We start from the raw sequence: 56,263 nt of genomic DNA, 5'->3' as shown, positions 1-56,263 counted from the left end.
CAAAATAGCTCTGAGTGCTAAAGTTTTTGCCATTGGCTTTTAGCGCTTTTGTAAGTGGATAGGCGTTAATTTGATGCTGCTTTAACAGGTTTAAAAATAGTTTAATCCGGGTGTTGTCTTTAGCGCCCTCAACCACATAGCCTTCAAAACTTTCATCATGTGCTAAATCAACTGCTTGGTTATAAAATTTAGCCTGATAGGTTAATAGCGCCTCGCGGTTATCTACCGCTGCTTTAAAGGTTGATAGGCTTGTTAGTAACTGATTTTTAATAGTAAAAGGAAACGTAAGCGTACCATTTATGGTTTCTTGTACATGCCCACGTGAGCTGGCTTGCTCAAATAAAATACCTATACCGCCGTTTACATCGGGGTAGGTTGAACCCTTGCCGTAATAAAAGTCGTCAAAGCTTTCTTCGGTAAAATAAAGGGTATTATTTTTATCTAAAGTTTTAGCATGGTAATTGGCTATGGCTTTAGTAAGCGTTACGTTTTCATCTGGGGTAATTGGGTGCTTGCGACTGGCAATGCCAGGTTGAAAAAAGTAGCTGCTGTTTGGCCCCATTTCATGAAAGTCGGTAAGAATATTTGGCTTCCATTGATGAAACTTAGCAATGCGTGCACGCGACTCTGGGTGTTGTAGTAATAACCAATCGCGATTTAAATCAAACCAATAGTGATTTGTACGGCTACTTGGCCAGCTTTCTACGTGTTCACGCGTTTTAGGGTCGCTTGATAAGTTCATCCCCCGATTACTATTAGCCCAATTAGCAAAGCGAGCCAAGCCATCGGGGTTAAGTGAAGGGTCGAGCAAAATAACGGTATTATTTAATAGTTTTTCTATTTCTGGGCCTTGCGCTGCAGCAAGGTAATACGCAACCAATAAAGCGGCATTGCTGCCTGATGACTCATTGCCATGCACACTGTATCCCATCCAAACTACAGCAGGCTCATTTTGTGTGTTTTTAGCTTGCTCACTGTTTGTTAAACGGGCTAAGTGCGCTTGGCGAATTTGCTCTAAGTTAGCTAGTTTTTCAGCGCTGCTAATACTTAGCATCACAAGCGGACGTTGCTCGTGTGTGCGCCCTATTACTTCAAAATTTATACGATTACTTTTTTGCGCTAGAATTTCCATGTAACGCACCAGTTGGTCGTGCCTTACATGCCACTCACCTACTTCGTAACCAAGTACGTCTTGTGGGGTGGGTATTGTTTTATCAAACTCTACATCTTGTTCAAAATAATACGAAAGTGGTTTTGCCATACTTGAAAAGCTAAGCATTGCCACCATTATAGTTACTATCCAGCGCATATAAATCACTCTAAAAATGTTTGTTATTTGCACGCTAGCATTGCTTAAAATAGATGCCAACTTTTTACGCTCAACACTAGCCGCAACACGATGAGCGGAGTATGATATGCAGTATCCGAGTAATTTAGTCAAGTATAGACGGTTTTATGATTTCTATTTCCGAAACAGCACAAGCGCATTTTGCTAAACTTTTAGCAGATCAAGCACAACAAACTAATATTCGTGTGTTTGTTGTAAACCCTGGTACATCACAAGCGGAATGTGGTGTTTCTTATTGCCCAGAAGACGCCGTAGAAGACAGCGATATTCGTCTTAACTTTAATGGTTTTGATGCCGTAGTAGATACAGAAAGCGCTCCTTTTTTAGAAGAAGCTGAAATTGATTTTGTTACCGACAAAATGGGCACTCAGTTAACTTTAAAAGCGCCTAATGCAAAGGCACGTAAACTAGGCGATAACGCATCGCTAAATGAGCGTGTTCAACACATGCTAGAAACCGAAGTAAACCCACAGCTAGCTAACCACGGTGGCCAAGTAAGCCTAGTTGAAGTAACCGCTGAAGGTATTGCAGTACTTCAATTTGGTGGTGGTTGTAATGGCTGTTCTATGATCGATGTAACGCTTAAAGAAGGCATCGAGAAAGAAATGATTGCAAAGTTTGATGAAATCACCGGTGTTGCCGACATTACCGAGCACCAAGCGGGCGATCACTCTTATTACTAAGCAATAATGTTAAAGCCGCTTATTTATCGCTTAGGGAGTAACCCTAAGTTGAGTTTAACGCGCTTTTTTCGCGGCTTAGCACTGTTTGTGCTAGCCGTGATATTTATTGCCCTTGGCTACTACATCCACTTTAGTTTACAAATTATAGGTGTGGTTATTTTAATCCCGGCATTATTTTTTGCTGCATGGGGTTATAGCGGTATTTTTGCCAATCGTTTCTCGCAAGTTTTAAAAGATATGGGGCCAAAAGATCACGACCCCGACCTATGGAAATGACACGTTCGCTTAATCTAGCAGCTGATTAGTTGCTTTTAACTGCAAATACTTAATAATTAACGTAACGCCGCGCATAAGCATAAAGCAACTCATAGCCAGCCATAACGCATTATTTTGCCACTCTATAAACACCCAAAACACCCCAAAAAAGCCAACAGCAGCAGAAAGAATCATACTGTTACGCATATTTTTTGCCCGTGTAAGCCCTACAAATACGCCATCAAACAAAAAGCAGCTCATTGCTAACATAGGCAATACTATTACCCACGGTAAGTAATTTGTCGCAGCTTCTATTACCTCGGGTACATTGGTTAAAAGCTTAATAATAGCGCTGCCAAATACAGCAAAAAATACGCTGTATAACACGCCAAAAAGCATCCCCCAAAACACACTTATTTTTACCCATAGTCTAATGTTATTAACGCTTCGCTGACCTTTAGCTTGACCAACTTTGGCTTCGCTTGCATAGGCTATTCCATCAAGTGCAAAGCTTACTAACATTAAAAAGTTAAGTAACACGGCATTCGCTGCAAGCGTTATTTCACCGATGCGGGCGCCATAAAAGGTCATAAAGCTAAAGCATAATTGCAAAATTAAAGAGCGAATAAATATATCTCTATTTAAACTAAGTAGCTCTGCCACTTTGCTAACACTGAGCCAGTTGGGCACGCTTAGCTCCACGCCTTGCTTTTTAGCGAGCTTAATCACTAGTAGCAACGCAAAAGCCAACGCGCTGTAATCTGCAATTAACGACGCCCACGCTGCTCCCGCTACTGCCCAGTCTAAATACACCACAAAATATATATCGAGCACTATGTTGGTAATATTGGTCACTAGCAGCAAGTAAAATGGCCCACGCCCATAATGTACGCCAAGCATCCAGCCGAGCAGCACTAAATTACAAAGTGCGGCAGGGGCACTAAATATACGAATACTAAAATACTGATATGCTTGAGCAAGAACCTCACTATTTGCGCCTGATAAAAATGCAATAGCTTGTTTTATCAAAGGCGATAAAGCTATAAGCGCTAACGCCACACACACGGCAAGTAATAAGCTGCGTTTTAAAAGCGCTGCCAACTGTGTTAAGTTATTTTGCCCGTATGCTTGGGCCACTAACCCTGTGGTGCTCATACGTAAAAAACCGGCGAGCCAAAATAAAATAGAAATAACAGCTGAGCCAAGTGCGATGCCCGCTAAGTAATGTGCGCTACCTAAGTGGCCAATAACAGCGGTATCAACAATTCCTAACAGTGGGACAGTAATATTTGATAATATCATTGGACCCGCTAGCAACAGCAAGCTTTTATGGTGTGCCTTATTATGTTTAAGAAATTGTTTCATTTAGTTTTAATTACTCTCATTTGTTTATCAGTACGTGCTCATGCGGCGGTTATTTTACAGTATCACCATGTAAGCGAAACCCTTCCCGCTGTGACCAGTGTAAGCGCAAATACGTTTACCAAGCATTTGGGCTACTTAAAAGAGCATAATTTTAATGTTATTGCACTAAATGAGCTAATAAGCGCTATACAACAAGGCAAAACCTTACCTAAGAAAACAGTCGCTATCACCTTTGACGATGGTTACAACAATAACTACGAACAAGCAGCGCCTATTTTAGAAAAATTTGGTTACCCCTATACTATTTTTGTAAACCCTACCCTTATTGATGAAGGCAAAGGCTACGTAATGGGGTGGGATAAATTAAAAGAGCTCGCAGGCAAAGGGGCGTTAATTGCCAATCACACTGCCCAGCATGACTACCTGCATATTAAGCTAAAAGATGAGAGCGATGCACAGTGGCAAGCACGTATAAAACAAGATATTTTGCATTCTCAACAGCGTATTAAAGAAGAAATAGGCCACGACTATAAATACCTAGCGTACCCGTATGGTGAGTTTAATAACAAACTACAAGCGCTTGTAGAAGAGCTTGGCTTTATTGGCATTGGTCAGCACTCAGGCGCTGTAAATAAAAACGCTAACTTTACCCGCTTACCGCGTTTTCCAGCCTCTGGCTTTTACAGTAAATTAGATACGTTAATTACAAAATTAAACTCTCGGGCGTTTAGTATTAAAAACCTAGATTACCTAGACAGTGTAACCTCACAAAACCCACCAACGCTCAGCATTGAGTTTGAAATGGGTGATTTTCATAAAAGTCAGTTTGCGTGTTATGTCTCAAGTGTGGGGCAGGCTAAGTTAACTTGGATAAACGACACAACTGTAAAAATTGACTCACCAAAGGCGCTAAATAAAGGTCGTTCACGCTTTAATTGTACCGCCCCTTCTATTGAGCACCCTGGTAGCTACTATTGGTTTTCGCAGCCGTGGGTTATTCAGTAGCAATTACACCTTTATAGCCTGATGCAATAAGCGCTGGGTTACTTTATCAAGTGCAACAATTTCGTGGGCGGCACCTAAATCAACCGCCGCTTTGGGCATTCCCCACACCACAGAAGAGAACTCATCCTGTGCAATGGTGTAACCACCCGCTTGTTTAATACTAAGCAAGCCCTTTGCTCCATCGCTCCCCATACCGGTTAGTAGCGCTGCCACAATGTTTTTTGCACCGCACTCAAGTAACGAGTTAAATAATACATCTACCGCCGGTTTATGGCGGTTAACAGGCTCAGAATCATCAAGCTCGCAATATAAACTTGCCCCTCTTTTTTTTATATTTAAGTGCAAACCACCTGGGGCTATATAAGCCCATCCCGCAGTGAGCTTGTCGCCGTGCTGCGCTTCTTTTACGTTAATTGCACAGGTGCGGTCCATACGCTGGGCAAACGAGGTACTAAATACCGGAGGAATATGCTGGGTAATCACAATCGCAGGGCAATTGGTCGGCATTTTTATAAGCACTTCTTTTATTGCTTCTGTGCCCCCTGTTGAAGCCCCTATCGCTATTACCTTGTTTAATAAAAATTGTGCATTGCTAGGTAAAGGCTCGCTCACTGTGCTTACCTTTTTAAAACTTCTTACCCTTGCACCTGCTGCCACGCGCACTTTTTGCTGCACAACATATGCATATTGACTCATTTGCTGCTTAACATTCACGGTCGGCTTGGCAATAAAATCCACGGCACCAAGCTCAAGCGCTTCTAAGGTGATAGGCGAGCCTTGCTGGGTTAGTGTAGAAATCATCACAACGGGCATAGGTCTTAAGCGCATTAGGTTTCTTAAAAAGCTAATACCGTCCATTTTTGGCATTTCTACATCGAGGGTAAGCACATCTGGATTGAGCAATTTAATCATTTCTCGTGCTTGATAAGGGTCTTCAGCACAGCCAACAACCTCGATATCGCTAGCCTGAGATAATATTTCGCTCAGCAAACGCCTTATCAGTGGTGAATCATCTATTATCAGAACTTTAACCATTACGGCTCCTAAAACAGCTCTATGTTAGTCTCGGTGGCTTTATCTTGTTGCTTAAGGTTTTGCAGGTAGCGCACTTCGCGTTTTTCAATTGTATTGTTGTGCAAATTCTTCAGCTTTTTTACGTGGACTTTGCCCGTATGCGGATGAAAAAAAATTTTTCGAGGCCACGGCCCCCCCATATCTTGTGCAACAAGATTGAGCGACTCTTCCTGAATATACGCATTGGCAAAGCTAATATTACCTATCCCTATGTCGGTCATTGCGCTAATTATTTTGCCGCCACCAAAGAGTTTTATTTTTAAATTTTTTCGCGCAGCACCACCTTTGAGTACTTCGTTGATCAGGTATTCCATTGCCCAATTTCCGTAGCGGCAGCTCAAACTATGGGCACTGTTTAATTCTAGGCCTTTTTTTACCGGCAACATAAAATGATTTACGCCACCTATACCGGCTTTTTCATCGTAAACACACGCGGCTATGCACGACCCAAGCACTGTAGAAATAAGCTCATCATTTTTTGAGACATAAAATTCGCCAGGTAATATTTTTGCCACCACGCTTGTGCGCCCTGCATCCCAGTAACGTTTTATATGTTCAAACCCTGGGAGCACCGGCCTAAACTGTGCGTGCATTGTGTTGCTTTTGATACATGGTTTTCCCTAAATTTTTAAACTCAGAATGCTCTTTTCCCATACTCTCTGAGTGCCCTAAAAACAAATAACCGTCACGATTAAGTGCATTTGCATAACGTTTAAATAAGGTGTCTTTTGTTTCTTTATCAAAATAAATAACCACGTTACGACATAAAATTAAGTCAAACTGCCCTTTCATGGGCCATTCTTGTAAAAGGTTAAGGCGTTTAAAAAAAATGTGTTTATTTAACTGTGGTTTTACTTTATATGTTTGCCCATCTTTGCTTTTTAAAAACCACTTTTTAAGTACATTGTTTTCTAAGCCATTTACATTAGCCGCGGTATAAATACCCGCTTGTGCTTTGGCTAATACATTAGAATCTAAATCGGTTGCTAAAATTTTTACATCCCAAGAACTTGGGAATAAATCGGCAAGGGTTATTGCTAAGCTGTAAGGCTCTTCGCCTGTAGAGCAACCCGCTGACCATACGCGTACTCTTTTTGTTACTTTGTTACTGCTAAGTAACTGCGGCACTATGGTGTTTTTTAAAAACTCAAAGTGGTGGGGCTCTCTAAAAAAGGAGGTTAAGTTAGTGGTAATAGCATTAATAAATGCGTCAAACTCAGCCTCTTTATTATTGTGTAAGTACTCTAAGTATTGAGAAAAGTTTTTAAGTTTATGCTCTCTTACTCTTCTTGCTAAGCGGGAATACACCATTTCGCGTTTATGATCGCCAAGCACAATTCCGCACGCGTTATAAACTAAAGTGGCAATGTCTTTAAAATCTTTATCGGTACATAAAAATTCTTTCATTGTCATACCATCCCTTGTAAAGCAGGCTTGCTAGGGTATTAACTAGCAAGCCAGTAATGACTAAAACTCTTCCCATTCATCTGCTGAGTCTATAAAGTTTTCGCCTTTGGGTTGGGTATTTTTTAAATAGCCACTAGGTTGGCGCGCAGGGGGCGCTGAGCGTTCAAAGTGCGTATTTGGCAATGTGTTCATGCCTTGCTGCCGGAGTGAAAAAAAGTGCAATAACTGACGCATCTCGTTTGCTTGCTCAGCCATTGACTCGCCCGCCGCAGACGCTTCTTCTACTAGTGCCGCATTTTGCTGGGTCATTTCATCCATTTGGGCAACCGCTTTATTAACTTGCTCAATGCCTGCGCTTTGCTCTTCAGAGGCCTCGGTTATATCCGAAATCATTTGCGTAACACGTTGTACGCTTGAAACAATTTCTCTGAGTGTTTCGCCCGACTCATTTACAAGCACAGAGCCATCGGTAACTTTTGCAACGCTGTCTCTAATAAGCTCTTTAATTTCTTTGGCTGCTCCAGCTGAGCGCTGCGCTAAATTACGCACCTCACCAGCAACAACGGCAAAGCCACGGCCTTGCTCACCCGCTCTGGCTGCTTCAACGGCGGCGTTAAGTGCCAGTAAATTAGTTTGAAAGGCAATTTCATCAATCACGCCAATAATGTCTGCAATTTTTTTACTCGACTCGTTAATGGCCGACATACTCGTTACAGCTCTATTAACTACTTCACCACCTTGAATTGCTTTCTCGCAGGTTTCTTCGGCTAAATCGTTAGCGACTTTTGCGTTATCTGCATTTTGCCTTACGGTACTGGTCATTTCTTCCATACTTGAGGCGGTTTCTTCAAGTGATGAAGCTTGTTCTTCGGTACGCTGGCTTAAATCGGCGTTGCCTTGCGAAATTTCCTCTGCGCCACTGGCTACTAACGTGGCCGATGAGTTAATTCGGTTAATCACATCAGTCAATTTATCTGCTGTGGTATTAGCATCTTGCTTGAGCTTATCGAACGAGCCTTGATACTCTTTTTCTATGCGTTTTGATAGGTCGCCATTGGCCATTGCATCAAGCATTTGCGCGGTATCACTAACGGCATCATCCACAATTTCAACTAAGCTGTTTAAGCCCTGCGCTAAGCGTAAGAAAAAGCCTTCTTTACCTTTTTCATCTACTCGGGTTTCTAAATCGCCATTACCTGCATCGCTGACTAATTGTGCAATTTCTTTTTCTATTGCAACTTCGCCCGTTCTATCTTCCCACTCAACTACGGTGCCTATGCGTTCTTGTTCTGGTGTAAAAATAGGGTTTGCAACTAAACCAAAGGTGCGCCCGCCTACTTTTATTTCGGCTCGGTAAGTTGTTGTAAGCTTAGCTAGTAGGTTTTGTTGATGAGCCGGATTTTTATGGAATATATCAATGTTTTGCTGCATTAAATTGGTGCTATCAAAGTTTGGCAGCTCCTTTTTCAAATCATCTTCAGCAATACTCATCATCGATTTAACCGCGTTGTTCATGTATACAATTACATTTGAAGCATCGGCTATCATGGTGTTTGTTGCTACGGTATCAAGCGCTTGTTTTACTCGTAAGTTTTCTTGTGCTTCAGCACGTTCTTGCTCTGCTTTTGCTACGCTATCGGTAATATCTTCCCACTCAACAATGGTGCCTAAATGCTTACCTTCATGGTTTATCCACGGTGTAGCAATTAAACTAAAAATAAGCCCCGCTAAACGTAACTCAGTTTTATAAGGTTGTTTTAAGTTTTTTAATAGTTCGCGTTGATGAGCTGGGTGCTTATGAAAATCATCAACACACGTGCCTATTAAATTATCAACAGAAAAACTAGGTAGCACACCTTGCAACTCAGTTTCTCGCGCTTTGAGCATTAACTTAACCTGATCGTTTACAAATACAATATTTAGGTCTTTATCGGCAATCATTACATTGGCTTGGCAAACAGTTAACGCACTTGCTAAATCGGCAGCCTTTTTAGACTCGCGCTCTAGCTGTTTTTGCGCGGTGATATCACTGGCGTATTTAATAACTTTATAAGGCTTGCCGTTTAAATCGAAAATAGGGTTATAAGAGGCTTGAATCCATATTTCTTGCCCTTGTTTGCCTATTCGCATGTACTCGCCCGAGTCGTACTCGCCTCGTCCTAACTTATCCCAAAATTGTTTATACTCGTTTGTTTTAGCGTATTCTGGGTCGACAAATACTTTATGATGCTGGCCTTTTATTTCGCTAAGTTGATAGCCTAAACCATTTAAAAAATTATCATTGGCAGTAATAATTGTGCCATCAAGATTAAACTCAATCACCGCCTGAGATTTACTAATTGCCTCAAGTTGGCCTTGCGCTTCAGCGGCCTGTTTCTTTTGTTCGGTAATGTCGGTAGCAAATTTAATTACTTTTAGCACTTGCCCTTGGCTATCAATAATTGGGTTATAGGTAGCTTGGATCCATACCTCTCGCCCTCCATTAGCAAGACGCTTAAATTCATTAGAAATAAACTCACCACCGCGCAAGCGTTGCCAAAAATTTTTATACTCGCTGCTTTGTGCTTCATCTGGTTCAACAAACATAGAGTGGTGCTTCCCTTGCACTTCCTCTAAACGGTATCCCATTGCATTTAAAAAGTTTGAATTAGCCGTAATTATTCTGCCGCTGGGTTCAAATTCAATAACCGCTAATGATTTATTTAATGCATTAACGATTAAGTCATTACTTGATTCTGACTGCTTCGGATTACTAAACCATCCCATGCCCATCACCACCTTTATGTTTGTTTTTGTTGCTACATAGCGCTGTGGCTATATATCCATTGTTCTTTGTAAATCAATTAACGAGACCATTTTTTCGCCCACGTTCACCAACCCTGCGACATATTCACAATTACTCGAATCAGACAGGCTAGGGACGGGCTTGGCGTCTTGCTCTGCAATGCTGTAAACATCTGACACCGCATCTACTGCGATGCCCATTATTTTTGAATCGTTTTCAAAAATAACTTTTACAACAATAACAACCGTTAATGGCCCATATTCAGTACTTGGCAGGCCAAAACGTAAGCGTAAATCTATTATTGGCACTATGGTGCCGCGAAGGTTTATCACTCCTTTAACAAAATCCGGCGCGTTGGGCAGTACGGTAATTTCTTCCCAACTTCTGATCTCTTGCACGGTTAATATATCTACGCCGTATTCTTCGCCAGCCATAATAAAGGTTAAAAACTGCCTAACGCCTTGCTGTTGCCCTAAATCAATTTTGTTGTTTAGCTCGCTTTGTTCACTAATCATGAAGCCTCCAGAGGTGTTTTAGATTCTATGATTAGCTCTTGGCTACCTGGTTTTTTAAGCCCTGATAATTTTATTAAGCCGCTAATATCAACAATTAACGATACACGCCCGTCGCCTAAAATAGTTGCTCCAGACACCCCATCTACTTTTTGGTAATTAGCCTCTAAACTTTTTATGACTACCTGCTGCTGTGAAAGTAAGTCATCAACCAGCAAACCCACTTTTTGGTTGTCGGTTTCAACAACCACCAGCAAGGTTTTGTCTAATGACTCTATGGCGTTTTGATGATTAAAAATTTGATATAAGCGTAAAATAGGAATGTATTCGTCACGCAGCCTTAGTACATCTAAGTCTTTACCCACTCGGCTTACTTTAGTGATATCAATCTGTAGTGATTCAACAATAGAAATAAGCGGAATAATATAAGTATGCTGGGCAACTTTAACTAATTGACCATCTAAAATGGCAAGTGTAAGGGGCAGCCTAATTGTAAAGGTAGAGCCAACGCCAGGCGCTGATGAAACCTCAACCGAGCCATTTAAAGATTGAATATTACGCTTAACAACATCCATTCCTACACCACGCCCAGATAAGTCGCTAACCGCATCGGCGGTAGAAAAGCCGGGCATAAAAATAAGCTCGTTAATTTCATCATCTGTTAAATTACAATCAGCGGTGATCAGCTCATTAGCAATGGCTTTTTCTTTAATTTTTTGCGTATTTAAGCCTTGCCCATCGTCCATTATTTCTATCACGATATTGCCGCCTTGATGAAAGGCATTTAAGGTCACGGTGCCCACTGGGTCTTTACCTGCGGCAACCCGCTGTTCAATTGTTTCAAGGCCATGGTCGAGCGAATTTCTGACAAGGTGCACCATAGGGTCAGATATTTTTTCCATTACCGTTTTATCTAGCTCGGTTTGCTCGCCTAATAATTTTAACTCCACCTGTTTATTTAGTTTTTGCGCTATATCGCGCACTAAACGCGGAAACCGGCTAAATACAAAGTTAATCGGTAACATACGAATACGCATAACATTTTCTTGCAGGTCTCGGGTATTGTGCGCCAGTTGTGCCAAACCTTCTTGTAATGACGTAATGGTTGATTCGCTAATTTCTTGCTCGCTCAACTGATTTAACATGGCTTGTGTTATTACCAGCTCACCAACCATATTTATTAACGAGTCTACTTTGTCTATTCCTACTCTTATGGAGGTAGACTCTGGTGCTGATGTTGGCTTTTTATCGGCTGTGGGTTTGCTTTTAGGTTTGTCGGGTGCTTTTTTAGCATCGCTAATAGGCGGTGTTTGAGCTGTGCTGTCGTTGCTCTTTTCATCAGCGTTTGCGGCGTGATAAGTGTCTTCATCAAATAACCCGCCACAGAGCTCTATTTTTATATCGGCATCATCTTCTACCCATTCAAATACCTCTTTAATGGCGGCTTCTTTTTCGCTGGTATTTAAAAAAAAGCGCCAGTGTAAGTAGCACTCGTCACTGCTTAAGTCTTTAATATCTGGGATGTCGTCTAAAAAGGCCTGTGTTTCAAGCTCGCCGAGTTCAGCTAATTCGCTGATCATAAATAAAGGCTCGTTGCCTGTTTTAAAAAGGTGATGATGCGGTTTAAAATCAATTTGAAAGGTATTTACCTCAGCAGCAGCCGTTACTTCGCTTGCCTCGCTTGGGGCTGAATCGGCTTGCATTTCGAGTACAATTTCAAACTGTTTTTTTAAGGTTGTAGCGTGTGATAAATCAGGCTCTTGCTCTGCTTGCAGCTCACCGAGTAACCCACGCAAGCAATCAACAGCTTTAAGCAATAAATTAACGTGCTCGGTGGTGAGTTCGCGCTCACCTTGGCGTATTTGATCCAGTAGGGTTTCTAGCACATGGGTAAACTCAGCAACAGAGTTAAAGCCAAAGGTGCCACTGCCCCCTTTAATTGAGTGCGCAGCTCTAAAAATAGTATTTATTGTTTCTAAGTCTTCTTCGCCGGGCTCTAAATTTAATAGCTCGGCCTCCATTGTATCTAGGCCTTCAAAACTTTCTTCAAAGAACACTTCAAAAAATTGACTTAAATCTATACTCACGCCGCACTCCTCAGTTAACGAATTACTTTTTTAAGTACCGCTAGTAACTGATCCGGGTTGAAAGGCTTTACAATCCAGCCTGTTGCGCCAGCTGCTTTACCTTCTACTTTTTTATCTAATCCTGACTCTGTGGTTAGCATAAGTAGCGGCGTAAATTTGTAATCAGGAAGGCCTCTGAGCTCTCTGATAAGCGTAATGCCATCCATAATGGGCATATTTACATCTGAAATTACCGCATCAAAACTTTGCTGCTTGGCAATCGCGAGGGCTTCGCTGCCATCTTTTGCTTCGGTAACATCAAAACCTGCGGTTTTAAGCGTAAAGCTCACCATTTGACGCATTGACGCAGAATCATCAACCGCTAAAATTTTCTTCATATAAACCTCTAACCTTTACTTTCAAGTGTTAAATATTGACTTAAGCCAAGTTGATTAATGGCGTTTTGAAGTGCATCACTGCTGCCTACCCATACAATTTTATGGTGTATGGTAAGTAGGTGTTTTTGTAAGGCACACAAAAGTTGAATTGACGCGGTATCGGCTGAAACAACCTCACTGACATCTAAACAAATATCGTTGTTACTATTGAGTTCTTGTAATAAATCTTGGTGAAGAGTCTCTACTTGCATAATCGCAAGTTCGCTTGGAAGTTTTAGCATTTTTTCAGGACTTTCCCTGTCAATTCAATTCATAACAAAAGCTTAGCCTTAGTTATTAAAATTGCCATAAAAGGCTCAAAAAAATTAATAAAACTTTTAAAAGTGGCGCTAAAAAGCAAAAAAGGAGCCTAAGCTCCTTTTAAAATGCGTGAAAAGTTTAAAACTAGTTTTTATAGTAATCCGCTATTTGTTTAAATTCGCTAATGAGTTGAGTGGTATTAATAAGGGGCACATTTCCTTGTTGGAACTCAGGCTTAAATATGGCTCTTACCGCTCCATTTTCATCAACTAAAGCCACAGAAGCACTATGATCGACCGCATATTCTGATTCTTGCGAGTCACTAATGGCATAAATTAGGCCAAGCTCTCTAACCACCGGGAATAGGTTTTTGTGCTCACCCGAAACAGCTAAAAAGTCAGGGTTAAAATAATCAATATACGCTTTGCGCTTTACCGGCGTATCGCGTTGAGGGTCTACCGACATAAACCAAATTTGCAGTGGGTATTCGTTATGTAACTTTTTATACACGCTGTTTAGTTTAGCAAGCGTTAATGGGCAAATATCTGGACAACTGGTATAGCCTAAAAACACTAAGTTCCACTGCCCCAAAAATTGCGCTTTGGTGACTAACTCACCGTTTTGGTCATTAAGTGTAAAATCAGAAAGAGGCTTTGCTTGCTCATACACTAAGGCTTGCACATCGGGTGCACTATTTTGCTCTGAGCAAGCGACTAATAAAAACGAAAAAATTACAACTAAGCTAATCCGTAACTGCTTCATAAAGGGAGCCATTTATCTATAAATAAGATCACGAAGAGTACCATTAAATGCACAATTGAAAAGCGAAATAAGTCCATTGCGGTGTCATCGTTAGGGGCTAATTTAAGCTTAACCGCTTTATACAAAAAGAGTGCATTGAGCACACATGCGCCTACTAAATAAATACCGCCCGACATACCAATTAAATAAGGTAATACACATACAAGTGCCAGTAATATGGTGTAAGCCACAACACAGGTTTTACAAAAGTCGATACCGTGAGTCACTGGCAACATAGGAATTTTAGCGCGTTCGTAATCGCTTTTGCGTGCTATTGCCAGTGCCCAAAAATGCGGTGGGGTCCACGTAAATATAATCATTACGAGTAACCATGGCGCGGCTGCCATTTGATTGGTTTCAGAAACCCAACCCAATAAAGGCGGCATTGCGCCAGCTAAGCCACCAATTACAATGTTTTGCGGTGTGGCACGCTTTAAAAAAGAGGTATAAATAAAAGCATACCCAACTAATGCAAACAAAGTAAGTACGGCTGTTAGGGTGTTTGCCCAAAGCATTAGCATTATAAAACCAGCAACCCCTATCACGCCTGCAAAGCTTAACGCATGGGTTTTACTCAGCCGGCCTTTAGCTACAGGGCGGTGGCGTGTACGCGCCATTTTTGTATCTATTTCGCTATCAACAACATGATTTATTACCGCCGCAGCGCCAGAGAGCAAACCAATGCCTAATAAACTAATAAATTGTACTGCAATGCCTCGCCCTACATCAGGCGCCAGTGCCAAGCCAACCCAAGCAGTAAGTACCAACATAGCCACTACTTTAAACTTGCTAATAGCTAAGTAATCTTGCAGTAAATTATAAGCACGTTGAATAAAAAGGTGTGCGCTAATAACCTGTAGTTCTTTTTTGTCGAGTGTGAGTGCCATAATTATTCCCCTTTAAGTGCGTGCTTTTAGGTAGTAACACAACCTAACCATAGTCAATAACAAGATAGCTGCCATTAAATTGTGTGCCAGCGCCACTCCAAGCGGAAAGTGCCAATGCACCACTGCAAGCCCCAAACTAATTTGGCAAAGTAGCGCAACAAGCACGCTGATAGTACAGTGTTTTATTTTTGCAGATTGCGCCTGACTGTATATACGCCACATAATTAGCGCCAACACAACACATGTAACTAGCGCCCAAATTCTGTGTAGTAGATGAATAGACATACGCGCCTGTTGCGATAGCACTCCGTACTCATAATTACTGTGCTCAAGCGGCAGCTGAAACACACTACTGAGTGAAAATGGCTGCGCATAACTACACAGCGGTAAGCCATTACAGTGTGGCGCTGCATAATTTGCTGCAAGCCATCCTCCTAATGCAATTTGAATAACCAACACAGCCAATGCAACTAAGCTCAATGAAAAATAGCCTTTAGCGCTACTATCTCCGCCCTCTATGGGTTTAGTAGTTAAACGCAGGTATAAAAGAGTGATTAGCGATAAAATACTAAATCCCCCCAGCAAATGCCCCATTACAATAAGCGGTTGTAAGTTCATAGTAACGGTCCACATACCCAGCGCAGCCTGAAATATAACTAACAATAATAAGGCTAGCGGTAATTTAACCGGCGTGTTTGAGTAATGGCGCTTTACAAAAGCCAATACGAATAGCGCTAAAATAAGCAGCCCCAGCGCGCCTGCAAAGTAACGGTGGATCATTTCTTTCCACGCTTTGGCGGTTTCAAACATCATATCTGGGTAACTTTGGGTAGCCAGTGCGATATCGGCTTCATGCTTTGGTACAGTTAAAAAGCCATAGCAACCGGGCCAATCAGGGCAACCAAGACCTGCGTCACTTAAACGTGTATAAGCACCTAGCCCTACTACTAACAGCGCAAGTAACCCCGTTGCAAGTACCCAGTTTTTATAATTTTTATACATAGGAATCTCCCATTAACAATGCGCTATTAATTAGCTTGAACGAGAATAATTAAGCAGTTTTTTTAAATCTTTTAATAAACCTTTTTGCACTAAACGGTTTTCTTGTGGCTGCTCTTTAAACGGATACTCAAGCACCACTAACCCCATGTGATCGATTAAATATAGGCTAGCGGGCTGCAAATTTTGTTGCGCGTTAAAGGTTTTCCAAGGAATATTTTTAACTTTAGGCGCCCCCATTACAGCCATATCAACCTTGCCCTGATTTTTTCCTAAGGCGATATATAAGTTATCAAGCGCATTGAGCTGCTCATTGCACGAAGCGTTACATTTATTGGAGTAATTAAGCGCAATTGTCCATTGCTTAGGGTTATGTTGCTGCCAGTTTTCAAGCTTTACTTCGTGCTGTAAAAACTCGCCATTATTGGTAATGGCGATCGGCAACCAGTCTAGTTTTAGCGCACCGTATGCAAGTACTAGCGGTACAGCGCAACATACAACAAACAAAACTAAGGGGTTATTTTTCATTGTTAGTCCTCTTTTTACTGGCAAAAATGGCCACCACTACACAGGCTAAGGCTATTAAAAACCATTGCACTGCATACGCTTGGTGCTTTTGCGGACTCATCACCACCGCTTTATAATGCGGTATAGCTAGCGCATCTCCAGCACCTTGACGATAAGCCATAAAATTAAATAACGATTGATTACTCTGCTCACTTAGCTTTTGTAAATCTATTGATTGAATTCGTTTTTGAAGGTCTTGTTTTGTCGAATTGGTTTGTAAGTTAAAGCTCGTTAAATTTCGCTCTTTTATCTGCGCTTTAAACGTAATATTACGTTTAGGAAGTTGGATGTTAGGTAGTTCGCTGCGTGAAATAGGCGCTTTTACCCACCCTAAATTAACGAGTAAAGCGTCACTTGCTTGGCTTGGCTTAAATAACACCAATAAATCGTAACCGACTTGCCCTTGGTAAACTTGGTTATCTAAAAGCCAGTATTGCTGATTTATTATTTTTCCGGCAAGCTCAACCACTACACCTGTTTTATTCCACTTTGAAGGCATTGCCTGTAATTGCTGCCAGCTCATTACGCCTTGGGTTTGCATGTTAGCTATAGCTGTTAACTGTTGCTGCTTTTGCTCAGCCCTTGCTAATTGCCAATACCCTAAACGTACACATACCAGCACCACAGCTACCACAACGCAAAGTGCGATAAATGAGCTAAGCTTTTGTTTACGCCTTAAAATTAACTGCATAAAGGGTCAACCCAGTGATTATTAAAATTATTATTGTGCTGCTGTTACTATTTATACTTTTCAACTTGTTTAGAGCGCTATTTATTATGGTGACCGATAAATCTGGCGGTCGGCCTATGTCGCATTTTTTAGGCCCTCGCGTGCTGTTTTCTGTGGTGGTTTTGGTGATGGTGATAGCCGCTGTAAAACTTGGTTTTATAAAGGCTAATCACTCACCATTAGCCGTTACAACACATACACAAAAACAAATAAACACAGCCACACCACATCAACAAAATGCCAGTACCAAGCCGCTGCTTGAAACGCAAAATGTTTATCTTTCGTAAAGTGGCCTTTTAAAATACGCACAAATACAACAAACAAAATAATGGCGCCAAGGGTCACATGCATGCCATGAAAACCTGTCAGCAAAAAGAATGTATTCCCGTAAATGCCTGCATCTAGAGTTAAGTTTAAGTCGTTGTAGGCATAAATATATTCTTCTACCTGCAATGCTAAAAAGCACACACCCAATAAAATGGTTGCCCCTAGCATCACTTTTAGCGGTTTACGTTTATTGTTTTCAATGGCTACGTGAGCAAAATGCAAAGTAACCGAAGACGCTAATAAAATAAGCGTATTAATAAGGGGTAAGCCTTGCCACCCCATAGCTTGCGTGGTTTCACCTGCTGGTGTGGTTAGTAGTGGCCATACGGCCTCAAAGGTAGGCCAAAGCACCTCGTTGGTCATCGCATTATTCCCAGCGCCGCCAAGCCAAGGCACCGACAATATGCGGGCGTAAAATAATGCGCCAAAAAAGGCCATAAAAAACATAACTTCAGAGAATATAAACCAGCTCATTCCTTGTCGAAATGAGCGGTCCATTTGCGCTGAATATAAGCCCTGATCAGACTCGCTAATTACATTTTTAAACCAGCTAAAAATCATATACAGCAGCACTGCAATGCCTGCATATAGCAGGTACACACCGCTGCCCCCTTCACTTTCTAAGTTCATGACTGTTAAAGCCGCACCCACTGCAATAAAAAATAACGCCACCGCGCCCACTATGGGCCAAGGACTTTGCTCGGGTACGTAGTAGTTTTCATAATCTTGATTCATGTTACTTGCTCCTAGTTTTACACTAGACATGCAGGCTAGTTATTACTTGCTACTAGCTGCTCACTAATATCAAATACGGTGTACGATAAAGTTAGCTCTTCTACATCGCTCGGCAGTGCGGTATCAACATAAAAAAGCAGCTTAAACTCAAGCTCTTCACCCGCTTTTAGGGGTTGTTGATCAAAGCAAAAGCACGCTATTTTATGTAAGTACTTGGCTGCCTTTCCGGGCGATACAGAAGGCACCGCTTGCATTACTTTATCAATATCACTGGTGTTTTTTGCGCTAAACATCACCTCACGCATGGCACCTGGTTTCACATCAACACTGTATTCTTTAGATTTAACAATAAACGGCGCACCACTTTGCGCATGGGTTGTAAAGCTCACACCTATTTCTCGATTTTGTGCAACCTGTGTACTTTGCTTAGCTTGTTCAAGCGACGGCTTGCCATTAAGCCCAGTTATGTCGCAAAACACGTCATATAAGGGCACTAAGGCAAATGCAAAAGCAAACATACCTATACAAATAAGAATTAGGCGCTTTAATAGCGGTGCATGTGTCATTATTTAATTTCCGGCGGCGTAGAAAAAGTATGATACGGCGCAGGAGAGTCCACTTCCCACTCTAAACCTTCAGCACCATCCCACACTTTTGCAGGGACTTTATCGCCCCCTCGGGCACATTTAATTACCACCGCCACAAAGAGTAACTGCGATAAACCAAAGGCAAACCCACCTATGCTTATGATTGCGTTAAAATCAGCAAACTGCAGGGCGTAATCGGGAATACGGCGCGGCATGCCTGCCAGCCCGACAAAATGCATAGGGAAAAACAATACATTTACGCTTACCAGCGACAACCAAAAGTGCCACTTAGCCAAGGCAATGTTGTACATGTTGCCCGTCCACTTAGGCAGCCAATAATAAGCCCCCGCCATAATCGAAAATATTGCCCCCGTAACTAACACGTAATGAAAGTGCGCCACCACAAAGTAAGTATCGTGATACTGAAAATCAGCAGGGGTTATAGCCAACATCAGCCCCGAAAAGCCCCCTAAAGTAAACAGCACAATAAAGGCAATACTAAATAGCATGGGCACTTCAAAACTTATTGACCCTCGCCACATAGTGGCTACCCAGTTAAATACTTTTACCCCTGTAGGCACCGATATCAACATGGTCGCGTACATAAAAAATAGCTCGCCAGCAACGGGCATACCGGTCGTAAACATATGATGCGCCCACACTATAAAGCTCAGTAATGCAATAGAGGAGGTTGCGTAAACCATTGAGGCATAACCAAATAGTTTTTTACGTGAGAATGTAGGCACTATGGTCGAAATAATACCAAAGGCGGGTAAAATCATGATGTAAACTTCGGGATGGCCAAAAAACCAAAATATGTGTTGAAACATCACCGGATCGCCGCCGCCTGCCGCATCAAAAAAGCTGGTTCCAAAGTATTTATCGGTGAGCACCATAGTGACCGCTCCGGCCAGTACGGGCATAACAGCAATTAATAAAAATGCGGTTATTAGCCATGTCCATACAAATAATGGTAGCTTCATCCATGTCATGCCTGGGGCACGTAAATTAACAATGGTCACAATTACATTTATTGCGCCCATAATTGAGCTAATCCCCATAATGTGCACTGCAAACACAAACATTGCGGTGTTGTCGTTACTGTACGTTGTTGAAAGCGGCGCATAGAACGTCCAGCCAAATGCGGGGCCGCCTCCAGGCATTAATAACGATGCCAATAAAATTAAAAAAGCGAAGGGTAAAATCCAAAAGCTCCAGTTGTTCATTCTGGGCAGTGCCATATCTGGCGCGCCAATCATGAGCGGTACCATCCAGTTAGCAAGTCCCGTAAAGGCTGGCATTACAGCACCAAACACCATAATTAAACCGTGTACTGTAGTCATTTGGTTAAAAAAGTGTGGGTCTACCAATTGTAATCCTGGCTGAAATAACTCAGCCCGAATAACCATGGCCATTGCACCGCCAATTAAAAACATAGTCAGCGAAAAAATTAAGTACATGCTGCCAATATCTTTATGGTTTGTTGTGTATAACCAACGTTTAAAACCTTTGGCTGGGTGGTGGCCGTGGTGAGCGTCATTGGCGTTAGGTTGTTCTACTATGCTACTCATTAGTTCGCCTCCGCATCAAGTGCTGCCTGAATTTCACTAGGTTGGATGACATCACCCGTTTCATTACCCCACGCATTACGTTTATAGGTAATTACCGCTGCAAGTTGTTTAATTGAGAGCTGCTTTGCAAATGCCTGCATTGCAGTTCCTGGGCGGCCATGAATCACTACATCAATGTGATCTTTTATATCACCCAAAACAATGGGGCTGCCTTTTAACGCAGGAAATACGCCCGGTAACCCCATACCAGTAGGTTGATGACACGCAGCGCAACTTGCCATATACACTTGCTCACCTAGTGTCATTAGCTCTTCTTTAGGAATTGTTGTATCAAGCAATGCTGCATCAGCAAGTGCGGCTTTTTGCTTAGCTTGCTTAGCATCTGCAAGCCATGCGTTAAAGTCCTCTTGCGATTTAGCTTCAACCACCACGGGCATAAAGCCATGATCTTTACCGCACAGCTCTGCACACTGTCCTCGGTAAATACCTTCTTCGTTAATGTTGGTCCACGTTTCGTTGATAAACCCCGGATTGGCATCTTTTTTAACGGCAAAATCGGGTACCCACCAAGAGTGAATAACATCATCAGAGGTCATTAAAAAACGCACCTTTTGATTAATTGGCAGTACTAAAGGTTTATCAACCTCAAGTAAGTAATTAGGGTTTTTATTAGCAAGGTTGGCTATTTCGTCTTGAGGGGTAGATAAAATAGAGTAAAACTCTACGTCTTCGCCCATATATTCATAATGCCACTTCCACTGTGACCCTGTAATTTTAATGGTTAAGTCGGCCTTACTGGCATCTTCCATTGCAATGAGGGTTTTAGTGGCAGGGATTGCCATGGCAATTAAAATAACAAACGGAATGGCAGTCCAAAGAATTTCTACTTTGGTACTTTCATGAAATTGGGCAGGAACTGCCCCTTTAGATTTACGGTGATGAATCAGTGCCCAAAACATTATTGCGAACACTATCACCCCAATCACACAACATATTAAAAATATGGTCATGTGTAGCTGATATACATTATTACTTATATCGGTTACGCCCTTGCGCATATTGTATTGGCTATTAGCCAGCACTTGCTGCGGGAACATAATCAACACAAGCCACAAGGTAGAGGTCAGTTTACCCATGTGACGGCTCCTTTGATGCTATTGCGAATGCAAAGCGAAGAGGCATACGGCTTAAACGCCAATTCGTTATTTTTATTTTTAACCAATCTTATCTTTGATCGGTATCGCTAGGACAACAAAAGGTTTGTGTATATTGTGTGTTCTCATAACTAAAAAGCTGTGAGTTATTGTTAGTCCAGCACATTAATGATTAGCTAAAAAACGTACAACAAGCAAGTTTTAGTATAAAAAACAATCAAGTGATATTTTAAAATTGACTAAATGACGGCGTATTAAATTGTTATTTAACAGCCAAGATACGAGCAAAATTAAGGGATGTAACACGCTTAGGAAGATAAAAGTATGAGTGAAAAAAAGTTTACAGCCTAAATAATTTTAGGGCGCTTTGAGGTGGGGGAAGGTCTGTTTTTAAAACAAAAATGCACACTAAAAAGTGCGCATTTATAGATATTACTTAAAAATAGTTAAAAATTACATCCAGTCGGCATTTCTTATTACGCCAACGGCTAACCCTTCAATATTAAAAGATTCGTTTTCAAGGTCTACCTCTATAGGCGTAAACTCTTCGTTTTCGGCGTGTAATAATACTTTTCGGCCTGCTTTTTCTAGGCGTTTTACGGTCACGTCTTCATCTACTCGTGCAACCACAACTTGGCCGTTCTCTGCTGTTTGAGTACGGTGTACAGCAAGTAAGTCGCCATCCATAATACCTATATCTTTCATACTCATGCCGTTAACACGCAATAAAAAGTCGGCGGCTGGTTTAAACATGAGTGGGTCTATTTTACAGTGACTCTCAACATGTTCTTGCGCCAAAATAGGCGAACCCGCTGCAACTCTACCTATTAATGGTAGCCCTAGTTGCTCAGGCTCTTCTTCTTCAACCAATTGAATACCACGGCTTGCACCTGGTTTCATTTTAATAACACCTTTTTTGGCAAGCGCTTTTAAGTGCTCTTCTGCGGCATTGGCACTTTTAAAACCGAGTGTTTGCGCAATTTCGGCACGTGTAGGAGGCATACCAGTGTCTTTAATAAAAACTTTTATTAGTTCGAGTATTTGAGCTTGGCGTTTAGTTAATGGTCGCATACAACTGGTTTTCCATACAGTACATTTAACTGTGAGTATATACAGTTAAATAAAAATCGCAAATTTAAATTGTGCTTTAAAATAGCTAAATAGACCGCGTCTGGATAAATTTTAGGTAATTACAGACGTTCAGTATTTAAAATGCTATAAATTTACTTTCAATATAAAGGAGTAATTATGAGTATTTGGCATCAACCCATTACATTAGAGCTTTGCAAACAGTTAGATGAGGGAATAAACGGCCAAGGCACGCTAATGAAAACCATGGGCATAGAAATAACCGAAATAGGAGATGATTACCTGGTGGCTACCATGCCCGCAATTCCTGAGCATCATAATCCTATTGGTATGGTACATGGTGGCGCAAATGTGGTACTTGCCGAAACCGTAGCAAGCTACGCCGCTAACTTTGTCGTGGACTTTACAAAATTTTATTGTGTTGGACAGGAAATTAGCGCCAGCCACTTAAAGGCCTCTCGAAATGGCACTTTAACCGCCGTTACTCGTGCATTTCATATTGGTAAGCGCAGTTCTGTATGGGAAATAAAAATAACCAATAGCCGCGGCGAGCTTTGCTGCGTATCAAAAATGACCGCAGCGGTTGTCGAGCGCAAATAATTAACTATGGCTACTTTTCGATAGGGTAAATCGTTATTTCCATCCCAGCGCCAATGGCAGATATACGTAGCAGTGTATCTGCATGTAGAGCTTGGTTAAAACACTTAGGTGACGTGCCCGACTCAAAGCCTATATCAAACGTTCTGCGCGAACAGCTTAGCCACTGCTTAAGCGCATTACGTGAACACGACTCTATTAATTCACATAAGTGGTTGATTGCTTTGTCTGGCGTGGTTATATCACCTGAGGCTTCAATACGCGCCAATTGACGATATTCGTCTTTGTCATAATGCAAAACCATCGCGTTTTTCTTTAAGTCTGCCACTAGGGCGCTAATATCTTGTTTAGACTCAAGCTCTAGATCTACATTTAAAAATTGAATTTCCGACATTGTCTGCTTTTTACCCTCTTATAGTTTCATCGCAAACTTTAACGCAGTTTTACTTTTATACCAAATCAACTAAGCGCTAAACATGGCTTTATTAATAGAAAATACCTGTTTAAACGCCATTGGCACCTAATTTGCCTTATAAAACGGGTTAGGCTAGTTACGCTTAATTTTACCGTTTATGTATAAAGTTATACACACACTGTGTAATTAAACGCTTCAGGAGAGAAATTATGGTAGATCATGGCCCGCAAATTAAAAACGACGATCAGTACGATGCGCTTCGAGATGAAGGAATGAGCAAACAAAAAGCCGCGCGCATTGCTAATAGCAATACTCATAAAACCGCTGTCAAAGGCGGCAAAGCCTCAAAGTATGAGCAGCGCACTAAAAAGCAGCTGTACAATAAAGCTAAAGAGCTCGGCATTAGTGGCCGCTCTAAAATGAGTAAACAAGGGCTAATAAATGCCTTACGTGAGCATTAAACACAGCCTCACTGATTTTTTACCGCTCCTTTTTATTATTTTTATAAAGTTAGAGTAAGCTTATGAATAACTGCGACAAAATGCCGCAGTAAAAGCATGGGCTGCTGTAATACACTAACGCTAAAAATAATAAGAAGCACAAAATGAGAAAACAACTATTTAAACGCGCTCGAAAACTACATAAGTGGCTAGGCTATTTACTTGCCTTACAAATTTTAGCTTGGCTTTTAGGCGGCTTAGTAATGAGCGCGATACCACTTGAATACGTACACGGTAAGCACCTTGCTAAGCGCACACTTACAAACCCATTTACTCAAGCAGACTACCCCACATCACTCGATAATATTACTGCGCAAGTGCCTAACCCCACGCAAATAGTGTTTGAGCACTTTTTAACGACCCCGCTTATTACTGTTATTAATACTGACGAGCAGCAAAGCTTTAATGGTTTAACGGGCCGCCCTTTTCAGCCACCCACTAAAATACAAATTACCGCTAATGCACAAGCGCATTTACTCATCGACGCTAAGCCAATTAGCACTACACTTTTAAAACAAGGCACTCGAGAGGTGGGATACAAAAAAAATGTGTGGCAAGTACAATTTAACGACACCTTTAATACTACGCTGTATTTAAATGCAATTAACGGCAAAGTTATCAGCGTTCGCAGCACACTATGGCGCATATTCGACTTTTTTTGGATGCTACACATAATGGATTACGACGAGCGAGAAGATTTTAACAACCCGCTCCTCATCAGTTTTGCAGCCACCAGCGTACTATTTTGTTTATGCGGTATTATTTTATTAATACAAAACGTTAGGCTAAAAAAACTTACACGTGTTGGTCAATCAAAATAGGGTTGCCGTCTGGGTCTGTAATAATAAAGCTTTTATCACCCACAGGTTCAACCTGGATATGAGCGTTTTGAAAATATTCGCTAAGCGTATCAACATCCTTAAACTCTGTAACGGTTTGTGCGTTTTGATCCCAGCCAGGATTGAAGGTCAGCATGTTTTTATCAAACATACCCGAGAACAAACCAATTAAATGTTCACCGTTTTTCATCACTAGCCAATTTTGCTCTATCTCACCTGCAAACTCGCTAAAGCCCAGCTTTTCGTAAAACGCTTTTGAGGCTCTAATATCTTTAACCGTTAAACTTATTGAAAAAGCACCTAGCATAGTCATCTCCTCGCTATTTTTTATATCAGTATAGAGTGTACTAAGCATTGCGGATTAAAATTTGTTCAGGCTTTATCTTTTAGCAGCAAAACTTTAGACTAGCGCCTCCTGTAGTTCACGTATGTGATGGATATGCTTAAATTTATTTTGGCCTTTGTGGCTTGTTGTATTTGTTTTTCTGCATCGAGTGAAGAATTTACCCGCTTTTCAACGGCTAAAAGGCACTTAATTAAAACCCTACCCGAAAACGCCAAAAGCCTTTACTGCGGCTGCGACATTAAAAAACAAGGTAAAAAGCTAATCCCCGACCCTAGCAACTGTGGTTATATTCCGCGTAATACGTTAACTTCCTCTGGCAAGGTTAATGTACGTGCACTGCGTATAGAGTGGGAGCATATAGTGTCGGCGTGGGAATTTGGTCACCAGCTACAATGCTGGCAAAACGGTGGTCGTAAAAACTGTCGCAAGGTCAGTGCTAAATTTAGAAAAATGGAAGCCGATATAAACAATTTAGCCCCTGCTATTGGCGAAATTAACGCAGATCGCTCTAACTATCGCTTTGGTATGCTTAGCGAAAACGCTACCCAATATGGCCGCTGCCAAGTAAAGGTTAATTTTAAACAACGCGTTGTAGAGCCTCCTTTTTATGCCCGTAAGCGCATTGCCGACACCTACGCCTATATGCAAAAAACATACGGCTTAAAAATATCAGCTAAACAACAAAAACTATTTGATGCCTGGCAAAAACAAGCATTTGCAGATAAAAGCAGCGCAAGTAAGCTGTAGCACACCTAAGTGTATACACTCATTTACATAATTTAGGGGCTAATACGTTGAATAAATGAGCGGGTGTTGTAGTATTTTAAACAACTTATTTACAAAAAGTAGTTTTGTATGTTTAAAAATAATAAAGCAACACTCGCTATTATTGCTGCACTTTCAGGCCTAACGCTTGTTGGCTGTGGCGGTGGTAGCAGCATGAATGAAACGCCCGACCCAGTCGTCACACCTCCTGCAAGTACAGCCCCAACATGGACGGCAGGTGTATTTGAGCCATCGGAGGAGTTAAAAAACTTTTGCGAAAACCCACGCACAGGTAACGATCCGTTTAATAATAATGCGCCTTACCCAGACCAAGCGGGTTCGGCCCTTTACGAAAAGCTTTGGCTTCGCTCGTGGAGCGACGAAACCTACCTTTGGTATGATGAAATAGCTGATAACGACCCTGAAAACTTTGCTACAGTGGCCGATTATTTTGCCCAACTAAAAACCGAAGAACTAACCGACTCTGGTGATAAAAAAGATAATTTTCATTTTTCAGAGCCTTCTGAGGACTACTTTCAAGAAGCGCAATCAGGGGTAACCTCAGGCTATGGTATAAATTGGGCATTTATTGGCGACCCAGCTGATAGAATTTTACGTGTTGCCTACCTAGAAGACGACTCACCAGCAAGCCAAATTGGTTTTCAACGTGGCGATACCGTACTTGAAGTTGATGGCGTAAGCATTAATACCAGCACACAAGCAGGCGTAGATACCTTAAACGAAGGCTTATTTAGCCCTACTAATGGCGACTCGCACACCATCGTTGTGCGCAGTAACGATGGCGGTGAAAAAACCTTTAACGTAACTGCCGGCAACATAGAGCAAACGCCTGTTCAAAACGTAAAAACCATTACCACTGCAAATGGCACTAGCGTAGGGTACATGCAGTTTAATAGCCATATAGGTATTGCCCAAGAAGGCTTAATTGCTGCCGTTAATAAATTTAAAACCGATAACGTGGAAGAGCTTGTTATCGACTTTAGATATAACGGAGGCGGTTTATTAGCGCTTTCTTCGCAGCTGGCTTACATGGTGGCGGGCAGCGCCAACATTCAAAACCGTATTTATTACCAAACTCAGCAAAACGATAAACAACCGGTAGAGTCGCCTTTTCCGTTCATAGATGAAGAAATTGATTACTCAACTTTTTTTAGCACTGGCGAAAGCCTCCCCGATTTAAACCTATCTAAGGTGTATGTGCTTAGTACATCGGGTACGTGTTCGGCATCAGAAGCCTTTATTAATGGCTTAAAAGGCATTGACGCCGAGGTAGTGCTCATTGGCGACACAACCTGCGGTAAACCATACGGCTTTACCCCAACACATAACTGTGGCACCACCTATTACACCATTCAATTTAGCGGTATTAACAGTAAAGGGTTTGGTGAATATGCAGCAGGCTTTACGCCAACGCCTACACCGCAGTTTGATGCTGATGTAAAAGGCTGTGTAGTCAGTGACGACTTTGATAATCAATTAGGCGATCCAAACGAAGGGATACTCTCTACTGCGCTTTATCATATTGATAATAACGGCACGTGCCCTGTTAGCACCGCCTCTGCAAGTATTAAAACACAAGTACAAAGCGCTGCTGGCGATAGCAAGCAGCTATTACCTTTGAACGCACCTAATAACGTTAACCGTGGCAATATGGATTTAACCTGGCCTACGTTAAATAAGGATAAGTAATGGCTAAACTACTGGCAATATTAAGCTTATTATTTATTGGAGGCTGTAACAGTATGAGTAATGCCACTGCTAAGCCTGCACTACTAACCGAGGTAAACCCAGGCGTTATAGCCACGCTCCAGCAAGCGATTATAAAAGCGAAGGGCGGCACACTAGTTACACTGGCCGACACCGTTTTTACTAAACGCAGCGAGCTATTACTAAGCCATGGAAATAGTAAAGACTCAAATGGTATGCCCATAATGGGCGCGCATAATATCAAGCCAGAAAAGTTTGTTTTACAAATAATCGGCAAGCAGTGCGTGCTTTATTATCCTAAAAAAGATATGTCTATTGAGCTTAAAAACGTAAGTTGTAAAGCACAATAAAATACTATTAAAAAGGCACACAGCATTTATGCTGTGTGCCTTTATCGTTTTTCCCTTGGTTTATAAGTCTTGATGCGGACCAAACACTTCGTAATGAATATGCTCGTTTTTAACACCTAGTGCCAGTAACTGGCTTTTCACAAACGCCATAAACCCAGCGGGGCCACATAAGTAAAAATCGCCATTTGTAAGAGGTAACTGTGTTTTTACGGCAGTTAAGTCCATTAACCCTGTAAAACCAGCCCCTTCACTACTTTGATTAAACCACGTAATAGTTTGCAAGCTGTTATAAGCCGTACTTAATTCATTTAAATAGTGTGCAAACGAGTGCTGCTGCGTATTTTCGCACGCATGTAAATACATAATATTTTGCTTAGGGTTATCGCTTAATAGCGTTTCGAGCATCGCAAGCATTGGGGTTTGCCCAACACCTGCTGAAATAAGTACCGCTGGATTTTTACTATTTCGTAAAAAGAAATCTCCTGCAGGCGGGTACAGTTCAACTACGTCGCCTTGAGCTAGTGAGTGTAAATAATTAGACACCATGCCAGGCTTTGGCTGTAGCTCTTTTTTAACGCTAATACGGTAGTTTTTACCATTGGCTTTTTGTGAAATAGAATACTGGCGAATTTCTTCATATTCAGCGCCCTCTGGTTTAACTTTAATCCCTAAATACTGGCCTGGTTTATGGGTAATCACCGCTTTGCCATCTATAGGCGTTAGTGTAAAACTTGTTACGAGTGCTGATTCAACCTGTTTATTGGTTATTTCAAATTGGCGCGTGCCCGTCCAACCACCGTGTTTATTTTTACTGTGCTCATATAAAGCCGCTTCTTCGGTAATACAAATATCAGCAAGCAGTGCGTAAGCTTCACGCCAAGCGTATTCTACATCCGGCGTAAACTGCTCTGGTATTAGCTCTTTTAAGGTGCCAATTAAGTGATCACCAACAATGGGGTAGTGCTCTGGTAAAATATTTAAACTGGTGTGCTTATGGTTAATGCGCGCTAATGCCTCTTTTAACACCGCTAAGTTATCAATATTTTGGGCGTATGCCGCTAAGGCGTTAAACAAAGCAAATTGCTGGCGCCCGGTGTTTTGGTTGCTCATATTAAAAATATTTTTAAGCTCTGGGTTATGGCTAAATAGTCGCTTATAAAAATGATCGGTCACAACCGTGCCGGCCTGTGCTAATAACGGAACAGTGCTTTTAACAATCTCAATGGTTTTATCAGATAACATAATGTAGTCCTGTAGGTAAACTAACCACGGCGCCCATCAACACGACGGCGCGTTAATATAGGTGTGCAGTAAATTAAAAATAACAAAAAAGCCACTAACCACAGCAAGGCACTGATCTGCCAAGCAAAGTGTGGCCCAATAATTAAGGGGAGTATGGAGCGAGTAATAGCTGCCACCAGCACAAGCGCAAAAGCAACAGATATATATTTAGGTGTATTAAGCGTACGCCCTGTATGGCCTAGCGATACACGGGTCATCATGGCTAAAATCATCATCCCTATTGTGCCAATAGTGATAAGGTGGAGCGCATCTTTGAAGGGTATTACGCTTGTGTAAAAGCTCAGTGCAATCATCATTAAGCCAACACCTAAAGCAAAATAAGAAAAATGCAAAGACCATAATAAAGGCACTTTTAGCACATTTGTATGCCACCAAAGTTTTGCGCGAATTAAGTGAAGCACAGCCACTATTGCAACAATGAATGCAGGGCTAATTGAGCTTAAAAATAATTTACTAATAAAAAATAAAGTAATTGCCAATATTGATAAATACAGCAGTGCTTTATCAATTTTAGGAGTGCGTACTTGCTCGCTAAGCGCTAAGCCTTTAGCTGTGAAAAAAGGAATAACCCGCCCTGCTACAATGCCGACCAGTAAACTGACAACCAGTACCGCAGTGTCAACCACAGCTAATGCAAGCTGCATGTTGTTATTTAAAACAAGGAGTAAATAAAGAGTATTAAGGGCGCACAACACGCTTAAAATAACTAAAAACGGGTAATTATTTTTACTGCGTGCTGTTAATAGCATATTAGCCAGTGCCGTAATTGCCCCAAGCCACCATGCTAGCTGTAGCAAAGTAACAAGCCATAAATTAGCATTAGCAAAATCAGCCAGCTTTATAAAAAATGCTAAACGAGCACTTATCCATACAAAAGTAAGTAGCATAAGTGCTTTGCCACTTATACTTTCAACGCCCGTCCAATTTTGTGCCGCCGTAAGTAAAAAACCGACTGCTACCACTCCTGCAAAGCCAAATAGCATTTCGTGCGCGTGCCAAAGTGTGGCTGGCATGGTTAAGTGCCAACTAGCATAGCCCGTTAAAATAAGTAACCAATACCCTATCGATAAAAGTGCCAGCAAACCGCCTGCTAAAAAGTAGGGTCTAAATGCAAGCATCCATAACGGCCATTTTGTTACGTGATGAATAGCTATGTGCGCTGGCATTGGCTCTGTTAAATTTAGTGGGCGCATTAGCGTACTTCCTGCCCTAAACCATGTTGCGCAACACAACGCAGCACATAACTAACTTTTAAAATAGCTGCCACTACAATCGTACTAATATGCGCTGATATTTGTACCTGCATCGAAAAGTGCTCTGCGTACGGGTAACTAATTAAAATGCTCACAACCATACAAATAGCGCTAAGCCCTAATACTGCATTAGCAGTAAATAATAGCGATTTAAAAAATGCGCCTAACTCAACCTGGTTGTTTACATTATTTAGTGTAAGTGTGTTCATAACTACCTCAGCAACCATTAACGTTACTTAGCTATTACACATAGTGTGCCAATAAAATAAAACACTAATATTCAGTAAGTTAAATATAAACACTTTACAAATTGAGTCTTTATGACACACTCTAATTTAAATCATAAAAACACGAATAGGTCATTTTGACATGAACCAACAATTCAACCTTACCCAAGTGGCTTTAGAGCTTGCCCAAAGCACGCTGCACGAGCACAGCTTTGATCAATTATTGGCAACGGTTGAACGTGCAATACCTAGTAATGCCAGTGCATTACTTGTGGTGCAGGGCGAGCAACTTAAGCCCTTAGCCATCAAAGGTCTGATGCCCGATAGCCTTGGTAGGCGCTTTAAAATAGCAGAGCACCCTCGATTAGCGGCCATTTGTAGTGCAAACCACGCATTACAGTTTGCACACGACTGCCCCCTGCCCGACCCATACGACGGCCTGCTGCTGGCCAAAACGGGCGATATTCCTGTGCATGCTTGCTTAGGTTTACCCCTTTACGATAAAAGCACTTTGCTAGGCGTGCTTACATTCGATAGCTTAAACGCAAATGCCTTTAGCAGAATTAGCGCAGATACACTCAGTACCTTACAAACACTGTGCAGTGCGCATTTTAAAACAGCCCTGGAGCTTGCCCATTACAAACACCATGCACAGCATTCAAACGCCCTTGTACAAGCGCTAACGCGTGATGCGCTTACTCGCGATGGCGGCGAAATTATTGGCCAAAGCCCTGTAATGCAAACGCTTAAAAATGAAATAAAACTCGTAGCGGCCTCTAATTTTAGTGTATTGGTGTTAGGAGAAACGGGCGTAGGGAAAGAGCTAGTAGCGCGTAATATTCACTTAAATTCTGCCCGAAAAGATCAACCGCTGATTCACTTAAATTGTGCCTCACTCCCCGAAAACCTTGCAGAGAGTGAGTTTTTTGGCCACGCCAAAGGCTCATTTACTGGCGCACAAAATGCCCGCCAAGGTAAGTTTCAGTTAGCTGATGGTGGCACGTTATTTTTAGACGAAATTGGCGAGCTACCATTGGCTATGCAAAGCAAACTATTACGGGTGTTGCAAAGTGGTGAAATACAAACAGTAGGAGAAGACACGCCAAAATATGTGGATGTAAGGGTAATAGCAGCCACTAATCGTGATTTAAAACATGAGGTAGCGCAAGGCCGCTTTAGAGCCGATTTATATCACCGGCTAAGTGTTTACCCTATTACCGTGCCGCCACTTAATAAACGCGAGCACGACATAACTTTATTGGCTGGTTATTTTATTGAACAAACTGCCCGTAAATTAGGTATTAAACAATTAAAGCTAAGCACTGAAGCGCAAGTATTGCTCAACCAATACAGTTGGCCTGGTAATGTACGCGAGCTTGAGCATGTTATTAGCCGCAGCGCATTAAAAGCTAAGCAAAGCCAGTGGCAAAACCCAATAATAACAATTACAAGCGAGCACTGCGATTTAACCCCACAGCTAAGTAATACAGTACAAGTTAACACGCAAAAAACCATTCACACTGCCTGGAATCAGCCCTTAAAACAGGCCGTTGAATCTTTGCAATTTACGGTTATTACCGAGCAATTAAAACAGCATAATTATAATTGGGCAGCTACTGCACGAACCCTTGAACTCGACAGAGCCAACCTAGTTAGGCTTGCCAAACGCTTAGGCATTAAAGTTAAAAAAACTATTTAACGTGTGGCATGTTACTAAAGTAGGTTTTTAATAACGCAGCAAAGGCTTGCACTTTGGCCGTGCGGTGTACTAAATGGTGAGTAACCAACCAAGAGTCAAACTCCCAATGTAATTTGTCGTGCAATATAGGCACTACGTCGGGGTTATTTTCTATCGCGCTTTGATGCAACCCCCCTATGCCTAAGCCTTTAATAACCGCGCGCGCCGCTTCTGAGGTTTCTGATACTCTTAATTTAATTTGCGACTGAGGAATAAACTCATCAACCCAGCTAAAGTACGGTACACGCGCATTAAACCCCGCAATACCCGATATAAAATTATGCTGCTTTAAGTCATCTAAGGTTTTTGGCATGCCGTGTTTAGCAATATAACGTTTGTGGGCATATAGGCCGGCCGATAGCTTAGCTAAGTGCTGCGCTATATAGTCGCCTTCATCAGGTTTAGGGCCTACACGTATTGCTATATGGGCTTGTCCGTGGTCAAGCCTTAGGCGCTTTTGCTCTAAAATCACTTCTAGCTGCACTTGCGGATGCAATGTTTGAAACTGCTCACACACGTTGCTTAGCATATCCATAAAACCACTTACGGTAGTCAGTAACAAGCTCCCTCTGAGCTCACTATCGGCTGCGGCAATGGCATTATGTAAACCTTCGAGTGAGTTATCTATCGCTTGTGCGGTTTCAAATAATTTTGCCCCGCTTTCGGTTACTTTATATCCGCGCGCATGGCGATGAAATAACCGTACATTTAAGTTTTTCTCTAAGTTATTTATGCGTCTCAACACTGTGCTATGGTGCACACTTAATGCCTCTGCTGCGGCGGTCAAAGTACCTAGCCTTGCCACTTCAAAGGCAACTTTTACGTCTTGCCAGTCGTCAAATTTTATTGCCACGCTACCCGCCTTCTACTTATGTGCATATACGCACATAAGTGTTGCGTTTATTCGGGTTTTCTACAAGCAAAAATTTGCTACATTAGTGTCATACCCAACCAATAAAAAGGTCTAAATTATGTCAGCACCAAAAATTATCGCGCTCGCGGGTAGCCTGCGTAAAGATAGCTTTAACCAAAAACTCATTAACGAAGCAGCTCGTTTTGCTCTGCAAACCGGTGCTGAAGTGGAAGTAATTACACTCGCCGAGTTAAATTTGCCATTATTTAGCGAAGACATTGAAGCGCAAGGCACACCTACCGATGCACAACTATTGAAAGATAAACTGCGTAATGCTGATGGTATTTTACTAGCAAGCCCAGAGTACAACGGCTCAATTACTGCTGCACTTAAAAATGCAATTGATTGGGCGTCACGTACTGAGCAAGGCGCAGTACCCGCATTTCGCAACAAAGTAGTGGCGTTATTTGCTACATCACCGGGTGGTTTAGGTGGTTTGCGCGGCCTAAACCATGTACGCGATATTTTAAGCGGGATTGGCTCGTTAGTACTTGCCGATCAGCTCGCTATCCCATCAGCATTTACTGTATTTGACGAAGATGGAAAAATTAGCGACCCTACCACTGCAGAAAAAGTTAGCGTGTTAACGCAGCAGCTCGTTTCTGTTGCTAGTAAATTAAGCTAATTTTTACGATTGTGTCGCTGCTAATTTAGCAGCGATAAAATCGGTGTGCGCTACATATAAAAGCCCAGCCACTTTGCGTATTACATACTCTTCTTGAGGGTCTATCTCTCCATCGGCATACGCCAATCGCCATAATAGCTCAATTATTTCAATGCGCTGCGCCGCACTGCAGTGATCGTTAATCTGCTTAGAAAATTGAAAGTAATCAATAGCCCCATCTAAGCTACCAGCGGCATTCGTGGTGAGCTCATCAACTTCAGATTCTGTTAAATTAAAGTATTTTTTTAAGGTTACAGTCAGGGTGTGTTGTTCATTATGGTCGAGCTTAGAATCAGCACGCATTACTTCAATAAGCAGCGCAGCAACCGCTGTTTTTAGATCATGCTGCTCTATGCTTGGCTGTTGCTCGTCAAAAGCGGCAAACAGTTGTTTTATTTGTTTGAACATCACATATTCTCTTTTTGGGTGTTAGACTTAACTTAAATACATCGCACTTAATGCTTTATTAATGGGTATTAAGTTCGCAAATTAAAGGATACATTTTTATGAAAGGCTTATACACACCGCATTTAGTTGTTGGCGCTGCATTGCTAGCCTTTTCTGGTATAGGGAGCGCCTTTGCAGAAGTGGGCGAAAAAGAAAAGTCATACGACTTTGATAACAAAGTACATTATTACCAAACCAAAATTGGTGAAGACAACTATAAAATAGAAATACAATCAGACGACTACAAACACTTTGCTAATCAAAGTATGTTTTTATTGCGCCACGCAGACAGACTATGCCGCGGCAGAACCTTTATGTTAAAAGTGCTTGAAGGCGTGCAAGAGTACGAACGTTTCCCTACTAAACCACGCGCTTATCAACCACCATTAAACGTTTTACTACAATGTGACGCACCCGAGAAAAAAGAAAAATAGTTTATTTTTCGTAGCCCCACGGCGCTGCTGGTGGAGTAATTGGTTTAGTTAAATCAAAGTCCACCTTAAACTCGCGCCCTTGGCGAATTAACCGATACGTAAATACCTCAGGATAAATATACATTTGCCATGTATTACCTGCCGACTGTGCTATCCCTTGTGCTACAAATAACTCTTTAGAGTATTGATCGGCCGGGAAAGACTGCATTTGTGCAAAACCCGCATCAAGAGTATGACCGCCATACATAGTTGAAACATCGTCGCTGCCATCTTCATGGCGATGATCGTGCTTTAAGCTCAAACCACTGCCCGTTTTAGTAATGATCCATGTACGCGATGCATCATCTCCCACATGAAATGGGACTTGTAGCTCGCTATCTGTGCATTTACGAACATGCATAATTAGTTTTTTATTCTCAAATGAGCTTGGGCCTTTTGCGTTATCTACGCTTACTTTGCCCTCAAACGCTTTACCACAATGCGCAGCTATATTATTAAAAAACGCATCGTGTGTTGCTATAGATACCAAAGGCGCAGGACGCGCGATAGCCGCTGATGAGGCAAGTAATAACGTTGCTGCCGTTAATAATTTCATAAAGTACTCTTATAATAGTTTTTTAATACCATAGCGGTTTAAGTTAATAATGGGAAATAGCTGCGACAAGTGGCTAAAAACAGCTGAATATAAGTAATTTCTTTGTTATTAGACTAATGGCTTATAGTGTAAAAAGCTGCAATAAATTCACTTTCATCTTGCACAGAAAGAACATAATGCTTTGATTAATAAATGAGTTTTATTAATTATTTTTAACTACACATAAATGATTGTTGGTATATTGGCTACCTTTTTCGCCATACACGACCTTTTGCCTATACATTCCTAAGTAAAAGCTGATCTACTCTGCTCCTTCACTATTCATTTGCTTTAACAAAAGCCGTATTAATAAATAAGCAACGAGTAACAGGAGGGACTATGTCAGTAACCCCAAAGGGTAACGAGCCAGAAAAAACAAGCGCATCCCACGTAGATGATGCCAACAGCTATCAAAATAAGCATAAAGCTAGTTCAGAGTTTAATACCCGCGACGAATACCTAGAGCACGAGCTGCAAATTATGCAGCCTAAGCGCTGGCGGCCTAATTTACCATTTAGAGACTACCGCTTTGAATTTGAAGACACGATTCCTGCCATGGCGGGCACCATTGGTAAAGTCGTTATGGTGGGTGCTATTGCCGCTACTTTTGCAGCGCCACTAGGTTTAAGCGATGCGTTTGTGTTAGAAAACGTACGCTATGAATTACTGATTGTTTCTATTTTTATTATTTTGTTTTCAGGCTTTATCTTACCTACCGCTAACTTAGCGGGTACTCATGGGCCACTTATTCCTCTTATCCCTATTGTGGTTGCCGCTGGCGGCCATCCTATGGCGTTTGGCTTACTGATTGGTGCCTTTGGCTTTATTTTAGCCATAACCAAAGGAGGGAGCTTGCTGGCACGCTTAACCAGTAAAGGTGTGTGCGGGGGCTTACTTATATATTTAGGTTTTATTGGCACAATTTCGCAGGTTAAAAAGCTGTTTGCATGGGCTGAGGCCATTGATATGGCGCACATTGCATTTATTGTTATTTTGGCGACCATTCTATTGTATGCGTTACTTGAGCACTTTAAAAAGCGCTGGTTAGCTGTGCCGCTTAGCTGCCTTATTGGCGGTGTGGTTGCATTTGCACTCGGTGCGCCGTTTGAATTTAATACTGCGCCGGGCTTACCAAATATGAACCCAGCTTATTGGTGGGGCGAGAACACAGGCTGGATGCTTGGCTTACCTACGCTTGAAAGCTTTGTGGTTGTGCTGCCGTTTGCGGTATTGGCTGTGGCTATGTGGTCACCGGATTTTTTAGGGCATCAAGTATTTCAAAAAATTAGTTACCCGCAACGCACTGAAAAAGTTCAAATGAACATAGACGACACCATGCTAAGCGCATCGGTTAGACAAACCTTTGGCTCGCTGGCCGGTGGTGCTAACTTTACCTCATCGTGGGGGACTTACATTGTCCCTGCCGCTATTGCTAAACGCCCTATTCCGGCGGGCGCCATTTTAACAGCCGTATTTTGTATTATTGCAGGTTTATGGGGTTACCCAATGGATTTAGCCATTTGGCAACCCGTGCTGTGTGTTGCGCTTATTGTAGGTGTGTTTATTCCGCTGCTTGAAGCAGGTATGGAAATGACACGCGAAGGTAAAACAACGCAATCGGCCGCTATTGTTGTGTTTGCCTCAAGCTTGGTTAACCCTGCTTTTGGTTGGTCACTGACTATGCTGCTTGATAACTTAGGCTTAATTGGCTGTAAAGAGCGCAGTGCTAATTTAACTAAAATGAGCCGTTGGGTTATTCCGCTAATTATGTTTGTTATTTTAACTACCGTTATGGCTATTGTTGGTATGCTGCCAGGCATACCTGCGCTAATGACAGATTTTAGACATTAATAATTAGAAAACTTAAACATAAAAAAAGCGCGGCTTATATACTCAGCCGCGCTTTGTTTTCATATGTAATTAATTGCTTTTCGTTACTGCCAAGGGCGCTCAGCAGCAAGTTGTTTTTCAAACGCATCAATTTGTGGATTTAGCGTTTCGGTCACACCAATAAAATCTAAGCCACTTAATAAACGCTCTTTTACGTCTTTACGAATATCAAAACTAATTGGCGCAAACTTATCGCTTGTTAGTGTTTGGTTTTCAAGATCGATTTGAATGTTTATATCGTCGTGTTGCTCACTAAGTACAAACAATTGCTCAAGCGTATCAGCGGGTAGCGCAATGGCTAGCATTTGGTTGTTGCCACAGTTATTAAAGAAAATATCAGCAAAGCTTTCCGCTAAAATTACTTCAAAACCATATTGCTTAAGTGCCCACGGTGCATGCTCGCGTGATGAGCCACAACCAAAGTTGTCGCGGGTTAATAATATTTGCGCGCCTTGGTAGCATGGGCGATTTAAAATAAAATCAGGATTTGGTTCGCCGTTTTCTAGGTAACGCCAATCGTAAAACAGTGCTGCATCAAAACCATCACGGCTGGTTGATGTTAAAAACTGCTTTGGAATAATTTGGTCTGTATCTACATTGTTTTTATCAAGTGGGGCCATTAAGCCACTAAAAAATACGCTCATTAGGCTTCTCCTCTTATATCAACAAAGTGACCATGTATTGCAGCTGCGGCTGCCATTGCAGGGCTTACTAAGTGCGTACGCCCGCCACGGCCTTGGCGGCCTTCAAAGTTACGGTTAGACGTAGATGCACAGCGTTTGCCCGCTTCTAAGCGGTCGTCGTTCATTGCTAAACACATTGAACAGCCCGGCTCGCGCCACTCAAAACCTGCCGCTTTAAAAATATCGGCTAAGCCTTCGTCTTCGGCTTGCTTTTTAACAAGGCCAGAGCCCGGTACAATAAGTGCTTCAATGCCTGCGACTACTTGCTTGCCTTCAACAATTTTTGCCGCTGCACGTAAATCTTCAATACGGCTATTAGTACACGAACCAATAAAGACCGTATCTACTTTCGCGCTTGATAATTTATCGCCGGCTTTTAAGTCCATGTATCTAAGTGCGCTGCGTATAGCATCGGCTTTAATTAAATCTGGTTCTTGGTCAGGATCTGGTATGCATTCATCAACGCCAATTACTTGCTCTGGGCTTGTACCCCACGTAATTTGCGGCTGAATGTCGTCAGCTTCAAGCTCAACACTCAAGTCAAACTCTGCGCCTTCATCTGATTTTAAGGTTTCCCAGTATTCAACTGCGGCGTCAAAGTCAGTGCCTTTAGGTGCAAATGGGCGACCTTTTAAGTAATCATACGTAATTTGATCTGGTGCTATTAAACCTGCTTTTGCACCCATTTCAATACTCATGTTACATAACGTCATGCGGGCTTCCATTGAAAGTGCTTCAATGCCTTCACCACAAAATTCAGCAACATAACCTGTACCGCCAGCTGTACCTAACTTACCAATAACCGCCATAATTAAATCTTTAGAGGTTACAGTTGGGCGAAGCACACCGTTAATTTGAATTTTTAACGATTTTGCCTTTTTTTGCTGTAGCGTTTGCGTTGCTAATACGTGCTCAACCTCAGACGTACCAATACCGTGCGCTAATGCGCCAAACGCGCCATGCGTAGAGGTATGGCTATCACCACATACAATGGTAGTGCCAGGCAAGGTAATACCTTGTTCAGGCCCCATTACATGCACTATGCCTTGGTTAATTGAGTTTAAATCGTAAAGTACAATGCCAAACTCTTTACAGTTAGCATCAAGTGCCATTAACTGGTTTTTAGAGACTTCGCTTGCGGCATCAAGTGATCGGCTTTTAGTCGATACGTTATGATCCATTGTTGCAAAGGTTTTTTCTGGGCAACGTACCGTACGGTTTTTTTCACGTAGGCCTGCAAAAGCCTGCGGTGATGTCACCTCGTGTACTAAATGACGGTCAATATAAAGTAAATCAGTTTGCTCGTTTATGCTGGCAACGGTATGTGCTTGCCAAATTTTGTCGTATAACGTTTGGGCCACTTGCTAATTCCCTACTTTGTTAAGTCGCAGCATAACGGTGCTGCGATTTATATATTAAATACGTGAAACGATGGCAGCTGCCACATCGCTTGTGCTGTATCCACCTTGTGGGTAGATATCTGGCGTGCCAACGCCTGCTTCTACGGCTTCGGCTACGGCTTTTTCAATGGTGCGCGCAGCTTCGTCTTGCCCTAATGAGTAACGTAGCATAAGTGCAGCACTTAAAATTTGTGCAATCGGGTTTGCAACGCCTTTGCCTGCAATATCAGGAGCGGAGCCACCAGCAGGTTCATACAAACCAAAGCCCGATTGATTCAAGCTTGCCGATGGTAATAAGCCCATTGAGCCTGTGATCATTGCACACTCATCTGACAAAATATCACCAAATAAGTTATCGCAAAGTAGTACGTCAAACTGGCTAGGCTGTTTAACTAATTGCATAGCTGCGTTATCTACGTATATGTAATCTAGGCTGACTTCTGGGTAGTCTTTGCTTACTTCGGTAACGACTTCACGCCATAATACGCTTGATGCAAGCACGTTTGCTTTATCAACCGACGTTACATGGTTACTACGTAATTTTGCTGCCTCAAAGGCAAAGCGGGCAATGCGTTCAATTTCTTTACGCGAGTAAGTTTGTGTATCAAATGCGGCTTCTTCAGCGCCTTCGCCGCTTCGGCCTTTTTCACCAAAGTAAATGCCGCCAGTAAGTTCGCGTACACATAAAATATCAAAGCCTTTTTCGCTAATATCTGCACGTAATGGCGATGCTGCGCTAAGCGCTGGTAAAAGCTGTGCTGGGCGTAAGTTACAAAACAAACCAAAGTGCTTACGAAGCGGTAAAAGCGATGCACGCTCAGGTTGCTCATTAGGGGGTAGGTTTTCCCATTTTGGGCCACCTACCGAGCCAAATAAAATGGCATCGGCGTTTTCACACGCGCTTAGCGTTTTTGGTGGTAATGCTTCACCAAATTCGTCTATGGCTGCGCCACCAATAGCATGATGCTGACGGTTCAGGGTAAAACCAAACTTATTGCTTACAGCATCAAGTACTTGCTCTGCTGCTGCCATTACTTCTGGGCCAATACCGTCGCCTGCTAATACGGCAACGCTGTAGTTTGTTTTACTCATCCTGCTTTCCTTTGTTGTTTTAAATCAGACACTTTTTGTGCACGATAAATTAAGTTGTAAACACGGATCATGGCGCGTACCGACGCCTCTACCACATCCGCAGCAATACCCGCACCGTGATAAGGGCGACCATCGTATTTAGCAATAATGTTTACTTGACCAAGCGAACTTGCGCCTTGACCAGTGGCTTCTAAATTGTATTCAATCATTTCAACGCTCATACCAGTTAAGCGCTCAATAGCCGCAAATGAGGCTTCAACAGGGCCATTACCTGTAGCAGCTTCTTGTTTTGCTTCGCCATCAATTAACATTCCAATGGTAGAGCTGGCTACCGACTGTGAGTTAGACGCTGAGTTTACAAACTCTAATTGGTATTTTTCGTCTTTGTCGTTAATTTGATTAAAGTAAATCATGGCTTCAAGGTCGTAATCGTATACGGTACCTTTTTGATCAGCTAACGCTAAAAAGCTTTCGTATAAGCTGTCCATATCGTAGTCAGCTTTTTGATAACCTAACTCTTCTAAGCGGTGCTCAATAACATGGCGACCCGAACGCGAGGTCATATTTAATTGGTTATTTGGCACACCGACGCTTTCTGGCGACATAATCTCGTAAGTATTTTGCGCTTTTAATACGCCATCTTGGTGAATGCCCGAGCTATGTGCAAAGGCGTTTTCGCCCACAATCGCTTTATTTGGCTGTACCGGCATATTGCATATTTTTGCCACTTGGCGAGATGCGCGATAAATTTCTTCGCTTTTAATATCGGTGTGAACGTTTAAGTGGTCTTTGCGCATTTTCATGATCATCGCCACTTCTTCAAGCGAGCAGTTACCCGCACGCTCACCAATACCATTTATTGTACATTCAATTTGGCGAGCACCGGCTTGTACCGCGGCTACCGAGTTAGCCACAGCTAAACCTAAATCGTTATGACAATGTACACTTAAACGCGCTTTATCTATATTCGGCACGTTATTCATTAAATGGCGGATCATTGCGGCGTATTCGTCTGGCGTTACAAAGCCAACGGTATCAGGTAAATTAATAGTAGAGGCACCGGCGTTAATTGCCTGCTCAACAATTTTACATAAATCCCAGTACGGCGTACGCCCTGCATCTTCACACGAAAACTCAACATCATCAGTGTAGTTACGCGCTAATTTAATTGATTTAACCGCCATGGCCGTTGCATCGTCTAGGCTCATACGTAATTTGTGTTCAAGGTGCAAAGGGCTTGTGGCAATAAAAGTATGAATACGGCTTTGCTGTGCCGTGCGAAGTGCCTCACCACAGGCTTCAATGTCTTTTGCTACTGAACGTGCTAAACCACAAATAATTGGGCCTTTAACCTCGGTTGCAATACGTTGCACCGAGCGAAAATCAGCGGGGCTCGAAACCGGAAAACCCACTTCCATCACATCCACGTTCAAGCGGCTAATAGTATGCGCTAGCTGAATTTTATCGTCTTCTGTAAGGCTTGCTTTAAGTGCCTGCTCGCCATCACGTAAGGTGGTATCAAAAATCCATACTTTATCTTTGTCTTGCATAACTGCCCCTCATTCCTCTGTTACCCAAATTTCAATTTATCCCAGCCGCGAGATAATAAAAAACCCCGCAATTGCGGGGTTTTTAGTGTTTAACTCGATGCAAACACACTAATCCCCGCTCACTGACCATAGCAGTAAGAGGTTAAGTTTTAGTGTAATTAAACGAATATTTTGCATCTTGTTTCTTGTGTGTGTGTTCAGTGAGGCCTATTTTTAACATTACAAAGCAATTGGTGCAAGCATAAATATTCCAAACAAAGGAATAAAAACCCCACATTAAAGAAATTTATATACCTAAAAATAGCATATTTAGGTTTTATAAATCACACAGCTACACTTTTTAGCTTAAATTAATGTGTTGAGTAAACTTGCGTGCTTAGATTAACTTATTGCTAATTTTTTAAGCTAAACCTGATTATTTGTTTCACGAATATAATGCCCTGCACCGCGGGTAATATAACGTAGCTGCCAAATAACCCGCTCAATGAGTTCTTCGCGTTGTTGACCTTCTATATCAAGTGCTTCAGCGCCGGCATTAAATACCAGTGTTACCATGGCTTCGGCCTGAATATAAGCGTGGATCGAATCGCACTTGGTTTCGCTTTCTAAATAATGCGCAAGCTCTAAAATAAAGTGCTTTACCTCACGAGCTACGGCGGCTCTAAAGGCTTTTGAGGTTCCAGAACGTTCTCGCAGCAGTAATCTAAATTGGTTGCTTGAGTTATCAATAAACTCCATAAAGGTAACAACCGAGGTATTTATTACGCTACCACCACTGGCTATACGTCTGCGAGCTTGACGCATAAGCTGGCGAAGGGTTAAGCCTGCTTCGTCGACCATGGTTAAACCTAGCTCGTTCATATCTTTAAAGTGGCGATAAAAAGAGGTGGGGGCAATACCGGCTTCGCGGGCAACTTCGCGTAAGCTTAAATTAGAAAAACTATGATCAGCACTAAGCTGATTAAATGCCGCCTCAATTAAGGCTTGTCGTGTTTTTTGTTTCTGTTGTGCTCTAACACCCGACATCCACAGCTCCCTGAGTAATTTTATATGAAGTTTTAATGATAATTAGCCGAATTGTCTAGTCTAATACTTGACGCCAAGAGATTGAAACACTATTTTAGCTTACAGTTGTACGCTGAGAGTAAAAACGATGAATAAACCACCGATTATTTGGACAAACGTCCTATTTTTTAGCCTAACCTTTTTGGCGGCTGTCACACTTGTACCTTGGTACGGCATTAGTTACGGATTTACCAGCGCGCATTGGATTGCATTTGTAGGCTGTATGTTTTACGCAGGCCTATCTATCACTGCCGGATACCACCGATTATGGGCGCATAAAGCCTATAACGTACACCCTGCAATAGAATTTATTTTTGCCCTTGGTGGCGCATTTGCTTTGCAAAACAGTGCGTTGCACTGGAGTAGCGATCATCGTATACACCACGGCCAAGTAGATGACCCAGTAAAAGACCCTTACGCCGCAACTAACGGCTTTTGGTACAGCCACATTGGCTGGATGCTACGTGATTACCAAGGCGATAGTTATAACGATTACAGTAATTGTCGCGATTTACAGCGCAATAAAATTGTTATGTGGCAGCATAAACACTACTTAAAGCTTGTTATAGCCATGAATGTCGGTTTACCGCTTGCGCTTGGTTTATTAGTAGGCGATGTGTGGGGTATACTACTACTTGCAGGTTTATTACGCTTAGTATTGAGCCAGCACTTTACCTTTTTCATTAATTCATTGGCTCATATTTGGGGCTCACGCCCATACACTGAGAAAAACACTGCACGCGATAATGGCTTTTTAGCGTTATTTACTTATGGCGAGGGTTACCATAACTTCCACCATATTTTTGCAAGCGATTACCGTAACGGTATTAAGTGGTTTCATTACGACCCAACTAAATGGATGATTCGTTCTTTAGCAGCGCTCGGTTTAGCCAGTAAATTAAAGCGCACCCCGGTTGAGCGCATAGAAAAAGCCAAAGCCGAAACGCTAATGAGTAAAACGCAAACGCGCCTTTCAAAATTGCCTTTAGCGCAAGATAAGCTTACATTATTACAACAAGAGTACGATTTACTGCTGAAAAAGCTGCAAAATTACTGTTCACTACAAAAACAAGTGTTAGAAGCTAAAAAAAATAACATGGCAAAGCAGTGTGAACAATCAGCATTAATGACACAATACCATGAGCTGGAAGCCGCCTGGGAAAATCAAAAACAGGCATGGCTAGCACTTAATGCGAGGTTATTAAAAGCCTCTTTTAATTAATTTAGGAGTGGCTGTGGCCAAACAACCAGAACAAAAAAAAGCACCCGTAGTTTACCAATATGACGCAATAATTATTGGTACGGGCCCTGGCGGTGAAGGCACCGCCATGAACCTATCGAAAAACGATAAAAAAGTAGCGGTTATTGAGCGCCAACAAGCTGTTGGCGGTGGCTGTGTACATTGGGGAACAATTCCTTCAAAAGCATTACGCCACTCGGTTAGCCGCTATATTGAATACAAAGCAAACCCACTTTTTAATGTTGGCGAGCGCCCTAGCCGCTTAACGTTTCCTGATATTTTAAGCCATGCAAGTTCTGTTATTTCTAAGCAGTCAAACTTACGTAGCAGCTTTTACGACCGTAACCGCATTCATATGTACCAAGGCGATGCGAGCTTTGTAGATAAACACACGGTTGAAATTAAGCGCCTTGATGGCTCAGCAGAGCGTATTACCGCTAAAACCATTGTAATTGCTACTGGCTCGCGCCCATACCGCCCACCTGAGGTCGACTTTAGCCATTCACGTATTTACGACAGCGATACTATTTTAGGCCTAGAGCACGACCCACAACGTGTACTTATATACGGTGCGGGTGTTATTGGCTGTGAATACGCTTCAATCTTTAAAGGCTTAGGCGCTAAAGTAGATTTAGTAAACACGCGCGACCGCTTATTAGCCTTTATGGATGCAGAAATTTCTGACGCGCTTAGCTACCACTTTTGGAACAGCGGTATTGTTATTCGTCATAACGAAGAGTTTGATCGTATAGAAACGCGCTCAGATTGCGTTGTAATGCATTTAAAATCGGGCAAGCGTGTAAAAGCCGACTGTATTTTATTTGCTAACGGGCGCACAGGTAATACCGATACGCTAAACCTTGAAGCTATTGGTTTAAAAGCCGATGGTCGAGGCCAACTTAAAGTCAACGAAATGTACCAAACTGAGGTAGACAACGTTTACGCAGTAGGTGATGTAATTGGCTACCCAAGCTTAGCGAGTGCTGCATTTGATCAGGGCCGTATAGCTGCCGATGCTATTGCCTGCGGTAATTGCGAAGATAAGCTAATTATAGATATACCGGCCGGTATTTATACTATTCCTGAAATGAGTTCGGTAGGTAAAACAGAGCAACAGCTAACCGCTGCAAAAGTACCGTATGAAGTTGGTCGTGCTCAGTTTAAGCACTTGGCTCGTGCGCAAATTGCGGGCACAGAAGTTGGTAGTTTAAAAATATTGTTTCACAGTGAAACAAAAGAAGTACTTGGCGTGCATTGCTTTGGTGAGCGTGCCTCAGAAATTGTTCACATTGGCCAAGCCATTATGGAACAAAAAGGGGCAGGCAACACTGTTGACTACTTTGTAAATACCACATTTAACTACCCAACGATGGCAGAAGCCTACCGTGTTGCGGCGTTAAATGGATTAAATAGGTTATTTACTTAACCCGATTACTACACAGCAAAAAGCCCGCTAATTAGCGGGCTTTTTAATAGCTATTAATACTACGGTTGTTATTTGTGGTATTGCGCGCTTAGCTCATGTACTGCATTAATAAATACACCGGCGTTTTCTGGGTCTACATCTGGTGTAATACCGTGGCCTAGGTTAAATACGTGGCCATCACCTGTGCCAAAGTCTTCTAAAATAGTGCCTACTTCCTGGCGGATACGATCAGGCGTACCGTGAAGCATTGACGGGTCCATATTCCCTTGCAATGCAACTTTATCGCCTACACGACGTTTAGCGTCGCCAATATTAATAGTCCAATCAAGACCTACTGCATCACAGCCTGTTGCTGCAATTGCTTCAATCCACTGACCACCATTTTTGGTAAATAGCGTTACCGGCACTTTACGGCCGTCGTATTCGCGAATTAAACCATCAACAATTTTATGCATGTATTGCAGTGAGAATTCGTTGTAATCGCGCGGGCTTAATACGCCGCCCCACGAGTCAAATACCATTAACGATTGCGCACCAGCTTTTACTTGTGCGTTTAAGTAATCAATGACTGAATCAGCTAGTTTATCTAGTAGTAAATGTAGTGTTTGCGGCTCTGCAAACGCCATTTTTTTAATTTTACCAAATACTTTACTGCTTCCACCTTCAACCATGTAAGTTGCTAGTGTCCACGGTGAACCCGAAAAGCCAATTAGTGGCACTTCGCCTTTAAGTTCACGGCGAATAGTACTTACTGCGTTCATTACATAGCCAAGCTCGTCAGTTGGGTCTAGCTTAGGAATCTTTTTAACATCAGCAAGTGACGAAATAGGGTTTTCAAATTTAGGGCCTTCACCGGTTTCAAAGTACAAACCTAAACCCATAGCATCGGGAATAGTTAAAATGTCACTAAATAAAATAGCAGCATCTAACGGGTAACGGCGAAGTGGTTGTAGTGTTACTTCACATGCAAGCTCAGCATTACGGCACAGGCTCATAAAATCGCCCGCTTGTGCACGTGTAGCACGGTACTCTGGTAAATAGCGTCCTGCTTGGCGCATCATCCATACCGGTGTTACATCAACGGGTTGTTTTGCAAGTGCACGTAAATAACGGTCGTTTTTTAATTCGCTCATAGCGTAAATAATCCTGAGGCTTATAGAAATTGTTCAAGATTGTACCACCATATTCTCCGGCTCTCTATCGCTAAGCTCGTAAAACATGTGTTACAGCTAACAGAACCTATTTTGTTGCTTATTTAGTCACATTTGAGTGTTAAATAACCAAAAAGAACTAACAATAAAAACTTTTTGTTAATATGTTTGCAACATAACAAAAACCTTGGTATTGTTTGTCCCGCGTTAACAAGAACAATAATAAAAATCTTAAACAACAATAACAAAAATATTTATAATAAAAATAACAAAAATCTTCTATAACAATAAGAAAGCTTGTATTAACAGGCCAAAACAAGAAATTAAGCCACCTTAACCGGTGGTTTTTTCTTGCCTGCAATAAAATAATAATTTACCTACAATAAATACACTCATGCACCAGCTCATACCTTTTACTTGTTGATATACACTTAAATAAAATATATCTTGATGTATAAGAAAATTTAAATTTAACCATAAAAGTGACCCAGCTTAGGAGAACAGTAATGCTGACGCGCGTAGAGAAAGCTCAACAAAAATGGGGTGGTAGCCATACTGTCATTGATAAATGGTTAAACGAGCGCCAAGAGTTAATTGTACTTTATTGTAAAATGGCTGGGTTTTCGCCATACGACAAAAAAGATCACGCCTTACCAGAGCCAGAACAAATTCAATCATTTTGCCAAATTTTAATGGATTACTTATCTGCCGGCCATTTTGAAGTGTACGATGACATTGCAAAAGCCTGCGAAAGCAAGGGCCTTGAAAGCCAAGAGCTGGCAAATACAATTTACCCGCGCATTTCTAGCACAACAGATATTGCTTTAGACTTTAACGATAAATACGCAGAAGTAGGTAAAGAGGACTTATTAGCAGAGTTTGATAACGATTTGTCGGTACTTGGCGAAACGTTAGAAGCGCGTTTTGAACTAGAAGATGAGCTAATAGATAATTTGTTTTCTAACCACACAGATTAATAAAATAGCCTACAAAAAAGGGACCGTTATGGTCCCTTTTTGCGTTATAAGCTACCGCTTATTGCGCAGGTGCTTCGTCATCTTGAATTTCAAGTAGTTCTACTTCAAAAACAAGCGTTGAGTTAGCTGGAATTTTACCTAGGTCACGATCGCCGTAAGCAAGTTCAGAAGGAATAGTGAACTTGTACTTAGACCCTACTGACATAAGCTGTAAACCTTCAGTCCAACCTGCAATTACACGGTTAAGAGGGAAAGTAGTTGGTTCGTTACGCGCATAAGAGCTATCAAACTCAGTGCCGTCTAATAAAGTACCTTTGTAATGTACTTTAACTACGTCTGTTGCTGCTGGCTTTTCGCCTTCGCCTTCGCTAAGTACTTCGTACTGTAGACCTGACTCAGTTACTGTTACGCCTTCTTTTTTAGCATTTTCTTCTAGGTATTTTTTACCTGCTTCTTTGCTTTTTTCAGACTCAACTTTAGCTTTAGCTTCTTGCTTTGCACGCACTGATGTATCTAGCTCAGTTAGCACTTCACGGATTTTTTCTTCATCGATTTTTGCATTACCAGCAAGCGCGTCTTCAAAACCACGAATTAATAGTGCTTGGTCTAGTTCAATACCAATCTCTGATTTATCAGCTAGGTCTTTATTTAAAAAGTTACCTACTGATGCACCAATACCGTATGCTTGTTGCTGCTCTACAGTGTCTAATTTAACTTCAGCTTGTTCTTGTTTTGCTTCTTGATTACAAGCTGTAAGCGCTAAAACCGACGCTGCAATCAATGACAATCTAATCGTCTTTTTCATTTTAAATCTCCGACACACTTTGCAGTTGTCATTTATTGTATTATTACTAGTTAAAGATTAACGGCCTACATGATAGGCTGCTTGTTTAATAACTAACTAAATTAAAACCTAACCTATTATAGTGATTAGACAAACACCCTAGGCCTTCAACGTGACCTAGTCTAACCTCTCAGTCACTAAGAGTTAAGAGGAAATACCTGTAATATGTCGATATTTCGTACTTTTTTAATCGCTTTTAGCTGTTTATTAGCCCTAGCTTGTAGCGATCAAAAACAGCAAGCTGCACAACGCTTTGAACACGCAGCACAGGGTGCGTTTTCCTCGGCAGTATCTAACGATGGTAAATACAGCCTAGTCTCCTCCATTCACCATGGGGTCGCCCTGTGGGATAATCAACAGCAGGTGCTAAAATATCAATGGTTTCAACAGCAATCACAAGAAAGCCTAGTGTATGCTGTGGCTATTGCGTTTGATAATAGCGTGGCTGTTACCGCAGAAAAAACCACCTTTGCCGTGTGGGATATTAGCAGCGGCGAAAACCGCGGCTATTATAAAATTCAACAAGCCACTATTCGCGATATTGCGATAAGTAACCAAGGCCGCAGTGTTTTATACGGCAGAAGCGACGGCGTAGTGGTATTTTTAAACCTAGAAACCGGACGCCGCATTGAGTTTTTAGGCCACCAAGACAAAGTAAACACCGTTGATTTATCGCCTAATGGGCGCTACGCCTTAAGCGGCTCAAACGATTACGTTGCTTATTTTTGGGATACACGTACAGGGCAAGTAATTCATCGCTTTAATCACCCGACTCGTGTTACCCAAGTAACCCTAGACCCACAAGGTCGCTACGCATTTACCGCAGATAGTATGAAGCAAGCACATGTATGGAAGCTGACTACAGGTGATCTTGTGAGTAAACTGGCGTATATTGCGCGTCAGAAAATTTTTACTGCGGTACGCTTTAACGAACAAGGTACATTGCTGGCCACAGGCTCGCCCAATAAGCGCGTTGATTTATGGCAGTTACCCAGCGGAGAAAAAATTCAAACTTGGCAAGTCACACCACGTGAAGGCAGTAAGCCTAAATCGGCTGTGGTGCTAGATGTAACGTTTATAGATAACGGCAAGTCGTTGTTAACCGAGAGCTCGAGCGGAATTGCAGAGCACTTTACAATACGAGAAGCAAATGAACACAATTGAAAATCGTTTAATGGAGCTTGAGGCAAAAGTTGCTTTTCAAGACGAAACAATAGAAATATTAAATGACGAGCTAAAAGCACACCAACAGCAGCTAGCAAAAATGAAGCGCCAAACTGAGTTACTAGCAGAAAAACTTAAAGAAGCGCAGCAGCCGTCGCTAATGTCGCAAATGCAAGAGCCGCCTCCGCCACATTACTAAGGTGGGTAAAAAATAAAAACCGGGTTAATCGCCCGGTTTAAATACACCAATTACTTGTTCAAATTGGCGAGTAGATGCCTGAACAGCGTTATCGGGTTGCGCCATTTTGTGGCCACACTCCACACACTCTACTTTTTCAACATCATGTTCTCTGTACAGCATCATGGTATCCATGGCTTTACACTCAGGGCACGATGCACCAGCAATAAATCGCTTCTTTTGTCTCACAACATTTTTCCTGTGGTTTGAACTGCACATATTTTATCGTATAACTTCCTATGTTGATACGCTTGATAAGAGCAATACGTTCTATGGTATGATAGCGCCAACTTAACCAGGGCACAGTAAAGTAACGCATTCATGATCCAAATCTCAGAAATAGAACTACTTCGTGGCGGAAAAGCCTTATTAAAAAATGCCTCGGCTACTTTATTTCCACAACACAAAGTGGGCTTAGTTGGCGCTAATGGCTGTGGTAAATCTACCTTATTTAGTTTATTAAAATCTGAGCTGCAACTCGATGCGGGTGATTGCAATATACCTAAAGATTGGTCTATTGCTTCTGTAAAACAAGAAACCCCAGCCCTTGAAATAAGCGCCATTGATTATGTACTTCAAGGTCACCCTGAATACTATGCATTGCGCATTGCCCTGCGTGAAGCTGAGCAAACAAGCGATGGTGACACCCAAGCCAAAGTACATATTCAGCTTGAAAATATTAAAGGCTACAGCATAGAGTCAAAAGCGGGCGAATTGCTGTACGGCTTAGGCTTTGCTAATCACCAAATAGAAAACCCTGTAAGCGCGTTTTCTGGTGGTTGGCGTATGCGTTTAAACCTTGCACAAGCACTTATTCGCGATGCCGACTTACTATTACTCGATGAGCCTACCAACCACCTTGATTTAGATGCCGTTTACTGGCTTGAGCGCTTTTTACGCGCCTACACAGGCACCTTGGTACTTATATCTCATGACCGCGAGTTTTTAGACGCCGTGGTTGATCAAATTTGGCATGTCGATAAACAGCTTATTAATGTGTACAAAGGTAACTACTCACAGTTTGAACGCCAAAAAGCAGAGCGCTTGTTACAACAACAAGCAATGTTTGAAAAACAACAAGAGCAAATTGCCCATCTTGAGCAGTTTATAACTCGCTTTAAAGCCAAAGCCAGTAAGGCCAAACAGGCACAAAGCCGTGTAAAAGCACTCGAACGTATGGAAAAACTGGCACCTGCGCATGCCGACTCACCGTTTGACTTTGAATTTGCCGAGCCAACAGCCCTGCCTAACCCGCTAATGACCCTAGATAAAGCAAAAGCAGGTTATGGCGATGTTACTATTTTAAATAATATCGCGCTAAACCTAGTTCCTGGCAGTCGTATTGCGTTACTCGGTCGTAACGGCGCGGGTAAATCAACGCTTATAAAGCTATTAGCGGGCGAGCTTGAGCCGCAAGCAGGTAAAGTGGTTCAGCACCATGGCTTAAATATTGGTTACTTTGCGCAGCACCAACTTGAATCTCTTGATTTAAAAGCCAGCGCAGTGACCCATATTCAACGTTTAAACCCACAGGCCACAGAGCAATCATTGCGTGACTTTTTAGGTGGCTTTGCATTTATTGGCGATAAAGCACTTGAGCCCGTGGCGCCGTTTTCGGGCGGTGAAAAAGCCCGCTTAGTGCTAGCCATGTTAGTGTATCAAAAACCCAATTTACTACTACTTGATGAGCCAACTAACCACCTTGATTTAGAAATGCGCCACGCGCTAGTAATGGCACTACAAGGCTTTGAAGGCGCCATGGTTACCGTATCGCACGATCGCCACATGCTTAAAAACACCGCCGATGAATTTTATTTAGTCGATGATGGCAAAGTCACTCAATTTGGTTACGATTTAGATGCCTATTACCAATGGTTACTCAATGCAAATAAAGAAGCCGCTAAAAGCCAGCAGCCTGACGAGCCAAAAGCAAATCCAAGCGTTAATCGTAAAGAGCAAAAGCGCCTAGAAGCTGAGTTTAGAAAAGCCATTCAACCGCTTAAAAAACAAATTGAAAAGCTTGAAAAGCAGCTCGATAAATTTACTGCAGAGCTTAGCGAAGTTGAAGTAGCCCTTGGCGACAACACACTCTACAACGACGATAACAAAGCCCAGTTAAAAGAGCTAATCGCTAAGCAAGCAACGCTTACCCCTAAAGTAAACGACACTGAAGAAGAGCTACTGATGGCGCTTGAAGAAATGGAAGAAAAAGAGCAGGCCTTTGCCGATGAACTTGCTCAATAAAAACGACTTTTGGCAATTTGCCTGCGCTTTGTACGCAAAGCCAGGGCAACAACAAACCTTGCTGGCGCTACAAAACCAGCAAGGTAAAAACGTTAATCTGTGCTTATTTTTGCTGTATTTAGACTCACTTAAGCTAAGCATTAATGCCGAGCAGCTCAGTGCGTTAATAGCATCTATTAATGAGTTTGATACGCAGGCACTTAAGCCACTGCGTGCAACGCGCAAGTATTTAAAAGCCAATCAAGAAAGTATCAGCGACTATGCAAAAATACGCCAAGAGCTATTAAGCGCCGAATTAAAGCTTGAAAAGCAACAACAGCAAATACTGATTGATACAGCGAATAAACTTAGCTTTTTAGAAGCTGTAAAGCCAAACAATATTGAGCTGTATGTGAAAGCGACTTAGGCTGTCAGTTTTTATACCCTCTTCTAAATGTTCATTCTATTTTCTTTGTGCAAAAAATCTTTAAGCCGATTGATTCTTCAAAGCCTATAGGCGCTGTAGTAGGAACTGAATAGCCCCTAAAACATGATCTACATCAACTTTACTTGGTTACTTTTTCCACGCAGGGAAATAGTTTGATCTCGATCACATTATGCTTTGCAAAGTCACTTTATGATGTCTCCATCAACTGAACGAGGAGATTAATCATGAACGTATTCTTTAGAGACTTTTTTAGCGACCCTGTTTTATTTATGTCTTTTGGGATTTTAGGCGTCGTGATTTCTCTTTGCCTATTTTACGCTTTTTACTTTATTAAAAAAATTAGCGAGGCTGAAGTTCCCGAGCATCATTAAGCACGACGCACAAAGCGCCTACTCAGGTTACTGATTAGGCGCTTTTTATTTTATAAAGCGAAAAATTTGGTACACTAACGTTTCGTTTTTTTCATAGTGCGTAGTACAAACATGATCAATAAGTTTAAACCAGCATGGTGGATGACCAATCGTCACGTTCAAACCATAATGCCGCGTTTTTTCCGTCCATTTCACAATACGTCCTACGAACTTGAGCAACTTGATACGCCCGACGGCGATTTTATTGAACTTGCATGGTCGCTGCCTCATAATGAAAACGCTCCCCTTGCTGTGGTTTTACATGGTCTTGAAGGCAACATAAATAGCTTTTATGCCAAAGGCATGATGAAAGCCTTAAAAAAGCAAGGCTATGCCGTAGTACTTATGCACTTTAGAAACTGCTCAAGTGAAGTTAACCGCTTACCCCGTGCTTATCATAGTGGCGATACAGCCGATTTAGCTTTTTTTATAAATCATTTAAGGGAGCAATTCCCCAGCCGCCCTATTATGGCTGTTGGTTTTTCGTTAGGGGGCAATGTACTGGCTAAATACCTAGGCGAAGAGCGCGAAAACTGCCCCTTAAGTGCTGCAGCCGTGGTCTCGGCTCCTTATGATTTATCATCATCAAGCGATGTTATTCGCAAAAGCTTAGGCAAGATTTATCAAAAGTACTTGCTCGATAGAATGAAAAAATCAATGCAGCGTAAATTGCCACAAATTAAGCAGCAAATACCTATTACCTCTGAGCAGTTAATGAAAATTGACGATTTACTAGAGTTTGATAATCAACTAACCGCTCCACTGCATGGCTTTGAAAACGCACACGATTACTATCGCCAAGCCAGCGCAATGCCTTACTTAAAGCATATTGCGATTCCTACGTTAATAATTCATGCCAAGGACGATCCAATGTTGTCGATTAAAGCCGTGCCAAGTAGGCAAGATGTGAGTGAGCATGTTACCCTGAGCGTCTCTGAAAAAGGCGGCCACGTAGGGTTTATTAGTGGTAATAATCCGTTTAGGCCAGTATTTTGGCTTGAACAAGCCGTCCCTCATTATTTTGGCCAGCACGTCCCCACTAAAGCGAGCAGTAAGCAGTTATGATTATCCCTTTTGAACAACTTGATAAAGACACCCTCTATAACCTAATTGAAAGCTACGTGCTTCGTGAAGGCACCGATTATGGTGAGCAAGAAGTGAGTATTCAAAGTAAAGTAGCGCAGGTTAATCAGCAGCTTAGAAATGGTGAAGCGATGGTGTTTTTTTCTGAGCTACATGAGTCGGTCACTATTATTTCAAAAAATGAATTTAAAGCACTGCAAAGCGAAGAGCATGAAGCACAGTCGTTTGATTAACGCCTAACACTTGTAACTTTTGAGCTGAACGTACACAATGGCTTTTTACCCAAAGAGCCAAAACATGATAAAACTCAGCACTCTAGTGGTAGCCATATCACTAGCTTTAACACCACAAGCCTTTGCAGAGCAAGTAAAAAGCCCGTCAGACAAAGCAGTAAAACTAGCAAAAGACACTATTTTAATCGACACCCATATTGATGTACCTTATCGTATCCACGAAAAATGGGTTGATGTAACTAAAGCCACCGACGGCGGCGACTTTGACTACCCTCGCGCAGTACAAGGGGGGTTAAACGCCCCTTTTATGTCGATTTATATTCCTGCTCACTTAGAATTTGAAGGCAAAGGTAAAAGCTACCAGCTAGCCAATCAAATGATTGATAGCATGGAAGCCATTGCACAGCGCGCCCCTGAAAAATTTGCTATTGCTAGCTCAACAGCGGATATAGAAGCGCAATTTGAGCAAGGCAAACTATCAATTGCGATGGGCATGGAAAATGGCTCGCCAATTGAAGGAAAAATGGAAAACCTTCAGCACTTTTTTGACCGAGGTGTACGCTACATCACGCTTGCGCACTCGCAAAGCAACCATATTTCTGACTCGTCATACGATATTCGCCGTAAATGGAAAGGTTTAAGCCCATTTGGTAAAAAGCTAATTACTGAAATGAACAACGTCGGTATGCTAATTGACGTATCACATATATCAGATGATGCGTTTTATCAGGTAATGGAGCTATCTAAAACGCCGGTTATTGCTTCACACTCTTCACTGCGCAAATACACGCCAGGCTTTGAGCGTAATATGAATGATGACATGTTATTGGCGCTTAAAAAGAATGGCGGGGTTATTCAAATTAACTTTGGCTCAAGCTTTGTAACCTCTAAAGCCGGTGCGTGGTACAAAGACCTTAAAAGCACTAAAGAGACCGTTAAAAAAGAAGGCACTAAGCCAAGTAAAGACTTTGATGCAGCGTACCGCGCTAAAAACCCATTCCCGTTTGCAAGCCTTGAGCAAGTACTTGATCATATTGATCACGTTGTAGAGCTTATTGGCATTGATTACGTGGGCATTGGCTCTGACTACGATGGGGTTGGAGATTCGTTGCCGATTGGCTTAAAGGATGTATCTAGCTACCCTAACCTAGTACAAGGCTTAATGGACAGAGGCTACAGCGATTCAGACATTAAAAAGATTTTAAGCGAAAATACGCTAAGGGTTTGGAAGCAAGCCGAAGCATATGCGAAAAAGCACTAAGCTGTAAGCTGTAAGCTGTAAGCTGTAAGCTGTCAGTTGTCAGTTGTCAGTTGTCAGTTGTCAAAAAATTTAATTAATAGCACGGCGT

General features: G+C 42.0%; 61 protein-coding genes (1 of these 61 cut by a window edge). 25 read left to right on the top strand and 36 right to left on the bottom strand.

The window, feature by feature from the left end; all coding sequences use genetic code 11:
* A protein-coding gene (locus tag CWB60_RS15125; protein ID WP_171036155.1) for a M14 metallopeptidase family protein crosses the window boundary here: on the bottom strand, positions 1-1,309 show its 5' portion. 1,247 nt of this gene lie to the left of the window's left edge; 1,309 of the gene's 2,556 nt are visible here — the first part of the coding sequence; the start codon lies at positions 1,307-1,309; its stop codon lies beyond the left edge, outside the window.
* 146 nt (positions 1,310-1,455) lie between these two features.
* On the opposite strand from CWB60_RS15125, the gene nfuA reads away from it, so the two are divergent.
* On the top strand, positions 1,456-2,031 hold the full coding sequence (gene nfuA / locus CWB60_RS15120) for a Fe-S biogenesis protein NfuA (RefSeq protein ID WP_096042447.1): 576 nt from the start codon (positions 1,456-1,458) through the stop codon (positions 2,029-2,031).
* 6 nt (positions 2,032-2,037) lie between these two features.
* Positions 2,038-2,307 (top strand): hypothetical protein, encoded by a 270-nt coding sequence (locus tag CWB60_RS15115; RefSeq protein WP_024033900.1) that lies wholly within the window; start codon positions 2,038-2,040, stop codon positions 2,305-2,307.
* 9 nt (positions 2,308-2,316) lie between these two features.
* On the opposite strand, the gene CWB60_RS15110 is transcribed toward CWB60_RS15115, so the two are convergent.
* Complete coding sequence (locus CWB60_RS15110; protein ID WP_138579315.1) at positions 2,317-3,588, bottom strand: MATE family efflux transporter; 1,272 nt, start codon at positions 3,586-3,588, stop codon at positions 2,317-2,319.
* A 42-nt stretch (positions 3,589-3,630) separates the two neighbouring features.
* Here CWB60_RS15110 and CWB60_RS15105 point away from each other — a divergent pair, with 42 nt between their 5' ends.
* Positions 3,631-4,656 (top strand): polysaccharide deacetylase family protein, encoded by a 1,026-nt coding sequence (locus CWB60_RS15105; RefSeq protein WP_138579317.1) that lies wholly within the window; start codon positions 3,631-3,633, stop codon positions 4,654-4,656.
* A gap of 3 nt (positions 4,657-4,659) precedes the next feature.
* Here the strand turns inward: CWB60_RS15105 and CWB60_RS15100 are convergent, their stop codons facing one another.
* From CWB60_RS15100 to CWB60_RS15040, 13 genes are all read right to left on the bottom strand, one after another.
* Positions 4,660-5,691 (bottom strand): protein-glutamate methylesterase/protein-glutamine glutaminase, encoded by a 1,032-nt coding sequence (locus CWB60_RS15100; protein WP_024033903.1) that lies wholly within the window; start codon positions 5,689-5,691, stop codon positions 4,660-4,662.
* An 8-nt stretch (positions 5,692-5,699) separates the two neighbouring features.
* Positions 5,700-6,323 carry a chemoreceptor glutamine deamidase CheD gene (cheD, locus tag CWB60_RS15095; protein WP_029774194.1) on the bottom strand — a complete coding sequence of 208 codons (624 nt, stop codon included), beginning with the start codon at positions 6,321-6,323 and terminating at the stop codon, positions 5,700-5,702.
* A complete protein-coding gene (locus CWB60_RS15090; protein ID WP_054983326.1) occupies positions 6,307-7,137 on the bottom strand; it encodes a CheR family methyltransferase in 831 nt (276 codons plus the stop codon). The genes cheD and CWB60_RS15090 overlap by 17 nt, the downstream gene beginning before the upstream one ends.
* A 60-nt stretch (positions 7,138-7,197) precedes the next feature.
* On the bottom strand, positions 7,198-9,903 hold the full coding sequence (locus CWB60_RS15085) for a methyl-accepting chemotaxis protein (protein ID WP_138579319.1): 2,706 nt from the start codon (positions 9,901-9,903) through the stop codon (positions 7,198-7,200).
* 48 nt (positions 9,904-9,951) lie between these two features.
* Positions 9,952-10,437, bottom strand: coding sequence for a chemotaxis protein CheW (locus tag CWB60_RS15080; protein ID WP_138579321.1), 486 nt, complete (start codon positions 10,435-10,437; stop codon positions 9,952-9,954).
* Positions 10,434-12,521, bottom strand: coding sequence for a chemotaxis protein CheA (locus CWB60_RS15075; RefSeq protein WP_138579323.1), 2,088 nt, complete (start codon positions 12,519-12,521; stop codon positions 10,434-10,436). Before CWB60_RS15075 ends, CWB60_RS15080 begins: the two co-directional genes overlap by 4 nt.
* 14 nt (positions 12,522-12,535) lie before the next feature.
* Positions 12,536-12,898, bottom strand: a complete 363-nt coding sequence (locus CWB60_RS15070; protein WP_029773320.1) for a response regulator — start codon at positions 12,896-12,898, stop codon at positions 12,536-12,538.
* An 8-nt stretch (positions 12,899-12,906) separates the two neighbouring features.
* On the bottom strand, positions 12,907-13,203 hold the full coding sequence (locus tag CWB60_RS15065) for an STAS domain-containing protein (protein ID WP_491567972.1): 297 nt from the start codon (positions 13,201-13,203) through the stop codon (positions 12,907-12,909).
* Between the two features lie 139 nt (positions 13,204-13,342).
* Entirely contained in the window at positions 13,343-13,960 is a 618-nt protein-coding gene (locus CWB60_RS15060) for an SCO family protein (protein WP_004588223.1), read from the bottom strand.
* Positions 13,957-14,886 carry a heme o synthase gene (gene cyoE, locus CWB60_RS15055; RefSeq protein WP_138579325.1) on the bottom strand — a complete coding sequence of 310 codons (930 nt, stop codon included), beginning with the start codon at positions 14,884-14,886 and terminating at the stop codon, positions 13,957-13,959. The genes CWB60_RS15060 and cyoE overlap by 4 nt, the downstream gene beginning before the upstream one ends.
* 12 nt (positions 14,887-14,898) lie before the next feature.
* Positions 14,899-15,888 carry a COX15/CtaA family protein gene (locus CWB60_RS15050; RefSeq protein WP_138579327.1) on the bottom strand — a complete coding sequence of 330 codons (990 nt, stop codon included), beginning with the start codon at positions 15,886-15,888 and terminating at the stop codon, positions 14,899-14,901.
* Positions 15,889-15,918: 30 nt separating this feature from the next.
* Complete coding sequence (locus CWB60_RS15045; RefSeq protein ID WP_138579329.1) at positions 15,919-16,413, bottom strand: transmembrane cytochrome oxidase associated protein; 495 nt, start codon at positions 16,411-16,413, stop codon at positions 15,919-15,921.
* Complete coding sequence (locus tag CWB60_RS15040; RefSeq protein ID WP_138579331.1) at positions 16,403-17,143, bottom strand: SURF1 family protein; 741 nt, start codon at positions 17,141-17,143, stop codon at positions 16,403-16,405. Before CWB60_RS15040 ends, CWB60_RS15045 begins: the two co-directional genes overlap by 11 nt.
* A gap of 14 nt (positions 17,144-17,157) precedes the next feature.
* On the opposite strand from CWB60_RS15040, the gene CWB60_RS21115 reads away from it, so the two are divergent.
* On the top strand, positions 17,158-17,469 hold the full coding sequence (locus CWB60_RS21115; RefSeq protein ID WP_138579333.1) for a DUF2909 domain-containing protein: 312 nt from the start codon (positions 17,158-17,160) through the stop codon (positions 17,467-17,469).
* Here the strand turns inward: CWB60_RS21115 and CWB60_RS15030 are convergent.
* The 5 genes from CWB60_RS15030 to lexA all read right to left on the bottom strand — a co-directional run bounded on the left by CWB60_RS15030 (position 17,369) and on the right by lexA (position 22,627).
* On the bottom strand, positions 17,369-18,244 hold the full coding sequence (locus tag CWB60_RS15030; protein ID WP_004588217.1) for a cytochrome c oxidase subunit 3: 876 nt from the start codon (positions 18,242-18,244) through the stop codon (positions 17,369-17,371). The two genes, CWB60_RS21115 and CWB60_RS15030, sit on opposite strands and share 101 nt — an antisense overlap.
* A 35-nt stretch (positions 18,245-18,279) precedes the next feature.
* Entirely contained in the window at positions 18,280-18,810 is a 531-nt protein-coding gene (locus CWB60_RS15025; protein ID WP_004588216.1) for a cytochrome c oxidase assembly protein, read from the bottom strand.
* A complete protein-coding gene (gene ctaD / locus CWB60_RS15020; protein ID WP_004588215.1) occupies positions 18,810-20,402 on the bottom strand; it encodes a cytochrome c oxidase subunit I in 1,593 nt (530 codons plus the stop codon). The genes CWB60_RS15025 and ctaD overlap by 1 nt, the downstream gene beginning before the upstream one ends.
* A complete protein-coding gene (coxB, locus tag CWB60_RS15015; protein WP_138579335.1) occupies positions 20,402-21,538 on the bottom strand; it encodes a cytochrome c oxidase subunit II in 1,137 nt (378 codons plus the stop codon). The genes ctaD and coxB overlap by 1 nt, the downstream gene beginning before the upstream one ends.
* 471 nt (positions 21,539-22,009) lie before the next feature.
* Positions 22,010-22,627: a transcriptional repressor LexA gene (gene lexA / locus CWB60_RS15010; RefSeq protein WP_004588213.1), complete on the bottom strand. Its 618-nt coding sequence runs from the start codon at positions 22,625-22,627 to the stop codon at positions 22,010-22,012.
* Positions 22,628-22,804: 177 nt separating this feature from the next.
* On the opposite strand from lexA, the gene CWB60_RS15005 reads away from it, so the two are divergent.
* Entirely contained in the window at positions 22,805-23,245 is a 441-nt protein-coding gene (locus CWB60_RS15005) for a PaaI family thioesterase (RefSeq protein WP_004589367.1), read from the top strand.
* A 10-nt stretch (positions 23,246-23,255) separates the two neighbouring features.
* Here CWB60_RS15005 and CWB60_RS15000 read toward each other — a convergent pair whose 3' ends face one another.
* Positions 23,256-23,636, bottom strand: coding sequence for a hypothetical protein (locus CWB60_RS15000; protein WP_004589368.1), 381 nt, complete (start codon positions 23,634-23,636; stop codon positions 23,256-23,258).
* Positions 23,637-23,866: 230 nt separating this feature from the next.
* Between CWB60_RS15000 and CWB60_RS14995 the strand changes: the two genes are divergently transcribed.
* Together CWB60_RS14995 and CWB60_RS14990 are read left to right on the top strand one after the other, a co-directional pair.
* Positions 23,867-24,118 carry a DUF7218 family protein gene (locus CWB60_RS14995; protein WP_029773325.1) on the top strand — a complete coding sequence of 84 codons (252 nt, stop codon included), beginning with the start codon at positions 23,867-23,869 and terminating at the stop codon, positions 24,116-24,118.
* 143 nt (positions 24,119-24,261) lie between these two features.
* Entirely contained in the window at positions 24,262-24,978 is a 717-nt protein-coding gene (locus CWB60_RS14990; protein ID WP_138579337.1) for a hypothetical protein, read from the top strand.
* Here CWB60_RS14990 and CWB60_RS14985 read toward each other — a convergent pair.
* On the bottom strand, positions 24,953-25,303 hold the full coding sequence (locus CWB60_RS14985) for a VOC family protein (RefSeq protein ID WP_138579339.1): 351 nt from the start codon (positions 25,301-25,303) through the stop codon (positions 24,953-24,955). The two genes, CWB60_RS14990 and CWB60_RS14985, sit on opposite strands and share 26 nt — an antisense overlap.
* A gap of 126 nt (positions 25,304-25,429) precedes the next feature.
* Between CWB60_RS14985 and CWB60_RS14980 the strand changes: the two genes are divergently transcribed.
* From CWB60_RS14980 to CWB60_RS14970, 3 genes are all read left to right on the top strand, one after another.
* Positions 25,430-26,089, top strand: a complete 660-nt coding sequence (locus CWB60_RS14980; RefSeq protein WP_138579341.1) for an endonuclease — start codon at positions 25,430-25,432, stop codon at positions 26,087-26,089.
* A 108-nt stretch (positions 26,090-26,197) separates the two neighbouring features.
* On the top strand, positions 26,198-27,817 hold the full coding sequence (locus CWB60_RS14975) for a S41 family peptidase (RefSeq protein ID WP_138579343.1): 1,620 nt from the start codon (positions 26,198-26,200) through the stop codon (positions 27,815-27,817).
* A complete protein-coding gene (locus CWB60_RS14970; protein ID WP_138579345.1) occupies positions 27,817-28,185 on the top strand; it encodes a hypothetical protein in 369 nt (122 codons plus the stop codon). Before CWB60_RS14975 ends, CWB60_RS14970 begins: the two co-directional genes overlap by 1 nt.
* A gap of 60 nt (positions 28,186-28,245) precedes the next feature.
* Here the strand turns inward: CWB60_RS14970 and hmpA are convergent, their stop codons facing one another.
* From hmpA to CWB60_RS14955, 3 genes are read right to left on the bottom strand one after another with little or no spacing between them, the layout of a single operon-like run.
* A complete protein-coding gene (hmpA, locus tag CWB60_RS14965) occupies positions 28,246-29,427 on the bottom strand; it encodes an NO-inducible flavohemoprotein (protein ID WP_138579347.1) in 1,182 nt (393 codons plus the stop codon).
* 20 nt (positions 29,428-29,447) lie between these two features.
* Positions 29,448-30,680, bottom strand: coding sequence for an NnrS family protein (locus tag CWB60_RS14960; RefSeq protein WP_138579349.1), 1,233 nt, complete (start codon positions 30,678-30,680; stop codon positions 29,448-29,450).
* On the bottom strand, positions 30,680-30,949 hold the full coding sequence (locus CWB60_RS14955; protein WP_054983355.1) for a hypothetical protein: 270 nt from the start codon (positions 30,947-30,949) through the stop codon (positions 30,680-30,682). Before CWB60_RS14955 ends, CWB60_RS14960 begins: the two co-directional genes overlap by 1 nt.
* Before the next feature lie 160 nt (positions 30,950-31,109).
* Here CWB60_RS14955 and norR point away from each other — a divergent pair, with 160 nt between their 5' ends.
* The gene (norR, locus tag CWB60_RS14950) at positions 31,110-32,666 is read left to right on the top strand and encodes a nitric oxide reductase transcriptional regulator NorR (protein WP_138579351.1); all 1,557 of its coding nucleotides are present in this window, start codon (positions 31,110-31,112) and stop codon (positions 32,664-32,666) included.
* Here the strand turns inward: norR and CWB60_RS14945 are convergent.
* Positions 32,659-33,558 (bottom strand): LysR family transcriptional regulator, encoded by a 900-nt coding sequence (locus CWB60_RS14945; protein WP_004589379.1) that lies wholly within the window; start codon positions 33,556-33,558, stop codon positions 32,659-32,661. The two genes, norR and CWB60_RS14945, sit on opposite strands and share 8 nt — an antisense overlap.
* Before the next feature lie 118 nt (positions 33,559-33,676).
* Between CWB60_RS14945 and CWB60_RS14940 the strand changes: the two genes are divergently transcribed.
* Positions 33,677-34,243: an NADPH-dependent FMN reductase gene (locus CWB60_RS14940; RefSeq protein ID WP_029773331.1), complete on the top strand. Its 567-nt coding sequence runs from the start codon at positions 33,677-33,679 to the stop codon at positions 34,241-34,243.
* 3 nt (positions 34,244-34,246) lie between these two features.
* On the opposite strand, the gene CWB60_RS14935 is transcribed toward CWB60_RS14940, so the two are convergent.
* A complete protein-coding gene (locus tag CWB60_RS14935) occupies positions 34,247-34,690 on the bottom strand; it encodes a tellurite resistance TerB family protein (protein WP_121638126.1) in 444 nt (147 codons plus the stop codon).
* 98 nt (positions 34,691-34,788) lie between these two features.
* On the opposite strand from CWB60_RS14935, the gene CWB60_RS14930 reads away from it, so the two are divergent.
* Positions 34,789-35,163: a hypothetical protein gene (locus tag CWB60_RS14930; protein ID WP_004589382.1), complete on the top strand. Its 375-nt coding sequence runs from the start codon at positions 34,789-34,791 to the stop codon at positions 35,161-35,163.
* A gap of 1 nt (position 35,164) precedes the next feature.
* Here the strand turns inward: CWB60_RS14930 and CWB60_RS14925 are convergent, their stop codons facing one another.
* Positions 35,165-35,758 carry a hypothetical protein gene (locus CWB60_RS14925; protein WP_138579353.1) on the bottom strand — a complete coding sequence of 198 codons (594 nt, stop codon included), beginning with the start codon at positions 35,756-35,758 and terminating at the stop codon, positions 35,165-35,167.
* 378 nt (positions 35,759-36,136) lie between these two features.
* Here CWB60_RS14925 and CWB60_RS14920 point away from each other — a divergent pair, with 378 nt between their 5' ends.
* Positions 36,137-37,648: a DUF3360 family protein gene (locus CWB60_RS14920; protein ID WP_138579355.1), complete on the top strand. Its 1,512-nt coding sequence runs from the start codon at positions 36,137-36,139 to the stop codon at positions 37,646-37,648.
* An 83-nt stretch (positions 37,649-37,731) separates the two neighbouring features.
* Here CWB60_RS14920 and leuD read toward each other — a convergent pair whose 3' ends face one another.
* The 5 genes from leuD to fabR all read right to left on the bottom strand — a co-directional run bounded on the left by leuD (position 37,732) and on the right by fabR (position 43,438).
* Complete coding sequence (gene leuD, locus CWB60_RS14915; protein WP_004589386.1) at positions 37,732-38,331, bottom strand: 3-isopropylmalate dehydratase small subunit; 600 nt, start codon at positions 38,329-38,331, stop codon at positions 37,732-37,734.
* Entirely contained in the window at positions 38,331-39,731 is a 1,401-nt protein-coding gene (gene leuC / locus CWB60_RS14910; RefSeq protein ID WP_138579357.1) for a 3-isopropylmalate dehydratase large subunit, read from the bottom strand. The genes leuD and leuC overlap by 1 nt, the downstream gene beginning before the upstream one ends.
* 54 nt (positions 39,732-39,785) lie before the next feature.
* On the bottom strand, positions 39,786-40,862 hold the full coding sequence (leuB, locus tag CWB60_RS14905) for a 3-isopropylmalate dehydrogenase (protein ID WP_004589388.1): 1,077 nt from the start codon (positions 40,860-40,862) through the stop codon (positions 39,786-39,788).
* Positions 40,859-42,412 carry a 2-isopropylmalate synthase gene (leuA, locus tag CWB60_RS14900; protein ID WP_138579359.1) on the bottom strand — a complete coding sequence of 518 codons (1,554 nt, stop codon included), beginning with the start codon at positions 42,410-42,412 and terminating at the stop codon, positions 40,859-40,861. The genes leuB and leuA overlap by 4 nt, the downstream gene beginning before the upstream one ends.
* A gap of 405 nt (positions 42,413-42,817) precedes the next feature.
* Positions 42,818-43,438 (bottom strand): HTH-type transcriptional repressor FabR, encoded by a 621-nt coding sequence (gene fabR, locus CWB60_RS14895; RefSeq protein ID WP_004589390.1) that lies wholly within the window; start codon positions 43,436-43,438, stop codon positions 42,818-42,820.
* A gap of 127 nt (positions 43,439-43,565) precedes the next feature.
* On the opposite strand from fabR, the gene CWB60_RS14890 reads away from it, so the two are divergent.
* Together CWB60_RS14890 and sthA are read left to right on the top strand one after the other, a co-directional pair.
* A complete protein-coding gene (locus CWB60_RS14890; RefSeq protein ID WP_138579361.1) occupies positions 43,566-44,699 on the top strand; it encodes an acyl-CoA desaturase in 1,134 nt (377 codons plus the stop codon).
* Positions 44,700-44,712: 13 nt separating this feature from the next.
* Positions 44,713-46,143: a Si-specific NAD(P)(+) transhydrogenase gene (gene sthA, locus CWB60_RS14885; protein WP_029774151.1), complete on the top strand. Its 1,431-nt coding sequence runs from the start codon at positions 44,713-44,715 to the stop codon at positions 46,141-46,143.
* A gap of 68 nt (positions 46,144-46,211) precedes the next feature.
* Here sthA and hemE read toward each other — a convergent pair whose 3' ends face one another.
* On the bottom strand, positions 46,212-47,276 hold the full coding sequence (gene hemE, locus CWB60_RS14880) for a uroporphyrinogen decarboxylase (RefSeq protein WP_024033935.1): 1,065 nt from the start codon (positions 47,274-47,276) through the stop codon (positions 46,212-46,214).
* Positions 47,277-47,800: 524 nt separating this feature from the next.
* Between hemE and CWB60_RS14875 the strand changes: the two genes are divergently transcribed.
* Complete coding sequence (locus CWB60_RS14875) at positions 47,801-48,271, top strand: Rsd/AlgQ family anti-sigma factor (protein WP_055255262.1); 471 nt, start codon at positions 47,801-47,803, stop codon at positions 48,269-48,271.
* A 58-nt stretch (positions 48,272-48,329) separates the two neighbouring features.
* On the opposite strand, the gene fkpA is transcribed toward CWB60_RS14875, so the two are convergent.
* Positions 48,330-49,076 (bottom strand): FKBP-type peptidyl-prolyl cis-trans isomerase, encoded by a 747-nt coding sequence (gene fkpA / locus CWB60_RS14870; RefSeq protein ID WP_004589617.1) that lies wholly within the window; start codon positions 49,074-49,076, stop codon positions 48,330-48,332.
* Between the two features lie 204 nt (positions 49,077-49,280).
* Between fkpA and CWB60_RS14865 the strand changes: the two genes are divergently transcribed.
* A complete protein-coding gene (locus tag CWB60_RS14865; RefSeq protein WP_024033936.1) occupies positions 49,281-50,279 on the top strand; it encodes a WD40 repeat domain-containing protein in 999 nt (332 codons plus the stop codon).
* Positions 50,266-50,478, top strand: coding sequence for a SlyX family protein (locus tag CWB60_RS14860; protein WP_004589619.1), 213 nt, complete (start codon positions 50,266-50,268; stop codon positions 50,476-50,478). The genes CWB60_RS14865 and CWB60_RS14860 overlap by 14 nt, the downstream gene beginning before the upstream one ends.
* Positions 50,479-50,502: 24 nt before the next feature.
* On the opposite strand, the gene CWB60_RS14855 is transcribed toward CWB60_RS14860, so the two are convergent.
* Positions 50,503-50,706 (bottom strand): YheV family putative zinc ribbon protein, encoded by a 204-nt coding sequence (locus CWB60_RS14855; RefSeq protein ID WP_004589620.1) that lies wholly within the window; start codon positions 50,704-50,706, stop codon positions 50,503-50,505.
* Positions 50,707-50,838: 132 nt separating this feature from the next.
* Between CWB60_RS14855 and CWB60_RS14850 the strand changes: the two genes are divergently transcribed.
* The 6 genes from CWB60_RS14850 (at position 50,839) to CWB60_RS14830 (ending at position 56,175) form a co-directional block, all read left to right on the top strand.
* On the top strand, positions 50,839-52,761 hold the full coding sequence (locus CWB60_RS14850) for an ATP-binding cassette domain-containing protein (protein ID WP_138579363.1): 1,923 nt from the start codon (positions 50,839-50,841) through the stop codon (positions 52,759-52,761).
* Complete coding sequence (locus CWB60_RS14845) at positions 52,745-53,167, top strand: TIGR02444 family protein (RefSeq protein ID WP_055255260.1); 423 nt, start codon at positions 52,745-52,747, stop codon at positions 53,165-53,167. The genes CWB60_RS14850 and CWB60_RS14845 overlap by 17 nt, the downstream gene beginning before the upstream one ends.
* Positions 53,168-53,412: 245 nt before the next feature.
* Positions 53,413-53,559: a hypothetical protein gene (locus tag CWB60_RS20750; RefSeq protein ID WP_004589623.1), complete on the top strand. Its 147-nt coding sequence runs from the start codon at positions 53,413-53,415 to the stop codon at positions 53,557-53,559.
* A gap of 111 nt (positions 53,560-53,670) precedes the next feature.
* Positions 53,671-54,663, top strand: a complete 993-nt coding sequence (locus CWB60_RS14840; protein WP_024033940.1) for a hydrolase — start codon at positions 53,671-53,673, stop codon at positions 54,661-54,663.
* Positions 54,660-54,914 (top strand): YheU family protein, encoded by a 255-nt coding sequence (locus CWB60_RS14835; protein WP_004589625.1) that lies wholly within the window; start codon positions 54,660-54,662, stop codon positions 54,912-54,914. The genes CWB60_RS14840 and CWB60_RS14835 overlap by 4 nt, the downstream gene beginning before the upstream one ends.
* Before the next feature lie 64 nt (positions 54,915-54,978).
* Positions 54,979-56,175: a dipeptidase gene (locus tag CWB60_RS14830; RefSeq protein ID WP_029773025.1), complete on the top strand. Its 1,197-nt coding sequence runs from the start codon at positions 54,979-54,981 to the stop codon at positions 56,173-56,175.
* The last annotated feature ends 88 nt before the right edge of the window (positions 56,176-56,263 follow it).

It is taken from the genome of Pseudoalteromonas sp. S327 (genome assembly GCF_005886415.1).
Taxonomy (GTDB): domain Bacteria; phylum Pseudomonadota; class Gammaproteobacteria; order Enterobacterales; family Alteromonadaceae; genus Pseudoalteromonas; species Pseudoalteromonas atlantica.
Note: the sequence above shows the minus strand (reverse complement) of the source record. Positions and strands in the feature narration are given on the sequence as shown.

Excerpts from the sequence above, each read along its gene's own strand:
- nfuA (WP_096042447.1), top strand. The coding sequence starts at position 1,456 with ATGATTTCTATTTCCGAAACAGCACAAGCGCATTTTGCTAAACTTTTA.
- CWB60_RS15115 (WP_024033900.1), top strand. The coding sequence starts at position 2,038 with ATGTTAAAGCCGCTTATTTATCGCTTAGGGAGTAACCCTAAGTTGAGT.
- CWB60_RS15110 (WP_138579315.1), bottom strand. The coding sequence starts at position 3,588 with ATGATATTATCAAATATTACTGTCCCACTGTTAGGAATTGTTGATACC.
- CWB60_RS15105 (WP_138579317.1), top strand. The coding sequence starts at position 3,631 with ATGTTTAAGAAATTGTTTCATTTAGTTTTAATTACTCTCATTTGTTTA.
- CWB60_RS15100 (WP_024033903.1), bottom strand. The coding sequence starts at position 5,691 with ATGGTTAAAGTTCTGATAATAGATGATTCACCACTGATAAGGCGTTTG.
- cheD (WP_029774194.1), bottom strand. The coding sequence starts at position 6,323 with ATGCACGCACAGTTTAGGCCGGTGCTCCCAGGGTTTGAACATATAAAA.
- CWB60_RS15090 (WP_054983326.1), bottom strand. The coding sequence starts at position 7,137 with ATGAAAGAATTTTTATGTACCGATAAAGATTTTAAAGACATTGCCACT.
- CWB60_RS15085 (WP_138579319.1), bottom strand. The coding sequence starts at position 9,903 with ATGGGATGGTTTAGTAATCCGAAGCAGTCAGAATCAAGTAATGACTTA.
- CWB60_RS15080 (WP_138579321.1), bottom strand. The coding sequence starts at position 10,437 with ATGATTAGTGAACAAAGCGAGCTAAACAACAAAATTGATTTAGGGCAA.
- CWB60_RS15070 (WP_029773320.1), bottom strand. The coding sequence starts at position 12,898 with ATGAAGAAAATTTTAGCGGTTGATGATTCTGCGTCAATGCGTCAAATG.
- CWB60_RS15060 (WP_004588223.1), bottom strand. The coding sequence starts at position 13,960 with ATGAAGCAGTTACGGATTAGCTTAGTTGTAATTTTTTCGTTTTTATTA.
- cyoE (WP_138579325.1), bottom strand. The coding sequence starts at position 14,886 with ATGGCACTCACACTCGACAAAAAAGAACTACAGGTTATTAGCGCACAC.
- CWB60_RS15050 (WP_138579327.1), bottom strand. The coding sequence starts at position 15,888 with ATGTATAAAAATTATAAAAACTGGGTACTTGCAACGGGGTTACTTGCG.
- CWB60_RS15045 (WP_138579329.1), bottom strand. The coding sequence starts at position 16,413 with ATGAAAAATAACCCCTTAGTTTTGTTTGTTGTATGTTGCGCTGTACCG.
- CWB60_RS15040 (WP_138579331.1), bottom strand. The coding sequence starts at position 17,143 with ATGCAGTTAATTTTAAGGCGTAAACAAAAGCTTAGCTCATTTATCGCA.
- CWB60_RS15030 (WP_004588217.1), bottom strand. The coding sequence starts at position 18,244 with ATGAATCAAGATTATGAAAACTACTACGTACCCGAGCAAAGTCCTTGG.
- CWB60_RS15025 (WP_004588216.1), bottom strand. The coding sequence starts at position 18,810 with ATGACACATGCACCGCTATTAAAGCGCCTAATTCTTATTTGTATAGGT.
- ctaD (WP_004588215.1), bottom strand. The coding sequence starts at position 20,402 with ATGAGTAGCATAGTAGAACAACCTAACGCCAATGACGCTCACCACGGC.
- coxB (WP_138579335.1), bottom strand. The coding sequence starts at position 21,538 with ATGGGTAAACTGACCTCTACCTTGTGGCTTGTGTTGATTATGTTCCCG.
- lexA (WP_004588213.1), bottom strand. The coding sequence starts at position 22,627 with ATGCGACCATTAACTAAACGCCAAGCTCAAATACTCGAACTAATAAAA.
- CWB60_RS15005 (WP_004589367.1), top strand. The coding sequence starts at position 22,805 with ATGAGTATTTGGCATCAACCCATTACATTAGAGCTTTGCAAACAGTTA.
- CWB60_RS15000 (WP_004589368.1), bottom strand. The coding sequence starts at position 23,636 with ATGTCGGAAATTCAATTTTTAAATGTAGATCTAGAGCTTGAGTCTAAA.
- CWB60_RS14995 (WP_029773325.1), top strand. The coding sequence starts at position 23,867 with ATGGTAGATCATGGCCCGCAAATTAAAAACGACGATCAGTACGATGCG.
- CWB60_RS14990 (WP_138579337.1), top strand. The coding sequence starts at position 24,262 with ATGAGAAAACAACTATTTAAACGCGCTCGAAAACTACATAAGTGGCTA.
- CWB60_RS14985 (WP_138579339.1), bottom strand. The coding sequence starts at position 25,303 with ATGCTAGGTGCTTTTTCAATAAGTTTAACGGTTAAAGATATTAGAGCC.
- CWB60_RS14980 (WP_138579341.1), top strand. The coding sequence starts at position 25,430 with ATGGATATGCTTAAATTTATTTTGGCCTTTGTGGCTTGTTGTATTTGT.
- CWB60_RS14975 (WP_138579343.1), top strand. The coding sequence starts at position 26,198 with ATGTTTAAAAATAATAAAGCAACACTCGCTATTATTGCTGCACTTTCA.
- CWB60_RS14970 (WP_138579345.1), top strand. The coding sequence starts at position 27,817 with ATGGCTAAACTACTGGCAATATTAAGCTTATTATTTATTGGAGGCTGT.
- hmpA (WP_138579347.1), bottom strand. The coding sequence starts at position 29,427 with ATGTTATCTGATAAAACCATTGAGATTGTTAAAAGCACTGTTCCGTTA.
- CWB60_RS14960 (WP_138579349.1), bottom strand. The coding sequence starts at position 30,680 with ATGCGCCCACTAAATTTAACAGAGCCAATGCCAGCGCACATAGCTATT.
- CWB60_RS14955 (WP_054983355.1), bottom strand. The coding sequence starts at position 30,949 with ATGAACACACTTACACTAAATAATGTAAACAACCAGGTTGAGTTAGGC.
- norR (WP_138579351.1), top strand. The coding sequence starts at position 31,110 with ATGAACCAACAATTCAACCTTACCCAAGTGGCTTTAGAGCTTGCCCAA.
- CWB60_RS14940 (WP_029773331.1), top strand. The coding sequence starts at position 33,677 with ATGTCAGCACCAAAAATTATCGCGCTCGCGGGTAGCCTGCGTAAAGAT.
- CWB60_RS14935 (WP_121638126.1), bottom strand. The coding sequence starts at position 34,690 with ATGTTCAAACAAATAAAACAACTGTTTGCCGCTTTTGACGAGCAACAG.
- CWB60_RS14930 (WP_004589382.1), top strand. The coding sequence starts at position 34,789 with ATGAAAGGCTTATACACACCGCATTTAGTTGTTGGCGCTGCATTGCTA.
- CWB60_RS14925 (WP_138579353.1), bottom strand. The coding sequence starts at position 35,758 with ATGAAATTATTAACGGCAGCAACGTTATTACTTGCCTCATCAGCGGCT.
- CWB60_RS14920 (WP_138579355.1), top strand. The coding sequence starts at position 36,137 with ATGTCAGTAACCCCAAAGGGTAACGAGCCAGAAAAAACAAGCGCATCC.
- leuD (WP_004589386.1), bottom strand. The coding sequence starts at position 38,331 with ATGAGCGTATTTTTTAGTGGCTTAATGGCCCCACTTGATAAAAACAAT.
- leuB (WP_004589388.1), bottom strand. The coding sequence starts at position 40,862 with ATGAGTAAAACAAACTACAGCGTTGCCGTATTAGCAGGCGACGGTATT.
- leuA (WP_138579359.1), bottom strand. The coding sequence starts at position 42,412 with ATGCAAGACAAAGATAAAGTATGGATTTTTGATACCACCTTACGTGAT.
- fabR (WP_004589390.1), bottom strand. The coding sequence starts at position 43,438 with ATGTCGGGTGTTAGAGCACAACAGAAACAAAAAACACGACAAGCCTTA.
- CWB60_RS14890 (WP_138579361.1), top strand. The coding sequence starts at position 43,566 with ATGAATAAACCACCGATTATTTGGACAAACGTCCTATTTTTTAGCCTA.
- hemE (WP_024033935.1), bottom strand. The coding sequence starts at position 47,276 with ATGAGCGAATTAAAAAACGACCGTTATTTACGTGCACTTGCAAAACAA.
- CWB60_RS14875 (WP_055255262.1), top strand. The coding sequence starts at position 47,801 with ATGCTGACGCGCGTAGAGAAAGCTCAACAAAAATGGGGTGGTAGCCAT.
- fkpA (WP_004589617.1), bottom strand. The coding sequence starts at position 49,076 with ATGAAAAAGACGATTAGATTGTCATTGATTGCAGCGTCGGTTTTAGCG.
- CWB60_RS14865 (WP_024033936.1), top strand. The coding sequence starts at position 49,281 with ATGTCGATATTTCGTACTTTTTTAATCGCTTTTAGCTGTTTATTAGCC.
- CWB60_RS14860 (WP_004589619.1), top strand. The coding sequence starts at position 50,266 with ATGAACACAATTGAAAATCGTTTAATGGAGCTTGAGGCAAAAGTTGCT.
- CWB60_RS14850 (WP_138579363.1), top strand. The coding sequence starts at position 50,839 with ATGATCCAAATCTCAGAAATAGAACTACTTCGTGGCGGAAAAGCCTTA.
- CWB60_RS14845 (WP_055255260.1), top strand. The coding sequence starts at position 52,745 with ATGAACTTGCTCAATAAAAACGACTTTTGGCAATTTGCCTGCGCTTTG.
- CWB60_RS20750 (WP_004589623.1), top strand. The coding sequence starts at position 53,413 with ATGAACGTATTCTTTAGAGACTTTTTTAGCGACCCTGTTTTATTTATG.
- CWB60_RS14840 (WP_024033940.1), top strand. The coding sequence starts at position 53,671 with ATGATCAATAAGTTTAAACCAGCATGGTGGATGACCAATCGTCACGTT.
- CWB60_RS14835 (WP_004589625.1), top strand. The coding sequence starts at position 54,660 with ATGATTATCCCTTTTGAACAACTTGATAAAGACACCCTCTATAACCTA.
- CWB60_RS14830 (WP_029773025.1), top strand. The coding sequence starts at position 54,979 with ATGATAAAACTCAGCACTCTAGTGGTAGCCATATCACTAGCTTTAACA.